The sequence below is a fragment of the Nocardiopsis sinuspersici genome, from assembly GCF_001998325.1.
Taxonomy (GTDB): domain Bacteria; phylum Actinomycetota; class Actinomycetes; order Streptosporangiales; family Streptosporangiaceae; genus Nocardiopsis; species Nocardiopsis sinuspersici.
This window is the reverse complement of sequence record NZ_MCOK01000001.1, coordinates 5,204,741-5,259,682: the sequence shown is the minus strand read 5'-3', so window position 1 is coordinate 5,259,682 and position 54,942 is coordinate 5,204,741. Positions and strand designations below refer to the sequence as shown.

Below are 54,942 nucleotides of genomic sequence, written 5' to 3'. Positions count from 1 at the left end.
GCCGGCCCCTCCACCGGGCGCCCCGTGCCGGTAGTGTTGCGCCGAGTCGGATCCGGCCAGGAAGTGAACATGCCCCCCACCGACAACGACACCAGGCCGCTCCGGGAACTGGTGGTGTCCGGGCTCAACAACGTGTTCCTGAGCCTGGAGCGCCTCGCCGGCGGACTGGTCACCGCCCTGATGGCGCTGTTCGCCCTCACCCTCCTCGGCGCGGTCCTCCTCGCGAGCCTCCTCGGCGTCGGCCTGCTGTTCCTGCCCGCGGCCCTGCGCCTGCTGCGCGCGGTCGCCAACCGGGAGCGGCACCGCCTGAGCCGGTGGGGGGCGCCGATACCGTCGCCCGTCGCGACCCGCGGCCCCACCACCCTCGCCGATGCGTCGCGAGCCCTCGTCCACGACGTCCAGGTCCGGCGCGACCTGGTCTGGCTGGTCTGCCACTCCACCCTGGGACTCCTGTCGGGGCTGCTGGGAGTCCTGCTGCCGGTGATCGCGGTCCGGGACACCACCTTCCCCTTGTGGTGGTGGCTGCTGCCCCCGGACGCGGCCGGGGCCTCCATCGGCGTCCCCGTCCACGACTGGTACACGGCCCTGGCCGTCGGCCTGCTGGGGGTGGCCTGGGGAGCGATCATGTTCGGGTTGGAGCCGATCCTGGCCTGGCTCCAGTCGTGGCCGGGCCACCGACTGCTGGGGCCGCACTCGCGGATCGTCCTCAACGAGCGCATCACCGAACTCACGGTCACCAGAGCCGCCGCCCTGCAGTCGCACACCGCCGAGCTCCGCCGGATCGAGCGGTCCCTGCACGACGGGGCCCAGAGTCGGCTGGTCGCCGTCATCATCCAGCTGGGGTCCGCCCGGCGGACGTTGGGGACTAACCCGGAACGGGCGGACGCGGCGCTGGAGCGCGCCCAGGCCACCGCCGAGGGCGCGCTGGCCGAACTGCGCGGGCTGGTGCGCGACATCCTCCCCCCGGCCCTGGAGAACCACGATCTGGAGGGGGCTCTCAGCGCGCTCGCCACGGGCTGTTCGGTCCCCTGCACGGTCGAGGCCGAAGGGCTGGGTTCCCTCGCCTCGTCCATCGAGGCGACGGCCTACTTCGCCGTCGCCGAGTCGGTCACCAACGTCACCCGGCACAGCGGGGCCGGGTACGCCCGGGTCCGGGTCGGCAGAGAAGGGGACACCTTGCACATCCACATCCACGACGACGGCCGGGGCGGTGCGGCCGAGAACGCCGGCACCGGCCTGGTGGGCATACGGCGCCGGATCGAGGCACACGACGGCACACTCACCGTGGACAGCCCCGAGGGCGGACCGACCGACATCCGGGTGGAGCTGCCGTGCGGATCGTGATCGCCGAGGACGACGCCCTGCTCCGGGAGGGGATGGCCGCCTTGCTGCGGGACGAGGGCTTCGAGATCGTCGCGGCCGTCGGCGAGGTCGACGCGCTGCTCGACGCGGTGGCCGAGCACGTGCCCGACATCGCCATCATCGACGTGCGGATGCCGCCGACCTACACCGACGAGGGGATCCGTGCCGCGGTGCGCGCCCGCGCCATCCGCCAAGGACTTCCGGTCCTGGTGCTGTCGGCCTACGTCGAGCAGTCGTTCGCCACGGAGCTGATGGAGAGCGGGGCGTCGGGCATCGGCTACCTGCTCAAGGAGCGGGTCGGCCGGGTCGAGCAGTTCCTGGACATCCTACGCAGGGTCACGGAGGGGCAGACCGCCATCGATCCGGAGGTGGTCGCCCAACTGTTCGCCCGCAGGCACGCCAACGACGTGCTGTCCCAGCTCAGTCCCCGCGAGCGCGACGTGCTCGTCCTCATGGCCGAGGGGCTGGGCAACGGGGCGATCGCCGAGCGGATGACCGTCACCGCCGGCGCGGTGCACAAGCACATCCGCAGCATCTTCGGCAAGCTGGGGCTGTCCCCGGACGACCGTTCGGACCGGCGCGTCGCCGCGGTCCTGCGCTACCTGAACGCCACGGGCCGCTGACACCGGACGCGGGTTCGCGTCGTTCCGCTTCAGCGCCGCTGCCAGGGATCAGGAGCGGCTTCTCCACGGCCGTCCCCATGTGGTCCTGTTCGCCGCTGCGGGGGCGTCTCCGTCGGCCTTGGCCATGGGCCTGTTCTCCCACCGGACCGGGCGGACGACGGCTTTCCGCGTATGTGCCGAGCCGGCACCCGGGAACGGGTCCCGGGTGCCGCGCCGAGGCCGGACGGCCGTCCTCGGTCAGCCCTCGTCGGGCCCCTCGGCGGGCGCGGAGGCGGTCTTCCTCCGGCGGGCCAGGTAGGTGGCCGCGCCACCACCGGCGGCGATCGCCGCACCGGCCGCGATCAGTCCGACGACCGGGCTGCCGGTCCGAGCCAGCGCGTCCTCGGACCCGTCTTCGGCGCCCTCCTCGGCGGTGTCCCGGCCGTCCTCGTCAGCGGGCTCCCCGCCCTTGCCGGGGTCGCCCTCGCCGTCGGTGTCGCCGTCCTGGCCGCCTTCGCCGGTGTCGCCGTCCTCGTCACCGGTGCCTGACCCGTCGTCACCGCCGCCGGTCTCGCCGCCGGACCCGTCGTCACCGCCGCCGTCCTCGTCTCCGGTGCCCTCGTCACCGTCGTCGCCACCACCGTCTCCGGTGCCCTCGTCGCCGTCCCCGGCGCCCGCGGGGTCGGTGTCCGAGGCGACGATGGCCTCACCGACCTCGTAGGAGACGCTGAACCCCTCGTCGGGGAAGGTCACGACCATGTCCAGGGTCTGGGTTCCACCCCACAGTTCCTGCTCGGTGTCCAGTCCCTGGTACACCAGCGACTGGTTCACGAGCGTCTCGTGCCAAGGAGCCGTCTCGGTGGAGAAGGAGATCTCGGCGCCGAGCTCGTTCACCGCGACGGACTCGGTGCCCGGGTCGTGGGAGAACTCCCTCTCCCCCGCCCAGTTCTGGGTGACCCCGATCTCGGTGTCGGCGAAGGACGCCTGGAGGACCGGCTCGTCGGATCCCCCCGCGGAGTTCTCCAGACCGGGCTGGGAGACACCGCCCTCGACCACCGCGCGCATGGCCTCGACATCGGCTTCCGTGAGCTCGACGCGCAGCTCCACGAACTTCACGCGGGCGACGAGGTCGTCCTCGACCACGTCCACCACAACGGAGGTGCGGGAGTCGGCGAAGACCTCGCCGCCGAAGGCGTCCAGATAACGGTAGGTGCCGTGGACGTCACCGCCTCGCGGGTGGAAATTGGTGATGTCGGCCTCACCCGCGACGTTCGCGTGCGCGTAACCGACCTCTCCGTTCTCGGCGTGGGCGGGAACGGCGGTCGCGATGCTGAGCGCGCCGAAGGCGGCGAACGCGACTCCGCCCTGGAGAATACGGCGCGCGGGGATTCGGTAACGCGAAACCAAGGAAAACCTCGTTCGGATCGGCCCGGACCGCGTTCTCTGGGGCGGCCGGGCGGGGGATGCGGATGCTTCGGTCCTCGACCGGTGACACGGGGGGCCGGGCAGGGAAAGCCTGGTGGGCACGTGGGGTAGGAACTGAGTACCACCACCCACCGAGACCCTAGCCGCGGACGGGACGCCGAATGGACAACCGTCAATGACGATGGCATAACGTCGACGCCCCGCACCGCACCACGATGAGTTCCTTCCGAGAATTCATCGGAATCACATGTAAACCATGAATCATCTCCGGCGTCATATCGGTAATCCACACCAAGGAAACGTGGTCCCGGCACAGTTGCCCGGAGAACGCGCGAAGCGCCGGAACGGGAGGCGTGAGTGACGTGCCCGGTATGCCGGGGCAGGTGTGGAGGAAGAACCGAAACTCCCGAACGCTGTGCCAGTGGACGGTCTCGCCCCGACGACGGCCCGTGGGACCACGCCCACATGGACGCCGGGCTTCCGCGCCCCCGGCCCGGGCCGGGGGCGCGCTCGGAACGGCGCGGGGGGCATCACCGGACCGCTCCCGCGTCCATGCCCGTCGAGCTCCCCTGCCGGCCGGGCGGGTCGGTGACGGGACGGACGGCGATGGCCTCGGCAACCGTGTCTTGGCCTGCACGAGCTCATCGGAGGTCGGCGTGGGAGAGGGCGCCGCGGCGGTTTCTCGTACTTCGGGCCGATACACGGCACGGCCCGGACCCATAACATGGACCCGTGCACGGCCTCCTCCGTTCCGTGTGGGACGAACCCCGCCCCTCTCCCCCTCCGCCACGGACCTGGTGGGACTGGGCGCTCGTCGGGGTGCTCGTGGTGCTCGCGGTGACCGAGGGGTTCCTGAGACCGGACCTCCCGTTGCGCGTCCTGTCGGTGGCGGTCGTCGCCGGGCTGGTGCCCACGCTGCTGTGGCGCCGCACCCGACCGCTGCCGATGCTCGTGGCCGCCTTCGGCGTCTCGGGGCTGGTTCCGCTGGTGGCGGACGAGGCGTCCGCGCAGATGTACACGACGGCGTACCTGCTGCTCCTGCCGTACTCGCTGTTCCGGTGGGGCTCCGGACGCGAGATCGTGGCGGGCTCGGCTGTCGTGCTCGCCAAGTTCCTCCTCCAGGCCGCCTTCGACGACCTCGGCACGACCGACGCGATCGGCGGGTTCGCCGTCCTGTTCTCGGTCGGCGCCCTGGGCACGGCACTGCGGTACCGGGCCGGGGCCAGGGCCCGCGCGTTCGACCAGGTCCGGCTGCTCGAACGCGAGCGGCTGGCCCGCGACCTGCACGACACCGTCGCCCACCACGTCTCGGCGATGGCGATCCGCGCCCAGGCGGGGCTGGCCACGGCGTCTCGGCCGGACAGCGCTGTCGACGCCCTCCGGGTGATCGAGGCGGAGGCGTCGCGCACCCTCACCGAGATGCGCACCATGGTCCGTGCCCTGCGCGGCGGCGAACCGGCCGACCTGGCGCCCAGCCCGGGCTTTGGCGACCTCGAACGGCTCGCGGTCCGGGACGGTCCGGGCCCGGCCGTCGACGTGCGCATCGACGGCCCGCTCGACGGCCTTCCCCCGTCCGTGGGCACGGCGGTCTACCGCCTGGCCCAGGAGTCGGTCACCAACGCCCGGCGCCACGCCCGCAACGCCACCCGCGTCGAGGTCCGTGTCACCGCCGACGACACGTCGGTGCGCCTGCGGGTGAGCGACGACGGCGACACCGGCCCGCTGCGCCCGGGGGCGGCGCCCGGCTACGGGATCGTCGGCATGGTCGAACGCGCCCACCTGCTGGGCGGCACCTGCGAGGCCGCGCCCGGCCCCGGACGGGGATGGACCGTGACCGCCGCGCTGCCCCTGAGCGGGGCGGCATGAGCATCCGGGTGGTCGTCGCCGACGACCAGGAGATCGTCCGCACGGGCCTGACGATGATCCTCGACGCCCAGCCGGGCATCGAGGTCGTCGGTGGGGCCGCCGACGGTCGGGAGGCGGTCGAGCTCGCCCGGCGGCTGCGGCCCGAGGTGTGCCTGTTCGACGTCCGGATGCCCCGGGTCGACGGCATCGAGGCCACCCGCGCCCTCGCCGGTCCGGGCGTCACCGATCCGATCGCCGTCGTCGTCATCACCGTCTTCGACTTGGACGACTACGTCTACTCCGCGCTCAAGGCGGGCGCCCGGGGCTTCCTACTCAAGGACGCGGGCCCCGAACTGCTCGCCCAGGCCGTCCGTGCGGCCGCGGCCGGGGACGCGCTCATCGCGCCGAGCGTCACCGCGCGGCTGCTCCGGACGTTCGCCGGCACCGGGCCCGCCGGGCCGCCGGTGCAGCCCACCGATCCGCTCACGGACCGGGAGGAGCAGATCCTGGTCGCCGTGGCGCGCGGACGGACCAACGGCGAGATCTGCGCCGAGTTCCACATCACGCTCAGCACCGTCAAGACCCACATCGCCAGCCTGATGGCCAAGATCGGCGCCCGTAACCGCGTCGAGGCCGCCATGTGGGCCTACGAGACCGACCGCGTCAGGAACGGGTCCGGACGCGGAGGCGCTCCCCGGCGGTGACCGGGCCCGCGCGGCGGCCGCACCCGGGGAGCCGCGCGGGTCCCGCGGCCGGGGTACGACTCCGTCCTCGTACTATCGGCCGACCCGGTTCAGGCCCATCTTCCGATGAGTCGCCACCCCCTCGGCCGCCACGATCGGTTCATGGCGACGGAAGACACGGTGTCGGGGTCGCCACGACCACGAAGGGACTCGTCGTGACCTCCTCCAGCCGACGCGAGTGGCTCATACCCACCCTGCTCATCCTGCTCAGCGCGGTTCCCCTGGCCGCCGGCGCCGTCCGCGTGGGCGAGCTGGCCGGCGGCGCCCAGATCACGCCGGACAACGCCCGGTTCCTCGCCTCGCCCGCACCCGTGGTGCTGCACATCATCAGCTCCGGCCTGTACTGCGTCCTGGGAGCCTTCCAGTTCGTCCCCGGCATCCGCCGCCGAAGGATCGGGTGGCACCGCACGGCCGGGCGGCTCCTGGTTCCGCTCGGGCTCGCCGCGGCGCTCTCGGGGCTGTGGATGACCGTGTTCTACGCCATCCCCGAGGGTGACACCGGCCTGCTCACCGTCATACGGCTCGTCTTCGGCACGGCCATGGCCCTGTCGCTCGTCCTCGGCCTCGCCGCGGTGCGGCGGCGGGACATCGCCCGGCACGGCGCCTGGATGATCCGCGGCTACGCGATCGGGCTGGGCGCGGGCACCCAGGTGCTGACCCACCTGCCCTGGACACTGTTCATCGGCACTCCCGGCGAGTTCAGCAGGGCGATGCTCATGGGCGCCGGCTGGGTGGTCAACGTCGCCGTGGCCGAGTGGGTCATCCGCGGGCGCCCGGCCGGGTCCGCACGTCCCCGCCCCGCTTCGCGCGTGGAGGGGACCCGGTGAGGGAGGCGGCCGGGACCGTTCCACGCCACCCGGCCTCCGGCGTCGTGCCCCCTGCCCGAACCGCGCGCGGGGCCCTCCGGCTATCCTCCGGGGTGCCGCCCGCCGTGGCGGCGCCTGGGCGACCGGGAACGCACGCCGCTCACCCCCACCAACGGAGGGCCCATGTCCACGCCGCACACGCAGGTCGTCAACTGGGCCGGCAACGTCACCTTCGGAAGCCCGCGGGTCCACCGGCCCCGGACCCTCGACGAGCTGCGCCGGACCGTCCGGGACAGCACGAGGATCCGTGCCCTCGGCAGCGGCCACTCCTTCAACCTCGTCGCCGACTCCGACCACGACCTGGTGCGGCTGGACGGCCTGCCCACGGAGATCGGTATCGACGCGGAGGCCTCGACCGTCACCGTCTCCGCCGGTACGCGCTACGCCGAACTGGTCACCGCGCTGGACGGTCGGGGCTTCGCGCTGGCCAACCTGGCGTCACTGCCGCACATCTCGGTCGCGGGGTCCTGCGCGACCGGCACCCACGGGTCCGGGGATGATCAGCGATGCCTGTCCGCCGCCGTCCGCGCGGTGGAGCTCGTCGGCCCCGACGGCGACCTGGCCTGGTTGAGCCGCGACGCGGATCCCGAGGTCTTTCCCGGCGCGGTGGTCGCGCTCGGCGCGCTCGGCGTCGTCACCCGGCTCTCGCTGGAGATCGAGCCGGCGTTCGAGATGTCCCAGCGGGTCCGTGTCGGAGTGCCCCTGGACGAGGTGGCCGACCACGTCGACGACGTGTTCAGCGCGGCCTACAGCGTCAGCCTGTTCACCGACTGGCGCGGCGAGGGCTCCGTGTGGCTCAAGCACCGCACCGACCGGCCGGCGGGCGCGTGGAACGGCGGCCGGCCGGCGCGGCGGCCGATGCACCCCGTCCCCGGGATGCCCCTGGGCGCCAGCACCGAGCAGATGGGCGCCGTCGGCCCCTGGCACGAGCGCCTTCCCCACTTCCGGCCCGAACTGGAGCCGAGCGCGGGCGAGGAGCTCCAGTCCGAGTTCTACGTGCCCCGGGAGCTCGCCGGGGCCGCCTTCGCCGCCCTCCGCGGGATCGGACACCTGGTGGCCCCGGCGCTGCACATCGCGGAGGTGCGCACGGTCCGCGCGGACGACCTGTGGCTGAGTCCCGCCCACGGCCGGGACTGCGTCACCTTCCACTTCACCTGGCTCAAGGACCCGGAGGCCGTGGCCCCGGTCCTGGCCGCCGTGGAGGAGCGCCTCCTGCCGCTGGGCGCCCGCCCGCACTGGGGCAAGCTCACCACGATGGCCGCACCGGACATCGCCGCCGGGTACGAGCGCGCCGCGGACTTCGAGCGCCTGATGCACGGCCTCGACCCGTCGGGGAAGTTCCGCAACGCCTTCGTCGACGGCCTCTTCCCCCGCGCGTGACGGGGGCTCCGGTGTCCGCCCCCGTGCGCCGGAGCGGTCAGTCGCAGCCGAAGAGGCCGCAGACGTCGGCGGCCGAGGTGGACGCCTCCAGGTCGTCGTACCAGGCGTAGCTGTCGTTGGCCGGCGCGAACCCCTCGGTGGATCCGCCGAAGAAGGTCGAGAAGTAGGCCTTGTCCACCAGGTCGCCGTTGGACACCAGGCGCAGGCCGGTGACCAGGGCGGCGGACTCACCGTCGTAGAAGACCTCGATCTCGCCGTCGGGGTTGGCCCGGCCGTCGGTGACGGTGTTGACCCTGAGCCGCTGGACGATGTTCACCCACTCGTCCCGGGGATAGTGGACGTCGGCGCCGTCGACGCGCAGGACCGCCTCGTCGCCGTACTTCCCCTCCTTGTCCATGTGGTAGTAGTACACGGACGCGCGGCCGTCCCGGCGCCAGATCATGCGCGAGGTGAAGCCGTTCTCGCCGTCGCAGAGCCGTCCTCCCGAGCACGCCGCGCCCCCGGCCAGGCCCAGTCCGAGCTTTCCGCCGAACGAGGTGCTACCCCAACTGAAGTCCTCGCCGAGGCGCACCCAGTAGGACAGGTGGTACTCGCGTGCCGGGGTGAGCTGGAACGGCGCCAGCACGCCGGAGTCGCGCGGACCGATCTCCCCCTCGGGGTAGAACACGCGCAGCGACTTCTCGCCTCCGCGGGCGGGGACCGAGTCGTCGATGAGGGTGCGCTCGTCCATCCCCAAGCCGTAGGGGGCGTACCACCCGTCCTTCTCCCACTCCGCCAGGGTGTAGGCGCTGCCCGCGGCCGGCCGTTCGAAGGTGTTGTACCGGTAGGTGGGCGAGTGGACGATGTCGGCGGCCGCGGGAGCGGCGGCCAGCACGGTCGACAGCACCGTGGAAGAGAGTGCGGAGGCGATCAGGGCCTTGGCTGTCACGGACGTCTCCATTGCGCATCGGCGATGGGGCCCATCCTCTGTTCCCGGCCACGTGCGACCGGTGCGCGACACGGTCGGACCCTTCCGTTCACCTTCCGTTCACGCAGGTGGGACCGCCTGCCGTTCACCGGAGGGGCCCTGGGCGCCGCCGGGGCCCGGCGCCCCCTAGGGATGCCGGGGACATCGGACGCGGCCGCGTCCGGGGTGGCCGAACCTTCCGGGATGAACCCGATACCGCGCACCGCGCGCGACGGCCAGTCTGGGAGTGTCCCCGTCCGGTTCCTCCGAAGGAAGACCGATGGCCTCCTCAGCCCCCGCCTCCTCCCGTCCCCCCGCACGGCCGGGACCCGTCCGCCCCCGCCGCCGCGTCACGGCCGTGCTCGTCGCGGTCACGGTGCTGTGCGCGCTGCTCGCCGTGTTCGCCGCCTCCGCCTACGTGGGGCTGGACCCCGGCACGTCCCAGGTGGACCTGCGGCCGGACCGGCCGCTCCACTACCCGTTCCTGCTGGTCCACGTGGCCGCGTCGGTCCTCGCGCTCGTCACCGCGCCCCTCCAGTTGTTCCCCGCTCTGCGGCGCGGCCGGGCGCACCGCGTGATCGGCCGGATCCACCTGTTCGCCGGGGTGTTCCCCGGAGCGCTCTCCGGGCTGGCCGTGGGCGTGATGAGCACCTACGGCTTCGCCGCGCAGGCGGGCTTCTCTCTGCTGGCGGTGCTGTGGTTCTCCGTCGGCGCGGCCGGGTACCGCGCGGTCCGGCAGGGACGTCACGCCGACCACCGGGAGTGGATGCTGCGCCTGTTCGCCCTGACGATGGCCGGGGTGACGCTGCGTGTGCTGGTGGTGGTGCTGGTACCCGCCCTCACACCGCTGGTCGGTCCGGCGCACGGCGGCGACGAGGAGGCGGTCTTCCGGGAGGTCTACCAGGGCATCGCGTGGCTGTGCTGGGTGCCCAACCTCCTCGTCGCCGAGTGGTACCTGCGGCGGTCCCGCCGGGGCGCCCCCGGGGCCGTGTGACGTCCGTCGGACGGGGACCGGCGTCCCGGTGGGGGCGGCGGCGGGGGACACCGCGACCACCGCGGTCCTGCCCGTTGGCCCTTCCCGGCGGCTCCGTGCGGATACGTCGGCGCCCGGGGTGTGTGTGGCGTTTGAGCAGGTGGCGGTAGGTCAGGAGAGAGGAACACAGGAGGACCGAGGCACGCCGAGTGCTCTGGAGGGACGATGATCACGTACCAGGAACTCATGGACCACGTCACCCAGCAAGGAAACGTGCCCGACGACGAGGCCCGGCGAGCGCTCGAAGCCGTGACCGGCGAACTGGCGCGGCACGCCGACCCCGAGACGCGCGACCGGCTCGTGGAGCAGCTTCCCACGGGACTGAGCAAGCGTATTCCGGCCCCGCGCCGGGAGGCGGAGCCGAGCACCTCCGGGCAACTGGCCCAGGAGGTCGGCGAGCGGATCGGCTGCCCGCCGGAGAGGGCGACGCACCTGACCAGGGTGGTGCTGTCGGGCATCCACTTCAGTGAGCCCGAGCTCGCCGAGGCGCTCGCCTCCCGGCTGCCCGCGGAGTTCGCCCAGTGGGCCGAGGACCCGAACGGAGCCATGGGCCGTTCCGACGCCGGGCTGTCGGGCACGCCGGCCCGCCTGGACCAGTCCACCCTCGAACACGCTCTGGGCCGCCTCCGCGGCTGGGAGGGCGACACCACGGGACTGACCAGGTCGGTGGACCTGCCGAGGGTCCGTGTCACGCCGCTGCTGAACCGGATCGACCGGGCCTCGCACGAGATCGACCACTCCTACGAGCACGAGTTCACCGACTCGGGGGTCGCGTTCACCGTCCGGACCGCGTCGATCGGCGCCGTGACCACCAAGGACATCGAGATGGCCGAGCGCATCGACGAGGCGGTGACCGCGATCGGCTCGGGCGGCTGAGCACCGGACCGACCGTGCTCGCGGGGCCGTCCCGCCCGGTCGCGGCCGCGCGAACCGGTTCGTGGAGGCCTCCCCCGTGCGCGGGAGCCGCGGGGGTGCGGGGGTTCGGGTAGAGGGCTCAGTAACCGGCGGAGCGGAGCCGGTGCCAGGCCGTCATCCAGCGCTGGCGCTCGCCCGCGTCCTCGCCCGCGCAGGCGGTCACGAAGGCCATCAGGAACACGTACCCGGGCAGTGCGGTGCCCTCCAGGACCTGCTGGAAGGTGGACCGCTTCACCGCTCCCCCGCACAGGTACTCCAGCTCCACGTAGGACCAGTCGCCCGCCCAGACGAGGTAGCGGCGCATGGTCAGCAGGAACTCAGCGGGGGTCTCGGCGTCCAGGGGGTTGGGACGCCGTTCGTAGCCGTCCAGGGCACGGACGGGCAGGTGGCGCTCGACGACGGCGCTGGGGGTCGCGAGGACCCGGTCCAGCCAGCTGGTACGGCCGAGAGCTCTGTTGGGGCCGGTGGGTTCGAGAACGCCCGTGGTGGTCAACCTTCTCCTTTCACCAATCGTTTCGTGGGTGCCTTCGACGGGGGTACGCCTGCACGGCGCGCATGAGCACAAGGGGGAGAGAACACCGAAGACCGGAGACCGGCTGTTGTGGAGGCAACCCCGACTGTCCGGTTACGGGGAAATCTACCGGATGAACACGACACACGAAAGCGCCCGCCACCCCCGCTTCCGAGAGACGTCGGTCTCCTTGTCCTGCGACTTCACCGCCCTTGCCGGGGCTCCTGCGAACTTCTGTGGCAAAACGCATCAAAGGTCATCTGGAGTGCCGGATAGAACGTCCCCATGGCGGGAAGGGCATGGAACGGCACCACCTGCGCGGAAAGAAAGCCGCATACGCGCATCAGCAAATTAGCTGGGCCAAATAGCAGTTTTGTGCCTGACCGTAATTAGTCCCCGGGTGTCCACGCCAACACCGTGGCGTCGTCGCTTCCCTTGGCCCGCGGATGTTTCCGCCGCTCCGGATCAGCGGCCTCCAGGTCGCGCACCCGGCGCAGAAGGGCACGGGGTCCCCTGTCCGAAACCAGGGCGAACGCCTCGTCCCAATCCAGGTCCCCGAACACGTCGACCACCCGGCTCGCCCCGTCGGTCATGGCGGTGAAGCGGCCCACGGGCAGGGTTCCGGTCAGCGCCTCCCCCGCCGCCCGGGGATCGGCGCCCGCCGTCCAGAAGCCGTCCGCCACGTTGCGGTAGGAGCGGACGGCCTCCCCCTGCCGCCCCTGGCGGGCCAGCTCGCCCCTGAGGACGTCGAGCCGCGTGTCGGTGAGCACCCGTACCCCGTCCGCGCCCTCCACCAGCAGCACCGAGTCGGACAGCACCAGGTACTCCAGCCCGTCCGTGTCCACGCGCACCGCCACGACCGTGGCCGACGGGCTCTCCTGGTTGCGCAGGTCACAGGTGTCGGCGTGCAGGGCGGAAGCGGTCGTGATCGCCTCCTCCAGGGCCTCGCGCAGGGGAAGCCCCGCGTCTGCCCCGGCCAGCAGCAGCGCTCCGAGTCCGCGGGTGTACCGGGCCACTCCGTGGACGCAGCCGGTGTCCACTCCCGGCGGCGCGCTCACCCCGTCCAGGAGTACCGCGCTGGTGGCGGTCGCGGCGGCGAAGTCCTCGTTGGGGCGGCCTGGCGCGCCCGGCTCCGTGGCGACGCGGAAGGACATCTCCGTTGCTCCCTTTCCGGACGGTGCATTTGTCGAGGTCACCACGGCTCTGACGAGGCGATCGCACAGTACCTACCCCGTTGGCCTTGCCCCCATGGAACACTCTGCTTTCGCATAGGTGAACGATTAAGTACTTCTCTGGATACTGTGGATATGTCCCGATCGGGCTCACGAGGAGAGACCGGGCCCGCCCCAGAGGCGGATCCGCGGCTCTTTACGGAAAGAAGGCAACGACGAAACGGAACCAGATGCGAAATCTCCCCTACTACTTTCGGAGAGCCAGGAGAATCCTCAGGAGAATGGTCCCGGTTCCTGTCAGGAAGGCCCTCTTCCTGCCCGTTCTCTGGAGGCACAGGAAAAGGAATCCGGGGCTCACGATGTCGACCTACCAGCGCGAGCCCGTCCTCGCACTGCGCTGGTCCGGCCCCTTCGACATCGAGGAACTCACCGCCCGGCAGACGAACCGCTTCACCGATCTCCTGCGTGAACGGGGCATCGACTACTTCATCGTCCGCTCCAACGGCGCGTACCACCACTCGGTCGCCGTGTCCGAGGACGACAGGGCCGAGGTCGTCTCCGTCCTCGCGTCCTGTTACAGCCTCCGCGGCTCGTACGTGAGGACTCCCAACGGGTACCGGCCCCTGTCCCCGCTCCGGCTCCGCGGGCTCCGCGGGGCTCCTGTGATCCGGCTCGGAGTGCACGTGGCCGGCGACAGGGGCACCACGGTCGCCGGCCCCGCCCACGGCTTCACCGTGGAGTTCTGGCAGGAGGGCGAGCGGTTCCTGGAGTCACCCGGCTACGAGGAGAGGCTCGGCCGGCTCCGGGTCGTGGCGCCCGAGCACATCCTGCGGGAGTCACTCGTCGCGCCCCAGCCCAACCCGGTGAGCGAGGTGATCCCCGGCAGGGCCCGGGAGGCCGCCGAGACCAGGGTCGGCGACCGGACGCATCCCACGCTCGCCGCCTTCACCTGGGAACTCGCCACCGACCTCACCTTTCCCGTCGACGCCGTCTACACCTGGGTCGACGGGGCCGACGAGGCCTGGCGCGCCAAGCGCGACGCCTACCTCGGTGAGAACGCTCCGGCCAACCCGCACTCCGCCTCCGACTCCCGCTACACCAGCCGGGACGAGCTCCTCTACTCCCTGCGCTCGCTGGAGATGTTCGCCCCCTTCGTGCGCAACGTCTACGTCGTCACCGACGGACAGGCGCCCCCGTGGCTGGACACCGGCCATCCGAGGGTGCGGGTGGTGGACCACAAGGAGATCTTCAGCGACCCCTCGGTCCTCCCGGTGTTCAACTCACACGCCATCGAGTCACAGCTACACCACATCAAGGGCCTGGCCGAGCACTACCTGTACCTCAACGACGACGTGTTCTTCGGCCGCCCCGTGTCCCCCGCCCTCTTCTTCCACCCCAACGGAATCGTGAGGCTGAACCCCTCGACCTACCGTTTCGGCCTGGGCGAGGTCAGCGAGGAGGACCAGCCCGTGGACGCCGCCGCGAAACGCAACAGCGCGCTGTTGGAGAAGCGTTTCGGAAGGGTTCCCACCACCAAGTTCAAGCACACGCCGATCCCACAGCGCCGGTCGGTACTCCAGGAGCTGGAGGAGGAGTTCCCCGACGTGTTCGCACGGACGGCGGCGTCGCGGTTCCGGCACCCGGACGACCATTCCGTACCGTCGTCGCTGCACAACTACTACGCGTTCCTCACCGGCCGGGCCGTGATCGGGGAACTGCGCTATTCCTATCTCAACCTGGCCGACCCGGACGCGGTGCGCTTTCGGACCGAGGCCCTGTTGGCCCGGCGGAACTTCGACACCTTCTGCGTGAACGACACCACCGAGCCGGACGAGTCGGCCGAACGGCATGTCAACGAGTTCCTCGGCGACTACTTTCCCTTCAAGAGCAGTTTCGAGCGGTGACGCGAGCGGTGGTTCGATCGGTGAGGCGAGTGGTGGGGTGGCCCGGTCCGGACCGGGCCACCCTTCCGGGTCAGCGCACCAGGACGGTGGTGTGCACGTCGATGTTGCCGCTCTCCCAGAGCCAGTCCATCGCGGCCATGCTCACACGGGCGCACCCGTGGGAGGCGGGCTGGGGCGGGACGACCGGGTATCCGTGCACGGCGATGCCGCCGTTGAAGTACTTGGGCCTGTACAGGGCTCCGTAGGGGCCGGGGTCCCAGGCGTCGACCCCGCGAAAGACCGTGTAGGTCCCTGTGGGGGTGGTGGCGATCCGCTCGGTGCCGTCCGAGGCCTCGTAGGGCCGGCCGGAACCGGTGGAGGTGCTGATGACGCGTTCGACCTCGCCGTCGGAGACCACCAGCAGCAACTGCCGCTCCAGGTCGATCTCCAGCAGGTCTCCGGAGGAGGTCCGGGCCTTCGGGCGCACGCCCTCGGCGAGCGCGGAGCGGGTGTCGGGGCCCACGACGCCGTCGCGGGCGATCCCGGCGGCCTTCTGCAACGCCACGACGGCCTGCTCGGTGAGGGGGCCGAACCGTCCGTCCACGCCGTCGATCCAGTAGCCCAGCTCGGTGAGGCGCTCCTGCACGGAGGCCACGCCGGGCCCGGTGCTGCCCTGGCGCAGTTCCGGGCCCGCGGCCACCGTGGCCGGTGCGGCGTGCGCCGCCGGAGCGGCCACGGCCGCGACCGCGACGAGGGCGAACGCCGTGGTCAGGGCCAGGAGGGCGGTTCGTATCGTGTTCCACGCGGGGAGTGATCGGGGGGTTGCCATACGTTTCCTTTACCCACCGCGCCCGGTTTTCTCCCGCTTCCGCGCCGCCTGTGGACGATCCTCATCCCCGGAGCGAACGCGCGTGCAGGGAGGAGGCGACGTGTGCCAGTGCCCGGCACCGGGCGAACTCCACCGCGGTGAAGGGCACGCCCCGCCGGCGGACCGCCAGGACTCCGCCGTCGGGCGCGGGCAGGGTCATGGTCGTGCCGGACAGGTCCTCCCTGGCCATGTCGCCGGGCGGCCGCTCGGTGTGCGCCACGTCCTGGGCCGCGGTCAGGGACAGCAGGGAGCGCTCCAGGGTGGTCGCCCCGTTGACCAGCGCGCTGACCAGGGCGAGTGTGCGGCTGGTGGTGTCGCTGAGTTCGTGGACGTCGGCGCGGCGGACGGTGGCGTCGCGTCCGCCCGCCTCCCGTACGGCGGTGTACAGAGCGCCCTCGCCCATGTGCGCGGGAGCGCTGACGAAGAACTCGTCCACGGCGTCGCTCCCCGCCGGGTGCACCTGCATGAGCCTGATGTCGACCCCGAGGGCGGCGAAGCGCGTGGTGAGCGCGGCCAGGCCCCCGGGCACGTCGGAGACCGTGACGCGCACGCTCCACAGCAGGTCGTCGGGGAGGCGGGAGGGGGACGGAGCGGTGGTCGGCGGACCGCCCGTGGCGGTGGTCGCGGCCGGTGCGCCGCCCCCGTCGGGCCTCCCGTGGCGGGAGGCGGACGCGGCCCGGTACCGGTGCCACCGGTGGGCCGCGGAGACCGTGAGCAGGAGCAGGCCCACGGCGATCAGGGCGCGGACCCCCGTCTCGCTGTGCCCGAGGGAGAGCACCACCAGGTGCGCCGCGCCGGCGGCGAGGAGCAGTGTGCCCAGTTCCAGTGCCTCGCGGCCGAGGAAGCCGCGGTGGTGGTCGTTGGTTCCGTGGTCGCCTTCGGAAACGTCCATGGGTCCGAGGGTGCCGAACCGACGTTGCGTCCGGTCGCCGCTTCGTGACGGAGCGGTAAAACGCGGAGTGACGGTGCTCACGCCGCGGAACCGCCGCCCGGCCGGCCGGCCACGGTGAGCGGTTCGCTCCCGCCCGGCCGGCGTCGAGGGCCACGTTCCCGGCGGAGGCGTCCGTCCGGCCCGCCCGCGTCCGCACCCGCACCGGCACGTGTCCCGGCCCACGTGCCCTCCGCCGGGTTCCGGGCGGTCCCGGCGTGCTCTTTCCGGCCGGGAATTTTCGCCGAACACTCCGTCCTTTCACTGGACGAGCCATTCTCTACAAGGACATATGCGAGCCCGGGAAAGATATGGAACGCGATGTGGCCGGTGGAAGGCGGATCTGCACGGGGGCCGGAACCCGCCAGCAGGACTCGTACGCCCGGGACGGCGGCGCCAGACCGGTGTACGTGCTGCGTGCACGGCTGCCCGTGTGCTGGCTGTTCATCAAGGCCGGCATCGCCGTGGTGGCTACCCTGGCGGTGTCCGAGGTCGTCACCGCCCTGGTGGGAACCCCCCTGCACGCCAGGGCTCCCTTCCGGCTCCGTTCCCACGGGTTCGGGGACCCCTGGACGGATCCCGAGGTCATGATCGCCTCCGCGCTGCTCATGGCCCTGGGGCTGACCCTGGCCTCGGTTCCCCTCCTTCCCTCGCGCGGCGACTGGGTGGCGCTGACCGCCGACGGCCTCCGACCCGTCGACGGCGTGCCCCGGCCCCACTGGAGCGTCGGGAACACCGGCCCCGACCTCTCTGGCGCCGGACGCCCGAGAGGGGCCGGATCCGCTCTCACCGGCCCCGGGCCGGACCGTCCGGACCGACGACCCCGGCATCCGGCCGGGTGACGGGCAGACCCGGCCGCCGCTCCACCGGGGAGCGCCTGGCCCGCCGCGCCACGGCGCGGCGGGCCGGGCGGGGAGGCCCTGGAGACCGGCGGTCCCGGGAAGCCCGCGCCAGGCGGTGACCAGCGCTTCCCGGGGGTGTCCCGCGCGTCCAGGGCTCGCGCGGCACACGGGTCGGTCCGGTGGACGGTGTCCTGGACGACCGCGGACGAAGGCCTCGAACGCCCTCTCGCCCCGTCCCGGGACTGCTCCACGAACACGCTCATCGGCGGTGCGGTCCTCCTGTGCGCAGGCGGTGTGACACGAGGCCGGACACGCCCGGACGGCCGCCTCGGATCGGCGGTGCGATCCTCCTGCGCACAGGCGGTGCGACCCCCTCCCCGTACACGCGCACAGTGCGACCGTCCCGAGCGGCCTGGACGGCACTCCGTGCACCGTCCGCCTACGGCGCCACGGGCGCTCCGGACCACGAGGCCCACAGGCGGACGGCTTCGAGCAGCACGACGGAAGGGCACTCGGCGTGCTATGTTCGCCACTCGCGGCGACCCGGACCTGAGCCTCACGCGCGTCAGGGACGTGCCGGACCCCGTGTCTCCCCGGCGGCCCCGCCCCGGTGCCGAGACCGGCAGTTCACCTCCTGCACGTCTCGACCCACCAGGGAGCCACGCCCGTGCGTGTCCACTGCGCGGTGTACGCCCGAGGGCTGCGCCGCTACTCCACCTACCGTGCGGCCACACTCGCCGGAATCCTCACCAACTCGGTCTTCGGCGCGATCAGCGCGACCGTCATGCTCGCCCTGTTCGCGGCCCGGCCGCAGATCAACGGCTACGACGCCGGGGACGCCGTCACCCAGGTGTTCGTCGGCCAGACCCTCATCGCCGTGGTCGCCGTCATGGGCCCGCCCCTGGAGCTGGGCGAGCGGGTGCGCTCCGGGGACGTGGGCACCGACCTGCTGCGCCCGGTCTCCCTCCAGGGCTGGTGGCTGTCGGAGGACCTGGGCCGGGCCACGTTCCAACTGGTCTTTCGCGGGGTTCCCACCTTCGCCGTCGGCGCGCTGCTGTTCGACCTGGTCCTGCCCGCCGACCCGGTCCGCTGGGCCGCCGTGCTGGTGTCGGCCGTGCTGGCCGTGCTGGTCTCGTTCTCGCTGCGCTACCTGTACGAGCTGGCCGGGTTCTGGATCATGGACTCTCGGGGCATCTGGGCGGTGGCCGGGCTGCTCGGCCCCGTGGCCGCCGGGATGCTGCTGCCGCTCACCCTGTTCCCCCCGGCCCTGGCCGACGTGCTGCGGCTGCTGCCGTGGGCGTCGATGGTGCAGATTCCCGCCGAGATCCTCCTCGGCAAGGACACCCTGCCCGGCGGGACCGCGCTCGGCGGCCTGGCCCTCCAGGCGGGCTGGGCCGCCGCCCTGCTCGCCCTCGGCGCCTGGACCACCGACCGCGCCACGCGGAGGGTGGTGGTCCAGGGTGGCTGACGTCCTCGCCCGCGCCCGCGAGTCCGTGGCCTGGCCGGTGCGGGCCTACCTGCTGCTGGCGTGGACCTGGTGCCGCGCCCTGGCCCAGTACCCGGCGTCGCTGGTCATGATGACCCTGGCGACCTCGCTGGGCGTGTTCGCCGAGATCGGTGCCGTCATCGTGGTGTTCGGCCACGCAGGCCGGCTGGAGGGGTTCGGCCTGGCCGAGGGGCTGCTCATAGCCGGACTGTCCGCGACCGCCTTCGCCTGCGCCGACATGATCCTGGGCATGGTCGAGCACCTGGGCCGGCACATCCGCGCGGGCACGCTCGACGTGATGCTCGTGCGCCCGGTGCCGCCGCTGGTGCAGATGGCGACCGACCGGTTCGCGCCGCGCCGTCTCGGCCGGGTCGTCCCGGGCGCGGTCATCGTCACCGTCGCCCTGGCGGAGTGCGACATCGACTGGACCCTCGGCAGGGCGCTGATGCTGCCGGTGCTGCTGGTATCGGGAACCGCGATCTGCTGCTCGGTCTGGGTCATCGGGTCCTGCCTCCAGTTCTTCGTCGCCGACGCCCGGGAGGCCGCCAACTCGGTCACCTACGGCGGGCAGGCCCTCACCGAGTACCCGCTGGCCGTCTACGGCCGCGACGTCGTCCGCGCGGTGACCTTCGTGCTGCCGCTCGCCTTCGTCACCTGGCAGCCCGTGCTGTACCTGCTCGACCGTCCCGATCCGACCGGGCTGCCCGACGCCCTGCGCTTCGCCACCCCCGTCGTCGCCGTCGCCATGTGCCTGGTCGCCGCCTTCTGCTGGCGGACCGGGCTGCGCCACTACCGATCCACCGGGAGCTGACATGACGTCCGTCCGAGAGTCCACCGGGCCCGCCGGGCCCGACGCCGAACCCGTCGTCGAGGCCGTCGGCCTGGGCCGCGACTTCGTCCTGACCGAGGGGCCGTTCCTGCGGCGCAGGCGGCGCACCGTCAGCGCGGTGGACGGCGTGACCCTCACCGTGCGGCCCGGCGAGATCGTCGGCTACCTGGGGCCCAACGGCGCCGGGAAGAGCAGCACGATGAAGATGCTCACCGGCATCCTCGCCCCCACGAGGGGGCACCTGCGGGTGACCGGGCTGGAGCCGTCGCGCCAGCGTACGAGGCTGGCCGGAAGGATCGGCGTGGTGTTCGGGCAGCGCACCACCCTGTGGTGGGACCTGCCGCTGCGGGACAGTCTGGCGCTGACCCGGCACATGTACCGGATTCCGGCCGCCGACCACGCCCGCCGCCTGGCCGAGCTGACCGAACTGCTGGAGCTGGGACCGTTCCTGGCCACCCCGGTGCGCCAGCTCAGCCTGGGCCAGCGCATGCGCGGCGACCTGACCGCGGCCCTGCTGCACGCACCGCGGCTGCTGGTGCTGGACGAGCCGACCATCGGCCTGGACGTGGTCAGCAAGTCGACCATCCGCGAGTTCCTGCTGCGGCTCAACACGGAGGAGGGGACGACCATCCTGCTGACCACGCACGACCTGGGCGACGTGGAGCGCCTGTGCGAACGGGTGGTGGTCATCGACCGCGGGAGCCTGGCCTACGACGGCGGCCTGGACGGGCTGCGCGCGAGCGTGCCCACCCCGCGCGTCCTGGTCGTGGACCTGGCCGCTCCCGCCCCGCCCATCGGGGTGGAGGGCGGCCGGTGCGTGCGGGTGGACGGTCCGCGCCAGTGGTTGGAGCTGTCGGAGAACCCCGCTGCGGTGATCTCCCGGGTCGCGCAGCGGCACGAGGTGGTCGACCTGACCCTGCGCGAACCCGACATCGAGGGGGTGGTCGCCGCGCTGTACCGGGGAACGGTGGCCAGCGGCGGGGTGTAGGACCCGCCCGGGCCGTGCGGCGGGGCGGGCCCGGCGGGTCCGCCCCCGGGCGGTGCGGCGGCCGGAGCGGTCGCCCTCAGAGCCTCAGGCCTTCGGCTGGGTGAAGCGGAGGTGGTTTCCGAAGGGGTCGCGAAGACCGCAGTCGATCCCGTACGGACGCTCGGTGGGCTCCTCGGTGAACTCCACGCCCCGGCCCAGCAGCGTCTCGTACGTCTTGCGGCAGTCGTCCGTGGAGAGGATGAGCGTGCCGCCCGTCGCGCCCTTGGTCACCAGCTCCCGGACCTGCCGCGCCGTCTCCTCGGACATCGACGGAGGGCCCGGCTTCTCCAGCAGGACCTGTCGCTCCGGGTGGCCGGGGACCTGGACGGTCAGCCACCGCATGAAACCCATGTCGATGTCGGAGTTGACCTCCAGTCCGAGCTTGCCGACGTAGAAGTCGAGGGCCTCGTCCTGGTCGAGGACGTAGATCTGCGAGTGCGTGATGGCGTTGAACATGTGCACCACGCTAGTGAGCGGGCCGGGGAAAAACTTATCCGAAACCGCTCGGTTCGCACCCGGTCCGCCGCCCGGACGACGGGCGGTACGGAACGCGCGCGCCCTCAGGCGTGCGGCCGCGTCCACGCCATCGTGAAGCACGTCGGCACGTTCGCGGCCTCCGCCTCCTTGCGGTACTCCCTCGGCGACCGGCCGACGATGTCGCGGAACGTGCGGCTGAAGGTCCCCGTGCTGCCGAAACCGACCTCGAAGCAGATGTCGGTCACGCTGCGGCCGGTCTCCCGCAGCAGGAACATCGCGCGCTCGACACGGCGGCGTTGCAGGTAGCGATGGGGCGTCTCGCCGAACGTGGCCCGGAAGGTGCGCGTGAAGTGCGACTCCGACACGTGGGCGATCCGGGCCAGGGCCGGGACGTCCAGCGGCTGCGCGTAGGCGCGGTCCATCGCGTCCCGCGCCCGGAGCATACGGCGGTTGGTCTCTTCCACGGCACGGCTCACCCCTCCATCACATCACGGCCTCCCTCCCCTCCCGCCCACCCGGCACGGGTGGGCGCCGCGCCGGCTCCGGGGCGGCGGGCGAGGCGGCTCCCGAGCACCGCGGCGCCGCCTTCGGAAGGGGCCTGGAACCCGGTGGCGGGTGGCGCGCGCACCCCTTCCGTGAGGAGGTGCGCGCACTCTGGAGGCGGGCCCGGAACCGGAGAACCCTGGAGGGTATGGAGAGAACGGTTCCCGGCCCGGTGCGATGGGCGACGGTGTTGTGGGCGGCGGCGGTGGCGTGCGGCGTCACCGAGACGGCGTTGGCGCTGGCGGGCATGCTCGCCTCGGGAGGTGCAGTTCCCTGGACGGGCCTCCTGGTGCGCGTGGCGGTCTACACGTCGGCGGCGCTGGTGGTGGTGTGGTTCGCGCGCGGGCACCGGTGGGCCCGGGTCGCCCTGGTGGCCGGGCTCGGCGTGGTGGGCGGACTGGGCACACTGGTCGCACCCGTGGTGCTGGCCGCTCTGGAGGGCGGCGGGGTCCTGGCGGCGATGGGACACGAGTCGCACGGCCCCGTCTACCTGGTGGTGCGGACCACCCACATCACGGCGGTCGCGGCGGCCGCGGCGGCGACGTTCGCCCCCGGCGCGAACCGGTACTTCGCCGGGGGCGCCGTCCCGGCGCGGGCCTCCGGCTGACGTGTGGTTCCCGTGCCTCCCGGCGAACCGTTGCGCGCAGGGCGGGATCATCCCTGCCATGGACTCGGACGTGGCGTTGGGGATCGTGCTCGTGGTGCTCTCGTGTGCCGCCTACACGGTCGCGGCGGTGGCCCAGCGCAGGCTCGCGGTGCGGGTGGCGAAGCCGCTCACCGAGGGCAGGCAGTTGGCCGCCCTGCTGCGGCATCCGCTGTGGTGGGTGTCCCTGCTGTTCAACGGGGTACGGGCCGGTTTCCAGGTGGCGGCGGTGAGCCACGCGCCGCTGACCGTGATCCAGCCGTTCGGCGTGCTGGTGCTGGTGTTCGGCATCCCGTGGTCGGCCCGCCTCGGCGGGCGCCGGGTCACCCGAGCGGAGTGGCGCGGCGCGGCGTTCACCACGGTGGCTCTGGGCGCGCTGCTGGCGGTGACGGTGACCGACGGCCGGGGCGGCGTGCTCGGTGACACGGACGCGGCGGTGGTCGGCGCGGGCACGACGGGACTGCTGCTGGCGACCGCGTGGCTGGCGGGAAGGGTCGGCTCCACCGCCTGGCGCAGCTACCTGCTGGCGGGAGCGGCGGGGGTGGCCTTCGGGGTCTCCTCGGCCACGGTCAAGACCGCGGTGGCGGTCATCGGTGAGACCGGCGCGATCGGGCTGCTGCACGCGTCCTCGCTGGCCACACCCGTGATCGCGGTCCTGGGCCTGTTCCTGGCGCAGGCGGCCTACCAGGGCATGGAACTGGGCGCCCCGCTGGGGATCAGCACCTTCGCCAACCCCGTCTCCGCCGCCGTGGTGGGTGTGGCGTTCATGGACGAGGCCTACGTCGGCGGATGGGTCGGCGGGTCGGTCGCGGTGGTGTGCGCCCTGCTGGCGGCGTACGGGATCCGGCTGCTCACCGTTTCCCGGGACGGGGCGGCGGAGCGGGCGCCGGGGAGGGCGGAACCCGAGCGCACGCCGTGACCGGCCGCGTTCCCGGCCGGGGCGGTGGTGGTCTTTTCCGTTTGCGGGTGGCGGCCGTCCCCGGCGATGGCGCGGCCCTCTCAGAGTGACGAAACCCGCTCGGCGGCGGATCCGGGTTTCGTTGCGTCGTTTCGTCACCCGAGAACGCGTTCGGACGCGGACGGCCGAGGGTCCCTCCGGAGCGCTCCACGGGGTGGCGGGGCGGCGATCGCGCGGTGTGGGCTCCGGTCCCCGCGTGCCCGCCGGGCGCCGTGGGCGAAGGACATCCCGGAGCGTTCCACGCGCGGACGGGCACCGCGATGGCCCGGTCCGTGTCGGCCGGGTCCACCGGAGACGCCCTACGCGCGGACGGGCACCGCGGCGTGGGCAGCGCCCGGCCCGTCGACCCGAGAACGCGTTCGGACGCGGACAGGCACCGCCCCCGTACGGACGGGGACCGCGGCGTGGGCAGCGCCCGGCCCGTCGGCCCGATCAGGCGACCCGCGCGCGGACGGGCACCGTACCCCGCGCGGACCGGCCGCATCCGAACGTGCGCATAACGTAATGGGAACGCTCCCAGAACGGATATGGGCAGTCGCGCGGAAATGCGCCACACTGTCCGTTATGGCTGAAACGGTCCCGCTCCGTTTGCCGCGTGCCACGGTGTTCGCCACCGTGTGCACGGGCGTGTCCTCAGCCGGTCACGTCCTGGCCGCGGGGCACGCGGTGCCACCGCTCGGCCTCGCCGCGGGCTTCGTGCTCGTCCTCGCCGTCGCCCACGGGCTCTTCCGCTCCGAACAGCGCCTCGGCCCCCTCGTCTGCACGACACTGTGGTGCCAGGTCGCGCTGCACCTGCTCTTCGCCGTCGCGTCGCCGGGCGGAGCCGTCCCCCACGCGGCCGGATCCGGTGTCGGGCCCGGCATGCTCCTCGCCCACGCCCTGGCCGGGGTGGTGTGCGCGTGGTGGCTGCGCCAGGGAGAACGGGCGGCCCTCGCCCTCGCCGGCCTCGTGCGCTCCCTGCTGCACCGCCTGCTGCTCCTCGGCGCCGAGCCCGCCCCCGTCCCGCGCCCCGTCCCCGCGGGAGACCTCCCGAGGACTCCCCTCCGTCAGTCCGCCCGGCTGCTGTTCCTGCGGCACGTACGGGTCCTGCGCGGTCCGCCCGCGACCTTCCCCGCCTGAGGCCGTCCCGCCGCCCCCGTGTCCGTCCCGTACCGACACGTCGACGCTTCGCATGCCCGAAACCCCCCGCGGGCTGCTCCGACACCAGACCAGGAAGGTCGCCCCCATGACATCGCACGTCCCCGACCGGCTCGACTCCCCCGAACCGGCTCCCCCTCCCGCTCCGCGGCGCTCCTCCTCCACGTGGGCGGCGCTGCGCCAGCTCCTGCTCCGCCTGCACTTCTACGCCGGACTCCTCGTGGCGCCGTTCGTCGTCGTCGCCGCCGTGACCGGACTGCTGTACGTCTACACGCCCCAGATCGAACAGGCCCTCTACTCCGACCAGCTCCACGTCACTCCCGGCGACAGCGCGCTGCCCCTCCAGGAACAGGTGGACACCGCGGTCGGAGCCCATCCCGAGGGAACGCTGAACGCCGTGCGCCCGGCCACGGAGCCCGACGAGAGCACCCGCGTCCTGCTGGACGTGGAGGGACTCGCCGAGAGCCACCGGCTGGCCGTCTTCGTCGACCCCTACACCGGCGAGCTCCTCGGCGACATGACCAGCTACGGCAGCAGCGGCGCCCTGCCCGCGCGGTCGTGGCTGTCCGAGCTCCACCGCCACCTGCACCTGGGCGACCTCGGCCGCGTCTACAGCGAACTCGCCGCGAGCTGGCTGTGGGTGGTCGGCCTCGGCGGAGCCGTGCTGTGGATCGGCCGCAGGCGCAGGAACCGCCGCCTGCGCCGCACCCTGCTCCCCGAGAACTCCGCGACCGGCCGGAACCGGACCCTGTCCTGGCACGGGTCGATCGGGGTCTGGGCCCTGCTGGGCCTGCTGACGCTCTCCGCCACGGGGCTGACCTGGTCCCAGTTCGCCGGTGAGAACGTCGGCCAGGTTCGCGCGGCCCTGGGCTGGACGACACCCGCGCTGTCGGTCTCCGCCTCGTCGGGGCACGAGGGCCACGGCGGAGACGGCGCGCACGGCGAGCACGGCGCGGCCGGACAGGGCGCGGACCTGGACGTGGTCCTGGAGTCGGCGCGCTCGGCGGGACTGGAGGGCCCGGTGGAGGTCACCGTGCCCGCGGAGGAGGGCGCGCCGTTCACGGTGGAGGGAACCTCGCGCACCTGGCCCGTCAACCAGGACGCGGTGGCCGTCGACGCGTCGAGCGGCGAGGTGGTCGAGGTGCTGAGGTTCGCCGACCACCCGTTCATGGCCAAGATGACCTCGTGGGGGATCGCCTTCCACATGGGGCTGCTGTTCGGCGTGGTGAACCAGGTCCTGCTGACCCTGGTCGGCCTGTCCGTGCTCGCCCTCGTCTTCTGGGGCTACCGGATGTGGTGGCTGCGCCGCCCGACGAAGGACGCGGCGCTCTCCATGGGACGCCCGCTCGTCCCGCGCGGGACCTGGCGCGGCCTGCCGTGGTGGTGCCTGGCCCTCGTCGCCGCCGTGGCGGTGGGTGTGGGCCTGTTCCTGCCGCTGTTCGGTGTCTCCCTGCTGGTGTTCCTCCTGGTGGACGCCGCCGTGGGCGCCCGGCGCGGGCGCACGCGCGCCGGGGCCGCGTAGGGCGGCGGCCGCAGAGGCGGCGGCCAGAGGTCGGCCGAGGCGGCTCCCTCCGGTGCCGGTCCTGTACCCGTAGCGTGTCCGGGCACCGAACCTCGCCACAGGTGCGAGGCCAGCGGGCGCGGAGCCTCCCGCCGCACACCCGCGGCGGTTCCGGTCGGCCTAGTGGCGGGCCCTCCTCGGGCGGGTGGCCGGTGCCGTGGTGAGGACGTCCTCGCCACGGCACCGGTCCGCCGGCCCGGCGGGGCCCCGCGGGATCGGCCGGGCGTCCCGCCACGGCGGCGGGCCGCGGACGGGCGCGGATGAGGAAATCCTCATGCCCGTTTCATCTCGGGTTTCCCGCGGCCGGGGATGCTCGGTCGACATGAGATCACCACTGCTGTTGCTGCTGGCCGGCGCCGCGGCGGCCGTCCTGGTCGCCGGCGCGGTCCTGGCGTGGGCGGTGACCGGCCGGACCCCCGACACCGGCCCCCCGGGCGAGGTGGTGGTGGGGGAGTCCCCCGCCGCCGGCCCCGTCCCGCCCTCCGACGAGGGGGTCGTCGCTCCCCCGCCGCCGGTCACCGACCACGACGGTGACGGGACACCGGACGAGGACGACCCCGACCACACCGAGGCCCCCGCGAGCCCCTCGGCGTCCCCCTCTCCCGCTCCCGGCCGGACCCCCGCCGTCGCCTGCGGGAACGCCGGCGACGACGATGATGACGACTGCGGCGACGACGACGGGGACGGCGATGACGACTGAGGGCCGCTTCGACGGGGACTCTCCGACGGTGGACCTCGGCGACGTGCCCGGAAGGGGCGCCCGAGGCGGGGCCGAGCACACGGACGTCCAGCCCACGGTGGTCCTGGAGGGACCCCAGCCCGAGGTGCCGCAGCGGCGTCGCGTCCCCGCCCGGCTCCTCATCATGGCCTGGGTCGTCCTGCTCATGGCCGCCGTCCTCGCCCTGACCAACGTCGTCACCTGGAGCGCGCTCACCGCCAAGAACGACGAGCGCGTCGACCGTGCGCTGTCCCAGGAGACCAGCGAGTTCCAGGAGTTCGCCGCCGAGGGCGTGGACCCCGACACGGGCGAGCCCTTCACCGACGTCTCCACCCTCGTCCAGGTGCACCTGAGGCACCAGTACCCCGATCGGGCCGAGATCCTGTTCGGCTGGGTGGAGGGAACGGCCGCCCCCGGCGGGGGCGCGGGCAGCGCCCCCGAGGCCGCCGAGGCCGTGCGCATCCGCCAGGGCCAGGAGCCGCCCTTCGACGTGTCCGCCGATCCCGGCATGGTCGCCTCCGTCCTGGAGTCGCCCGGCGCGCGGGGGACCCTGGACACCCCCGCCGGCCCCATGCGGTGGGAGAAGATCCGCGCGCTGCCGCCGGAGGGCGGCGCCTCGGGCTGGTTCGTCATCGGCTACTTCACCGAGGCCGACGAGGACACGGTGGTGTCCACCATGCAGACGATCGCGCTGGTCAGCCTGGTCGGCCTGCTCGTCGCGGGCACGGCCGCCTGGTGGGTGGCGGGCCGCATCCTCGCACCCGTGCGCCTGGTCCGGCAGACCGCCGCATACATCACCGAGGAGGACCTCACCCGGCGCATCGACGTGTCCGGGCGCGACGACATCGCCGCCCTCGCCGAGCAGTTCAACAGCATGCTGGACCGGCTGGAGGGCGCCTTCACGGCCCAGCGCCGGTTCGTCGACGACGCCGGACACGAATTGCGCACGCCCATCACCATCGTGCGAGGCCACCTGGAGCTGATGGGCGACGACCCCGGGGAGCGGCGCGAGGTCGTGCGCCTGGTCACCGACGAACTGGACCGGATGGGCCGGATCGTGGAGGACCTGCTGCTGCTGGCCAAGGCCCAGCAGCCCGACTTCCTCCGCGAGGAGGAGGTGTCCCTGGCCGAGCTGACCAGCGACATCGACGCCAAGGTGCGCAGGCTCGGCGACCGGGACTGGCGGCTGGAGTCGCTGGCCGAGGGGGTCGTCCGGCTGGACCCGCAGCGCGTCACCCAGGCCGTGGCGCAGTTGGCCGCCAACGCGGTGCGGCACACCGGACCGGGTGCCCGGCTGCGCGTGGGCTCCGCCCTCAGCGGCGGCGACGTGCTGTTCTGGGTCACCGACCAGGGGCCGGGCATCCCGTACGAGGAGCACGGCCGGATCTTCGAGCGCTTCTCCCGGGGAGGGGGCGCGTCCCGGGGGGACCGGGGCGCCGGCCTGGGCCTGGCCATCGTCCGCGCCATCGCCGAGGCCCACCACGGGCGTGTGGACCTGCGTTCCGCGCCGGGCGCCGGTTCCACGTTCACCCTCGTCATCCCCGCCGGAAGGGAGCACGTGTGAGTCGCATCCTCATCGTCGAGGACGAGGAGCGGATCGCCTCGTTCGTCCGCAAGGGCCTGGACGCCAGCGGGTTCACCACCACCGTGGTGGGCACGAGGGCGGAGGCCGTGGACTACGCGGTGACCGGCGGCTTCGACCTGGTGCTGCTGGACCTGGGCCTGCCGGACACCGACGGGTTCGACGTGCTGCGGCGCGTGCGCTCGCTGGGCGTGGAGGTCCCCGTGGTCATCCTGACCGCGCGCGACGGCGTGCGGGACACGGTGACCGGGCTGGAGATCGGGGCCGACGACTACGTGACCAAGCCCTTCCGGTTCGAGGAGCTGCTGGCCCGGGTGCGGCTGCGGATGCGCGCGGAGCGGCCCGCCGACCTGACGGTGCTGCGCGCGGGCGGCCTCGCCCTGGACCTGCGCACGCGGCGGGTGGCGGTGGAGGGGGACTCCGTGGACCTGACCGCGCGGGAGTTCGCCCTGATGGAGCTGCTGATGCGGCACCCCGGGCAGGTGCTCACCCGGCAGCAGATGCTGTCACACGTGTGGGGCTACGACCACGACCCCGGATCGAACGTGGTGGACGTGTTCGTGCGGGCGCTGCGCCGCAAGGTGGGCGCGGAGCGGATCGTGACCGTGCGGGGGATGGGGTACCGGCTGACCGGGTGACGACGGATCCCGGCTCCCGGGCGACGGCGGGTCCGTGCGGGGCGGGAGCCGGCCGGGGATGCTCCGGTGACGGAGGGGCGGGGGCGTGGACGGCGCCCCCGCCCCCTCGCGTCGGAGGCCGGCGGCCTTCGCGTGGCGGGGATGAGGGTTCCCTCATCCGGCTCTCACGGACTCCTCACCGCGTGTCCGGAGGATGGTCGCCATGTTCTGGTTCGCCCTGGCGGTCAACACGATCGCGATCACGTTCCTGTCGTACGTCCTCTACTTCCGGCGCCACGGCCGGCGCGACCTGCTGCTGGCCTACGTGGCGCTCAACACCGGCATCTTCGCCGTGGTGTCCATGCTGACCAGCCGGGAGGTCGGCCTGGCGGTCGGCTTCGGCCTGTTCGGCGTGCTGTCGATCCTGCGGCTGCGGTCGGACCTGATCAGCCAGGGGGAGATCGGCTACTACTTCACCGCGATCGCCCTGGGCCTGGTCAACGCCGTGGCGGCGCCGGCTCCGTGGACGCTGCTGGGCCTCGACGCGCTGCTGCTCACCTGCATGTACGTGGCCGACCACCCGCACCTGCTCGCGCGGTACGGGCGCCGCGTCCTCACCCTGGACGTGGTGCACGAGGACCCCGTGTCCCTGCGCCAGGACCTGGAGGCGCGGCTGCGCGCACGGGTGGGCAGGATCGAGGTCACCGAGGTCGACTACGTACGCGACCTGATGGTCGTGGACGTGCGGTTCCGGGTGCCCCGGCCCGTGTCCGCACCGGCCCCCGCCGGACGCGGGCGCCCACGGGACTCCGTCCTCACCCCGCTGACGGACTGGCTGGGCGGGCGTTGAGCCCCGCCGCCCCCGCGCCCCCGCGCGCTCCCGCACCCGTGCGAACCCTCGTGCCCCCGGAGGTACCCGAACCCGTGGAGACGCCCGCACCCGTGGACACCGCCCTTCCCCCGCACGCGGACGCCCCGCTCCTGGCGGCGCTGCGCCCGGTGTCGCTCGCCGAGACCAACGAGCGCGCCGCCCTGGTCACCCGGACCTGCCGCAAGTACCTGGTGCCCGCGAAGCTGCTGGAGCCCCTGTTCGCGGGGGCCCGTGACCGGTTCGGGGTGCTGACGATCGACGGACGGCGGAGCTTCCGGTACTCGTCCACCTACCTGGACACCCCCGGCCTGCGCACCTTCCACGACCACCGGCAGGGGCGACGGGTGCGCTTCAAGGTCCGCACGCGCACGTACGTGGACACGGGGACGCGCGTGTTCGAGGTCAAGCTCAAGGGTGCGCGCGGGGTCACCGACAAGGTGCGGACGGAGTACGCGGGGCCGCCGGACCGGCTGGTCCCCGCCACCCGGCGGTTCCTGGACGACACCCTGCTCGCCTACGGCGTGGAGCCGCCGGACACGCTGGAGGCCTGCGCGGTGACCGACTACCGGCGCACCACCGTCGTGGCCCTCGACGGTGAGGAGCGGGTGACGGTGGACACCGGCCTGGTCGGCCACCGGGGCGGGTGGTCGGTGCGGATGCGCCCGGACGTGGTGCTGTTGGAGGTCAAGACCCGGGGCGGGCTCACGTCGACCGAGCGAGGACTGCACGGGCTCGGGTTCCGGGAGGCGGGGTTCACCAAGTACGGGGCGACGGTGGCCGCGCTGGAGCCCCGGCTGCGGGGCAACCGTTGGCACCGGGCGATGGGGGCCTGTCTGGACCGTCCCGTGCCGTGCTCCCCGGAGCGCGGCGCGGGCGGGCCGCCGGCCGCCGAGGGGAACGGGCGGTGGGGCCCCGGTTCCTGACGGGGTCGCGCGCGGTGCGCGGGATCGCACCTCCAAGGAGTGCGCTCCCGCGCACCGGGGACTCGGTGCCGCCCTTCGGCCCGCCCCTCGCGCGACCTGGCCGATGTGGCGCAGTACCGCGTGCGCCCGCCCGGGTTTACCCGCCCGCCCCGAGGGGATCGGTATCGGAGTCGATCCCCACCGGAAGGCCCCCGTGCCCGGCTCCACCCCTCCCCCGCCCGCGCCCGACGGCCCCCGGAGAGGCCGCGAGCGCTCCTGGTCCGGTACCGCGATCGCGGTCGCGTCCCTGCTGTTGGTGACGGTGCTGGTGATGGGGGGCGCCTGGAAGATGCTTGAGCCCGAGCCCGCCACCGGCCTGTCCGGACGCGCCGAGGCGGTGGTCACCGAGGTGCGGAAGCGTTCCGGAGGCGGACCGATGGGCGGAGGCACCACCGTGTTCGTGACCTACACCGTCCAGGGCACCACCTACGAGGACGTCGTCCTGCGCGAACGGCGGTCGGTCCCCGAGACCGGCCAGACCCTCGCCATCGCCTACGCCCCCGGAGAGCCGGACCGCCCCCACAGCGTGGAGGCGGTCGAGTCCCCCGGCCCGGGGCCGGGGGGCCGGATCATCCTCATGGTGGTGCTGCTGCCCGGACTGCTGCTCCTGATCGGGCTCATCGTGTCCCCGGTGTGGGAGAGGTTCGCCGGGTGAGTGCCGCCGGCCCCGGCGCCCTCCCAGGTCAGGAAGGTTTCACGTGAAACCTCACCGGGGTCGCGGCGCGGTCGAGGACGGCGCGCACGGTCAGGGGCTCTCCGGCGGCGCCGGTCCAGTCCCAGTAGGCGCAGAGGGCGTCGAGCAGGCGCAGCCCGTTGCCGGTGGGGCTCAGGGGGTTGGTGGCCGCCTCCACCCGGGGGAAGGGGATGGCCGGTCCCGGCCTGGGGCCGTTGTCGGTGACCGAGAGGGTGTAGGTGGCCGGGCGCCGGTACAGGACGACCTGTGTGGTGCCGCCGGGACCACCGGAGCGCGTGTGCTGCAAGGCGTTGGTGACCAGGACGCTCACGGCCAGGACGAGGTCGTCGGCCTGGCGACGGGTGGCGCGGGAGTTGCGACGGGCCCAGTCACGGGCAAGGCGGACGTGTCCGGGATCGGGCCCGAGGACGATGCCGCACCGGTCGGGGTCGGAGAACCGCAGCCGCCACGGGGGCGCGATGGCCGCGCACCGGTGGCCGTGCGCACCCGTGGGGACGGACCGGTCCGGAGTAGTCTCGTTCATGTTCGTACCTGTTGTCTGAGAAGGCGGGTGTGGACCGTGTCCCGGGGCTGGAATCACAGCCGCCGGGACATTTCGCCGCCCCGGCCGGAAAGGACTTATCGGACTGGTGCGGCGGGTTTCCCTTCCCGACCCTTCCACCTGCGACGACACCGGAAAAGCGGTTGTACGGGATGGCCGCGAACTGGCCGGTTCCGTATACGCACGTATGCATTCAGTGACAAGCTGTACGCATGGACGAGCCCCGGAAATCGGAGTGGGTCAGGTTCGGACTGCACCTGAAGCGACTGCGCACCCAGCAGGGGCTCTCGCTCAACAGACTCGCGGACAGAGCCGAGTGGTCGGCGACCTATCTGGGAAAGCTGGAGAACGCGAAGCGGGCTCCGAACGCGGACGTGGTGCGGGACCTGGACCGGGAACTGCGTACGAACGGTGCCCTGCTCCGGGCCTGGAACGACGTGGTGCGGGCGCAGGCGGCCCTCGACTGGTACGAGCAGTCGCGCGGGTACGAGAAGCGTGCCCACGAGATCCGCTTCTTCCACCCGCTGGTGGTGCCGGGGTTCTTCCAGACGCCCGAGTACGCGCGGGTCATCGTCACCCACACCGTGCCCACCGCCTCGGAGAAGCGCATCCAGAACGTCATCCGGACACGGGAGTCCTGGCGCAAGGACCTGGACACGGACGGGGGTCTCGTGCTCAACGTGATCCTGACCGAACTGGCCCTCACCAGGCCGATCGCGTCCGAGGTCATGCGGGAACAGTTGGACCGCCTGATCCAGGAGGCCGAGCGGCCCACGGTCACCCTCCAGGTTCTCCCCTCGGGGATAAGCGACCTGGCCTGGCTCAGCGGAGCGTTCAGGTTGGTATACATCGAGGGTGAGCAGCCCCTCCTGTGCGCGGAGCACGCCATCGGGGAGTACCTCACCGACGACGAGCAGGAGACCCGGAAGATGGAGACTGTGTTCAGCAAGCTCCAGGCATGGGCGCTTCCCCCGGACGTCACGGCGAGGAAGCTCGGAGAGATGAGGCAGGCACTGTGAACGGCTGGCACAAATCGAGTTACAGCTCCACCGGGGAAAGCTGCGTGGAGGTCAACGAGACCCCTGACGCGGTCCTCATGCGGGACACGCAGAACCGGGAACTGGGACACCTGTCGTTCGCCGCCGACGAGTGGACGGCCCTCCTGCGCTCCACCACGGACCACGGCTGAACCGAAGCCGGAGGGAGTGACGCTCCCTCGGGGAGTGCCACCCCCGGCTTCGTCCCGGCCACTCCCCCACCGACGGCGATGGAACCCCGGCACAGGACGGCCGAGCCTGGAGGGAGGCCCGGAACACCCCACGAATAAATGCCACCAATTCCGACATGAAGGATTGTTTGGACAGGGCCAGCAAATAAAGCTGGCCTTTTTTCATGCACACTGAGCTGGGAAAACGCCACGCCGGGCCAGCTTTTTCCGGCAGCTTCGCGGAAAACGTCCCCGCACGAACATCCGTGCTCTAATCTGGCTGCGAAAACACAACTCAATCCACGAGATGACCCCGCGACGGTTACTTGCCGCCCGGGGTCGTGGCCAGCAACTTCCACCTCTTTAACACCAAGGATTGCCAGCGTGCTCTATTTTAGCGCTGCGCTTCTCAGCCGTGCCCTCGGCCCGCTGATCGCGCTCTTCTCCTCCCCCTGCGGACGCCACTCCGCCGTGGCCGGTCGCCGCCGCCGCTCCACCCGCGTCCGCCGCTACGTCTACGCTCCCCCGGCTCCCCTGACTCCCTCGGCTCTCCCGGTCCGCGAGGCCGCGAGGCCCCTCCCCTCCGTGCCGCGTCCGGCGCCGCCGAGCCGGACCGCCCCCGCCGAGGACACCGCCCTGGTCCGTCCCTACCTCGCCGCGCACGCGCACCTCCGCACGGCCGAAGTCCGGGTTCCCGGGCCACGCGCCCCCGAGCCCGCCCCCGCGTCCGACGACGTGCGGCGCGAGTTCGCCCGCGTCCAGGAACGCGCCGCCGCCCTCCTGCGCCAGTGGTCGGCCTCCCCGGAGGGCGACCTGCTCTCCGGACCCGCGCCCCGGTTCGGGGTCGTCCGGCCGTCCGGGCCCTCGGAGTGGGACGAACTCGCCTCCCTCACGCGCGCCTGGCTCGACCAGCGGCGACAGCTCGACCAGCGGCGGCAGGAGGTCCCGGCGTGAACCCGCCGGCCGTGGCCCCGGCCGAGGAGCCCCGGCCCCTCGTGTTCTGGGAGCACCGCCTCTACCCGGGCGACCTGGCGCGGCTGTCGCGGGTCCGCGGGGACCTGGCCCGGGACCTGGCCGGGTTCGACGACGACCTGGTGGAGACCGTGCGGCTGTGCGCCAGCGAACTGTTCGCCAACTGCGTCAGGTACACCGGCTCCGGCCGCGGGGGCGGCGAGGTGCTGCGCGCGCTGTCGATGCCGGACCGGCGCACCCTGCGCCTCTCGGTGAGCGACTGCGGGGGCGGCGGGAGCGTTCCCCGCGTCCCGGTCGAGCGCGGCGCGGACGAGTGGAGCCGGGCCGAGGGCCAACGCGGACTGCTGCTCGTTGCGAACCTGTCCCGTGCGTGGGGCCACTTCCGGCTGGCCCCCTGGGCGGACCTGGGCACCCACGTGTGGGCGGTCTTCGACGTGGACCCCGAGCGGGCTCCCCGGGGCCTGCGCCCGTACGTCTTCACCCGTTGAACGAGACGGCCACCATCCCGTATCCGATCGGGACGGTGGCCTGTCGCGACGCCCCTCCCGCTACGGCGGAACCCCGCGATCTACTGGGTGTTCCCCGGGTCCGGCGCCACCACTCACGCCGGAGGAGACGTCCTCGGCGCCGCACGGGCCCGGCGCCCGCGCGGATCAGTCGTGGAAGGGCTCGCCGGTCACGACGTGGTCGGCGTGGTTGAGCGCCTCCAGCACCAGGCGGCGCAGGTGCCCGTCGCGTAGCCGGTAGATGGCGTGCCGGGACTGCTTGCGCGACTCCACCAGCCCGGCCAGGCGCAGCTTGGCCAGGTGCTGGGAGACCGCGGTGCGCGAGGCGCCGCACGCCTCGGTCAACTGCCCCACGTCGGCCTCGCCCTCGGCCAGGGTCCACAGCAGGTGCAGCCGGGTGGGGTCGGACAGCAGGGCGAACACCCCGGCGGCCACGGCGAGCCGCTCGGGTTCGGGCGGAGCCGGGTGCACGCGGCTGGGTTCGGCCTGCTCGTCGCTCGTGCGCATGTGCGCAGTCTAGGACGCGCCCGGCCCCGGCCCGGGACTCCGGCGACCACATGTCTATACGTGCGTACTTGCGCACTTGTATGGTGTGTGGTGTTCGATTCCTCCTTACTCTCAGGTGGTGGTCCCGGTGTGGCGGGTGCTGGTGGGCTCGCGGTCCTACCGCAGGTTGTTCTTCGCCCAGGTCGTGGCGTTGGCGGGCACGGGGCTGGCCACGGTCGCCCTGGCGCTGCTGGCCTACGACCTGGCCCCGCACCAGGCGGGGCGGGTGGTGGCCACCGCCCTGACCATCAAGATGCTCGCCTACGTGGGCGCCGGACCGCTGCTGACCGCGGCCCTGTCCCGCGCCCCGCGCAAGGCGGTGCTCGTGGGTTCGGACGCCGTGCGCGCCCTGGCGGTGGCGTGCCTGCCGTTCGTGGACCAGGTGTGGCAGGTGTACGTGCTCATCGCCGTGCTCCAGTGCGCGTCGGCGGCCTTCACCCCCACCTTCCAGGCGGTCATCCCCGAGCTGGTCGACGACCGCGGCTACACCTCGGCGCTGGCCCTGTCCCGCCTCGCCTACGACCTGGAGTCGCTGGCCTCGCCGCTGCTGGCCGCGCTCGTGCTGCTCGTGGTGCCCTTCGACGGCCTGTTCGCGCTGACCGCGCTCGGCTTCGCCGTCTCCGGGACCCTGGTGGCCACCACCGCCCTGCCCGCGCGGACCCCTGGTTCGCGGAGTCCGCGCCGGGCCGCGGCGAGCTGGCGGGTCTTCGCCACCGACGCGCGCCTGCGCGCGCTGATGGCCCTGAACACGGCCGTGGCCGTGGTCACCGCGCTGGTCCTGGTCGACACCGTCGTCCTCGTCCGCTCCCACCTGGACGGCACCGACACCGGCGTGGCCCTGGTGCTGGCCTGCTTCGGCGCCGGTTCCATGGCGGTGGCGCTGGCGCTGGGAGCGCTGGTGGACCGTTTCGGCACACGCGCACTGATGCTGGCCGGCCCCGGCGTCATCACCGCGGGAGCGGCGGCCCTGACCCTGGGCTGGGCCCTCGCCCCGGGACCGCTCGTGCTCGGTGCGGGCTGGGTGGTGCTGGGCGCGGGGTGCGCGCTGGTGGCCGCGCCCACCGGGCGGCTGCTGCGCGACGCCGCCCCGGAGGGAGGGCTCGCGGGGGTCTTCGCCGCCCAGTTCTCGCTCTCCCACGCCTGCTTCCTCATCACCTACCCGCTGGCGGGGTGGGCCGGATCCCTGGACCCGGTCCTGGTGCTGGGCGGGACCACGCTGCTGACCGGGGTGTGCGCCGTGGCGGCGGTGGGATTGTGGCGCCCCGGGTCCCCGGCGCGGATCCCCGGCGCTGGTTCCCGCCGGTCGGCGCCGGGGTAGGCCGACTCCGACAGCGGCGCGGAGGAGGCCATGGCCGGGAGAGAGACAGACGAACGCGGGTTCCTGAGCGGGCCGCGCACCACCGAACGCCCCCGCTCCACGAGCACGGCGGTCTACACGGCGCTCTTCGACGCACCGTCCGACCGGGTGTTCTCGTTCTGCACGAGCAGGTCGGGCTTCGAGGAGTCCATGCCCAGTGGTGTGGAGGTCCTGCGCTGGCCCGGACGCGGATTCGCCCAGGGGGAGGTGATGGTGCTGCGCTGGCGCCTGGGCGGCGTGCTCCCCGTGCGCTGGGTCGGCGTCATCGAGTCCTTCGAGGACGGTGTCCGCTTCACCGACCTGCAACTACGGGGCCTGTTCCGGTACTTCCGGCACACACATTCGGTCGAGCCGAAAGGGGCCGTCACCGCCTACACCGACCGGGTGGAGTTCGCCAGCCGCCTCGGGCCCGTCGTGGACAGGACGGTCCTGAGACCCGTGATGGACCGGATGTTCCTCGCACGCCTGGCCCGGATGCGGGAGCTCCTGGAGGGCGGTGCCTGACTCCGCCCCCCGCGAAGGCCGGACGAAGGGCGGGCGAGGCCCCGGACACGGAAAACGCCCGCCGGACCGGGTCCGGCGGGCGCGGTGCCTCGTGGGTGGTCCCGGGAGCCCGGGTCCCGGACCCCTCGGCCCCGGGAGCTCACTCCCTCGCGGGGAGCGGGCCCTCCTGCCTGCCGTACCAGGGCCACCACTCGGCGGTGCGTCCGTGCGGGAACATCCGGTCCAGCCGGATCGTCATCCGCAGCGCGAAACCGCCCGCGAACATCCCCGCCACCAGGTCCGTGAACCAGTGGAAGTGCAGGTAGACCGAAACGGTGGACTGCAACACGGCGATGCCGACGATGCAGTACGCCAGACGCCGGATGATGTGCGGCCGGGCCGCGCCGAACCGGATGATCAGGAACAGCACAAGCCCGTAGATGAGGATCGCGTTCGCCCCGTGCCCGGAGGGGAAGGCCACGTTGCCCGGTCCCAGGAAGAAGTCCGGGTCGTAGTTCTTGGCGTGCCCCCGGCTGGTGCCCAGCTTCATCACCGAGACCATGGACATCATTCCCACGACCCCGACCCCGCTCAGCACGATCGGGCGCCAACTGCGGTGCCAGTAGGCCAGTTGGAGCGCGGTGACGCCCAGGACCGGCAGCGCGACGGCACGGGAGGCGACCGTGTCCAGCCAGTGGATGAGCGGTTCCCGGAGCAGGTCCCAGTAGGGCCTGGGCAGCTCGTTCAGGAAGTTGTCCACCGGGTGCAGGGGCCCCGCGGCGAGCATCGTCATGACGATCAGCGCGACGGCGAGCATGATGGCGACGCGGTCCGAGGCCAGGCCCCACGCGATCTCGCTCACACTCGGCCACCGGACCGCGCGCACGACGGGTGGCCCGGGGTCGTACTCGTTGGTACGTACCACGGGGATGGGTCCGCTGTACGGTCCCGCGGCCGGGAGCGGCCGCGTTTGCCTGTCGTATGGCTTGGTCAACTGCCTGGCCCGTGGATGTCGTCGGGTCCTCGGAGAGTGCGTCATGTGCTCAGTGCTGTCTCACGTGTCGTGGGCTGGCCTGTGGCACTCGTGAAGCGTGGGGGGATGGGCTAGCCGTGGTTGCTGGAACTGATCTGACGTCCTCAGGGTCGGCTCGGAGCGGACTGTGGAGGATGGACACCTCCACCCCCCTCCGTTCGACGGTCGGTCCTTGGAACTGGTTCACTGCTTCGTGACCGGCCGTCGGCGGGATCGACGTCCGAGGCACAGGGGGCCGACGACGGCGTCCGTACCGCACTGCGCACCTCTCTCACATGGCGGGCGCAGGTCAGGGCGCTCCCATCGGTCTCCTCGCCGTTACGTGCGTCACGCTCCGTACGGCTTTGTGTGAATATTGCCGACAGATGAGCCTACCCGGCCCCTCCTCAGTATCGAGGGTGTGTTCACACACGTATCTTCTCCCCCGCCTCGGACTTTGCCCGAAACCCCGATACTGGACGGCGGCGGTTCACCGCCGTGCGACACGTTCGTGAGGCTTCCGTTAGCGGTTCGAGGCCTGCTGTCCGGTTGACCCGCGTGTGTGTGGCACTCTTCAAGGAGTCTGTACGACGCTGAGCGAACCGGTCCGCGCGCCGTGCGCTGGCCGTGGAACGGAAGGGCCCTGGATGGTCGACCTGCCACAGCTGCCGGATGATCCCTCGAAACTGGCCCGCGAGCCGTTGAGGGAACAGATCCGGCAGGTACTGGTCGAGGGCCTGCTGTCCGGACGCTGGCAGCCCGGGGAGCGGATCGTGGAACGCCGCGTCGCCACGGAGCTGAAGGTGAGCCAGGCGCCGGTCCGCGAGGCCCTGCGCGAGCTGGAGACCCTGCGCCTGATCGAGACGGTCCCCAACAAGGGCGCCCGGGTCAGGGCCTTCGGGGTCCAGGACATGGCCGAGATCTACCCCGTCCGCGCCGGGCTGGAGCTGGTCGCCGCGCAGTTGGCGGCGCCCCGGTTGGCGGCCGACCCCTCCCCGCTGGAGCGGGAGGTGGAGGCCCTTCGCCGGGCGACCGCGCAGGGTGACGTGTCCGAGCAGATCCGCCACAGCGTGGAGTTCCACCGCGAGGTCGTGCGCGCCGCCGACAACAGCGTGCTGCTGCACACCTGGGAGTCGCTGGGCGTGGAGGTGTGGACCGCCCTGTCGGTGCGCTGGCTGAACATGGAGCTGCACGCCAAGGCCGCCGACCACGCCCAGATCACCCGGGCCTTCCGCGAGGGCGACCCCTCGGTGGGACAGATGCTCAGCGACCACGTGCTCAACTACGTGGAGGCGGCGCTCCAGTCCCACCAGGGCGTGCACTGACCCGTCCGGACGCACATCTGCCCACCCGGACGTGCGGCGGCGAAGTTGTCGCCCGGCACGTGACCTGCCCCGACGCACCCTTTCCCGGCCGTCTCACATACAGTTGTATTGATCGATCATCGATCAGACCGTAGAGTGTGCGCGACGCACGTCACACACGTGGAACCCCTCCCGGTCACCCGGAGTCGTTCATCCGGCCGGTGGACGAACCCGGGCGACCGGCACCGCCGCGCCGGATCCCGGATGCATAGGCCGATGCAGACCGGGAAGCAATGCGGGCAGGGGTCCGGCGGACAACTGCACACGAGACTCCATCAGCGCTTCGCGTCCGGGGAGGACGAGCCACGCTCCCCGGAACGCGCCCCGCAACAGCCACAGAGCGCCGACGCCCATGAGCCGGGCGGAGGCGAACACCGCGATCACGCCCGACAGCGGGAACGCGGCGGGCCTGGCACCCCGGTCCACAGACCGGTGCGACGGGCCTTCTCGCACGTAGAAAGGCACACCATGGCTGACACGGCCAAGCCGAAGGGCCGCACCGCCGCCAGGTCCTCAGGGACCCGCCGCCGCGGCCGCAAGGACACCTCCCCCGGCATCACCGACGAGAAACCCGACACCCTCCTCGACTACTACCGCCAGATGATGTTCGTCCGGCGGTTCGAGGAGCGCACCGCCCAGGCCTACACCCAGGCGAAGATCGGCGGATACTGCCACCTCAACCTCGGCGAGGAGGCCACGGTCGTCGGCCTGATGACCGCCCTGCGCGAGAGCGACTACCTGTTCACGAACTACCGTGACCACGGGTACGCGATCGCCAAGGGCATGGACCCCAAGCGGGTCATGGCCGAGCTCTACGGGCGCGTCGACGGCGTGTCCAAGGGCTGGGGCGGCTCCATGCACATGTTCGACACCGAGACCCGCATGCTCGGCGGCTACGGCATCGTCGGCGGGCAGCTTCCGCTGGCCGCCGGTGCCGCGCTGGCCATCTCCTACCGGGGCGGCGACGAGGTCGTCATGTGCCAGATGGGCGACGGCACCACCAACATCGGCGCCTGGCACGAGACCCTCAACATCGCCAAGCTGTGGAACCTGCCGATCGTCTTCGTGGTGGTCAACAACTTCACCGGCATGGGCACCACGGTCGAGAAGTCCTCCGCCGAGCCCGACCTGTACAAGCGCGGCGGCGCCTTCCGCATCGAGGGCGAGCGCGTGGACGGCCGCGACGTCCTCGCGGTCCGCGACACGGCCGCGCGGCTGGTCGAGCGCGCCCGCGAGGAGCAGACCCCGTTCCTGCTGGAGGCGTGGAGCTACCGGATGAAGGGCCACTCGGTGGTCGACCCGGCCAAGTACCGCACCGACGAGCAGAAGGAAGAGGCGCGGTCGCAGGAGAACGACCCGATCGCCCTGTTCGGCGAGAGGCTCAGCCAGGAGGGCATCCTCACCGACGAGCTGCGCGACGAGATCGCCGCCGCGGTCAAGGCCGAGGTCGCCGAGGCCGCGGAGTTCGCCGACAACAGCCCGCACCCGGACGTGTCCACGCTCTTCGACTACACCTACGCCACCCCGGTGCCCAACGAGTCCACCCGCATGCCCGCCGACCCGGTGTTCGCGGAGTAGGGAAGGAACCCACATGTCTGTGATCACTTACCGCCAGGCTCTGCGGGACACCCTTCGCGCCGAGATGGTCCGCGACGAGAACGTCCTCGTCATGGGCGAGGAGATCGGCGTCTTCGAGGGCTCCTACAAGATCACCGAGGGCCTGCTCAAGGAGTTCGGCCCCCGGCGGGTCAAGGACACCCCGATCGCCGAGGAGGGCTTCGTCGGCGCGGCCGTCGGCGCGGCCATGCTGGGCCTGCGCCCGGTCGTCGAGCTGATGACGATCAACTTCTCGCTGATCGCCATCGACCAGATCATCAACCACGCCGCCAAGATCTACGGCATGTTCGGCGGCCAGACGAGCGTGCCCATGGTCATCCGCACGCCGGGCGGCGGCGGCCAGCAGCTCGGTGCCACGCACTCGCAGAACATCGAGCTGTTCTACTCCTTCATCCCCGGCCTGAAGGTGCTCGCTCCCAGCACCCCGGCCGAGGCCTCGGAGATGCTGCGCGCGGCCATCCGCGACGACGACCCGGTCCTGTTCCTGGAGAACCTGGGCCTGTACAACTCCAAGGGCGAGGTCGCCGACGGCTACGCCGAGCCGCAGAACGACTCCGTCGCCACGATCGGCCGCGCCAAGGTCACGCGCGAGGGCAGCGACATCACCCTCATCGGCTACTCCCGGATGGCGATGGTGGCGGGCCAGGTCGCCGAGAAGCTGGCCGAGGAGGACATCGACGTCGAGGTCGTCGACCTGCGCAGCCTGCGCCCGCTCGACCGCCAGACCTTCGTGGACTCGGTGAAGAAGACCGGTGCCGCGGTGATCTGCGAGGACGACTGGCTGACCTACGGGATCGGCGCGGAGATCGCCGCCTCGATCCAGGAGGGCGCCTTCGACTACCTCGACGCACCGGTCCGCCGGGTGGCGATGGCGGAGGTCCCCATGCCCTACGCCAAGCCGCTGGAGACGGCGGCCCTGCCGTCGGTCGAATCGATCAGCACCGCCATCAAGGAGACCCTGAGCGCCGTCGGCAAACGGGTCGGGTAGAGGGAGATTCCAAGCATGAGCGAGATCCAGATGCCGCGCCTCTCCGACACCATGGAGGAAGGCGTCATCAGCACGTGGGTCAAGAACGTGGGCGACAAGGTCGCCTCCGGTGACGTCCTGGTCGAGATCGAGACCGACAAGGCCGTCATGGAGTACGAGGCCTACGAGGACGGCTTCCTGGTCAAGCAGTCCGTCTCCGAGGGCGAGACGGTGCCGATCGGCGCGGTCATCGGTGTGATCGCCGACTCCCCGGACGCGGTGCCCGAGGACTCCGGCGACGGCGGCGCGGAGCAGCGCCCCGAGCCGCCCGAGGAGGAGCAGGCGGAGAAGGCCGAGGAGCTGAAGGAGGCGGCCGAGGGCTCCGAGGCGAAGGCCGAGGAGTCCGCGGAGCCCGCCGGGGCGCCCGAGCCCTCCGAGGAGGCCCCGCGTCCCCGCACCTCCCCGCTGGCCCGCAGGCTGGCCAGGGAGTACGGCCTGGACATCACGAAGATCAAGGGGTCGGGCCCCAAGGGCCGGATCGTGCGCGCCGACATCGAGGCCGCCCGGGAGGGCGGTGTCGCCGAGGAGGCCGCTCCCGCCGCCGCTGCCAAGGAGGAGGCGAAGCCCGCCGCTTCGATGGCGGCGACCGCCCCGTCCTTCGACGACGGCCGCGACTCCGAGGAGCTCAAGGTCAGCAACGTGCGCAAGGTGATCGCGCGCCGCCTGACCGAGAGCAAGCAGACGGTGCCGCACTTCTACCTGCGCCGCACGATCGACGCCGAGGCCCTCAAGGCCTTCCGCGCGCAGGTCAACGAGCAGTTGTCCAGCACGGGCGCGAAGATCAGCTTCAACGACCTGATCGTCAAGGCCTGCGCGACGGCGCTGAAGCTGCACCCGGAGGTGAACACCTCGTGGGTGGACGACAAGCTGCTCCAGCACCGCCGGGTCAACGTCGGCGTGGCCGTGGCCGTGGACGCCGGGCTGGTCGTGCCGGTGCTGCACGACACGGACAAGGCGACCCTGTCGGAGATCTCCACGCGCACGCGCGAGCTGGCGGGCAAGGCCCGTGACGGCAAGCTGAAGCCGCAGGAGATGAGCGGCGGCACGTTCAGCGTGTCCAACCTCGGCATGTTCGGCGTGGACAGCTTCGCCGCGGTGATCAACCCGCCGGAGGCGGCCATCCTCGCGGTCGGCGCCATGCGCCAGGAGCCGGTGGCCGTGGACGGCGAGGTGGCCGTGCGCAACCGGATCTCCCTGGAGCTGTCGGTGGACCACCGCGCGGTGGACGGTGCCGTGGGCGCCGCCTTCCTCAAGGACCTCGCCGAGATCCTTGAGGAGCCGATGCGGATCATCCTGTAGCCACGGGAGCCGAGACAGCGGCATCCTCGCTGGTGGACGCCCCGGCCGGAGACGGCCGGGGCGTCCGTCGTTCCCGGTGCCCGGCGCCGACGGATTCCGTCCACAGCCTGTGGACAAGCGGACAGGTGGCCGTGCCGACCAGTCGACATGGCGACAGAGCGCCACGGGACCGGCTTCCCGCCACCCGTCCACAGCCTGTGGAGAGACGGGGGCCGACGTCCGCGCCTTCGGTCGGATACGTGCCGGTGTCGTTCCGTCACCGGCGGCTGCCATGATCGGTGCGGTCCGAACGGCACGTGGGAGGAAACATGGTCCAGGAAACCCGGGCGGTCAGTGACGTCGTGGAACTCGCCCGCCGGCTTCGGCGCCTCTCCCCCGGGAAGTGGACCGAGGCGGACCTGCGCGCGATGGCCGCCGACCAGGGCTGGGAGTGGGTCGACGGCGAGCGGGGGCCATGTCTGCGCGCCGAGGAGGACTTCGGAGAGGCCCGGCTGCGACCCGTGGACGAGTTCATGGAGATCCACGTGACCACGGAGGAGTACGTGGGTCTGCACTTCCTCGTGAAGGAGGTCCGGGGCGGGGTCGGAGAGCACGTCGAGGCGTTCGGGGAGATCGCCGAGAGCCTCCGTGAGGAGTTCGTCGAACCCCATGTCCTCGGGGCCGACGACACCTCCGCCTCCTTCCACGACGACATCCCCCGCTGGGGTGCTCCCTTCATGCGGTGGAGGGGACGGGGGAACAGTCTGGAACTGCGGGCGGGCACAGAGGGTCCCGTGCTGTCACTCCTGCCCGGCGATCCGGCCGAGGGCTGGTTCTGGTACAACCGCGAACACGGGGCCGAAACCGTGGGCGGGTTCATCGGTACCCGCCCGGTCAGGGACAACGCCGGCATGTCCTTCGCCGGCATCACCCGGCACACCGACTGGAAGGAGTACGGCAGGCTGCTGGCCGACTCCCTGCGCACCCTGCCCGCCGAGTTGACCGCCCTGGGCCTTTCGCGCTCCTTCGGTTTCCACGGCAGGGTTCCTGGCACCAGCGGCCCCTGGGTCTTCCAGTTCGAGCTCGGTGAGCACGTGGAACTCGGTCTGGACGACGCGGTGGCCGACCTCTTCGGCCCGGAGTCCCCCACGCCGGAGGAGCTGGGTTGGACCAGAGCCACCGAGGAGCGCCACCTCCGCCAGGACATCGCCTACCACTCGCCGAGGTATCCCTACGACGAGGTCAACGGGGTGCGGCTGGCGATGATGGTGATCGAGACCGCCGAGGCACTCGGCATCCCCTCCCCCTCGGACCTGTCGCTGACCGACTGGGCCGACCACGTCGGGTTCCCCTCGGAAGAGGGATCGAACGACAACTACCACGTCATCGACTACGGGCTCGCCGTGACGGCCAACCCCTGACCCGTGCACCGACGCCCCGCCAGCGCGTCAGTGTCGCTTGAACGCCGATCTGAGGAAGTACCTTGTCTGGATGGACGGCGACGGCGGCCAGGGCCAAGGGCTCGACGGGATAATGAAGGACTTCAGGGGTTCCCACCTCATCGAATCGGACCAGAGCTACATGTTCTTCACGTCCGCCGACATGAGTGACTGCGTCTTCGACCGTAGTGACTTCGCCAAGTCCGACCTCTCTGGTACAGACATCAGCAATTCCAGCTTCGTGGGAGCCACGTTCCGGAAGACCGACTTCGGTGGGTGCGTGGCCTCGGACACCGACTTCGCAGACGCCCGGTTCGTTGGCGCCAGGTTCCACAGATCAGAACTCCGGGGGAGCAGGTTCTTCCGCGCCTTCCTGAACGGCTCCTGGATGTACGAGAGCGATCTGAGAGAAGCCGACCTGAGCGAAGTCTGGTTCGGACCGGAAGGCGTCGGCGGCCCCACTCGGTTTGTTTCTGCCAGGCTCCGGGGATGCGCGGTCGCCGGGGCCGGCGGGTGGGTGTCGGGCACCATTGACGTTGGGACTCCTGAGTCCCCTCATATTCTGAGCAGCGCTGAACTGGCCGTCTGGTTCGCTGACAACGGAGCCCCCAACGTCCGAGTCGCCGATTCCTGACCCGTGCACCGGAGAGCGGTGACGGTCCTGCCGCGTCCACGTCCTCACCGGAACGCCCCGCCTCACCCGTGTGCAGGGCACACGGCGGGCCCGGGCGCGACGGCAACCGCTCGGCCCGCACGGCCCCGGGCGCACGTGCGACCATGTTCCGTGCTCATCCTGCTCCTGTGCCTACTGGCGCTGTCCGTGATCGCCGTGTTCACCGGGTCCGTCGTCGTCCTCCTGAGGCAGGCCGACAGCCTCGTGAGGCGGGGACGGCGCCGGCCGGAGGCAGTGGCGCCCCGGTCACTGGTCGCCCTCGCCCTGGTGACCCTCATCAGCGCGTTCGTCCTCTACGGCTCCGCGTGGCTGAAGTACTCCCCCGGCCTGTTTCCGGACAACACCTGCATGTTCCACGCGGGCCCCAAGGAATACCCGGTGTCCCACAGCGGGCTCCCGCTCAGTACCGTGTGCCCCTCTCCGCACGGCGGGACCGTGGACATCGTTCCCGGGTGGATCAATCCGGTGGCCTTCGCCCTGGTCGCGGTGTCCGTGGTGGCCCTGGCCGGGGCGTACATCGTGTACGCCACCGGTTCACGTGTGGACCGTCGCCTCTGACATCGGAGGACTCGTCCACGGGCTGTGGACGACGACCCCTTCCTGACTGGGATACGGTCGGCCGCATGTCCCGTGTGTTGCACATGACCGAGCTCGAACGCTGGGCCTCCGGCGGTGACGTCGAGGCCGACTCCCTGCGCTCCCAGGGGTTCGTGCACGCCTCGCCGGACGAGCCCACGCTGCTGGCCGTGGCGAACGCGCTGTACGCCGAGGCCCCGGGCCGACTGGTCGCCCTCGTCGTCGACACCGACGCGGTCGGCTGCGAGGTGCGCTGGGAGGCGGCCGACCCCGCCCCGCCGCCGGGCGTGGGGGACGACGTCCTCTTCCCGCACGTCTACGGGCCGATCCCCCGCAAGGCCGTGACGGGTGTGCTCTACCTGCGCCGCGACCCGTCGGGCCGGTACACCGGGGCCGAGGAGCGGTCCGCGACCGCCGAGGCGCTGGACCTGCTGCCCCACCCCGAGGGCGGCTGGTACCGGCGGACCTGGAGCAGCGGGGTGGGGGTCCGCCCCGACGGCTACCCCGGGCCGCGGCCCACCGCCACCGGCATCCACTTCCTGCTGGGCCCCGGTGAGGAGTCGCGCTGGCACCGGGTGCGCTCGGACGAGGTGTGGGTGTTCAACCGGGGCGGGCCCCTGGTGCTGGAGTACGGCGGAACGGGAGGATCGCCCGAGCCCGACGGACAGGTGACCCTGGGCTCGGGGATCGAGCGGGGCGAACGCCTCCAGGCGGTGGTCCCGGCCGGTACCTGGCAGACCGCACGGCCGTCGGCCGGCGAGGAGGTCCTGGTCAGCTGCTTCGTGTCCCCGGGCTTCGACTTCGCCGACTTCGAGACATCCTGAGCAGCCCTTGCGGGGGCGCCCGCCGGGACTCCCGCCCGCGTTGCCAAGAGGTTCGCGAAGACCGCGCCCCCACCTGCACGCGCTCCTCCGGGCCTGGCCGACCGCCTGGTCGCCGACCGCTTCGGTGCCTGACCTCAGCCGGCCCTCCTCCGGACCCGTTCCGCGAGGCCGCCGTCACGCGCGACGCGGGCGAGTCCGGCGGCCAGGGGCGCGATGTCGTCTCCGCCCACGAGTTCGGCGAGCTTGTCCCCGTCCTCGGGCAGGCCGACCTTCCCGGCACCGGACAGCACGTACTCGTCGGTGTAGGGCCGCAGCCAGGGCCACACCGCCTGCACCTCGCGGCAGAACATCGCGGCGCCCGTCGGCCCGATGCCGGGAAACTCCCTCAGGCCGGACTCCAGGCGTGCGACCCGCCGCCCGGAGCGCTCCCCGAGCCCGCGCAGGTCTCCCCCGTACTCCTCGCGCACCAGGTCGGCGCACTCGCCGAGCCTGGTGGCGGTGCTCTCGTCGTAGCGGACGTAGTGCCCCCGCCCCAGCGCGTCCACGCGGTCCTGCCAGCTCAGCCCGGCCATCCCGTCGGGGGTCGTACCGCCCGCCCCGTTGAGCTCACGGGCGGCGGCGACGGCGATCCCCGCCGAGATGCGCGCGGACATCAGGTTCACCAGCACCAGCAACTGCCACAGCGCGGCGGGCTTGTCCGCCATCCTGATCCCGGCCTCGGCGGCGAGGGTCGTCCCCGCCTCGTCCACCACAGCGCGGGCGACGTCGGCGTGCTCGGCCATCTCCCGTCCCCTCCAGACGTGGTCGGTCCGTCCGTCACGGGTCTGATACCCGTCCGACCGGTACTGACGCGGCCGTCCACAGGGGCCCGCGCCCGGCCCGACGCGGGAGGAGCCCCGGAACCGGGTCCCCTCCCGGCCCCGGGGCTCCCCCGACGCATCGCCCGGCGCTCCCGGCTCAGGCGTGGCGCAACCCGTTCCTCTGGGGCAGCACGTCGCTGTGCTGTCCGACGCTGACCGGAACCGTGTGACGCGCCCTCCCCTTGTCGATGCCGAGGAAGCGGTTGAGGTGGCCCTTCTTCCCCACCACGAACCAGGCGATCGCCCCCAGCACCGGCAACCAGAGAACGAGGGCGATCCACAGCAGCTTGCCTCCCCCGGACGTGTCACGGTCGGCCAGCGCCGAGATGACCGCCGCGAGCACCAGTACCACCAGGGCCACGACGGTGAGCAGCAGGACCAGCCCCGTGATCCCGCCCACCCAGGCGACCGCCGTCTCCGCACGGTCCGCAAGACTCGTGATCATACTTCCCCCAAGCAAGGCGTACCCATGTTGTTACGCAGGGTAATAATCAGAGGTATCCTGCCCCGCCTATTTCATGGTTTTCGGGCGTTTCCGACCGCCTCCGGCCGGGGTTCCGATTCGGTGGCGTGCGCCGAACGGAAGCACCTACTTCCGGGTAAGGCCCCCTACCAGGGCTTTTGGCTGCTTTACTGGGAAGCATGGGCGAGCTTCGGCGATCTGGCAGGTTCACTCCCCTCCTCCCCCCCGGATTCCCCGCCGGCGACGGTGGCGGCACCGGTACCCGCGACCATCGATCCGCACGCACCACCGCCCCGCCCCCGAGGCACAGAGGCCGACGGCGGACGGGGGGCACCGCCGACAGGGCCCTGTGACCATGGCCAGGCAACCCCGCTACCTCTGGCTGGCGGACCAGCTGCGCGGCCCGATCCTGAACGGGGAGATGCCGCCCGGCACACGGCTCCCCTCACGGACGCGGCTGGCGCGCTCCTACCGTGTCAGCGAGCAGATCTCCCGCACCGCGCTCCGGCTCCTGGTCACCGAGGGCCTGGTGGAGTCCCGGCCCGGATCCGGCTACTTCGTGCGCGCCGTCCCCGAGGTCTTCCGGATCTGTAGGACCGACTCCTCCTCCGGTTCCGGCCTGGGACGGCTCAGCCGCGAGGAGATCGGCACCGAGCAGGAGCAGTGCTCCCCGCCGCTGAGCTCCCGGCTCCGGCTGCGCGAGGGTGACCCGGTGTACCGCACCACCTCGCGGGGACTGTCCTCTCGGACCCCCATCACCCTGCACCTGTCCTGGGAACCCGCGGTCCTCACGGCGGGAACCCTGCGCGCCCCGTTCGACGGCGCGCACGACGCCGGGCTGCTCGAACGGCTCAGCGCCGTGGGACACCCCGTCGACCGCGTGGTGGAGGAGGTGCGGGTGCGTGCCCTGCGCGACTCCGAGGCATCCCTGCTCGGTTCGGCCCCCGGCATACCCGTGCTGGTGGTGGAGCGCACCCACTACAGCGGAAGCCGGCCGGTGGAGACCTCCGACCTCATCGGGTCGGTCGAGCAGTGTCGACTCCTCTACAAACTGACACTGGCCCGGCCCCGCCGTCCCGGCGACCCCCGGCGGTACTGATCCCCGGACGGTACTGACCCCGGCGGTCGGCCCCGGACACACGCGCGGGGGCGGCGACCGGTATCACCGGTCACCGCCCCCGTCGTTCGCCTCGCGGGCCCGCGGGCCCGCGGGTCAGGTCAGGCCTGGGTGAACTCCCGGGCCACGACCTCGGCGATCTGCGCGGTGTTCAGCGCGGCGCCCTTGCGCAGGTTGTCCCCGCACAGGAACAGGTCCAGCGACTTCGGGTCGTCCAGCGACTGACGGATGCGGCCGACCCAGGTCGGGTCGGTGCCCACGACGTCGGCCGGGGTCGGGAACTCCCCGTTGGCCGGGTCGTCCTGGACCACGACGCCCTCGGCGGAGCCGAGAAGCTGACGGGCGGCGTCGCCGGTCACCTCGTCGGCGAAGGTCGCGTGCACGACCAGCGAGTGGGTGGTGATCACCGGGACGCGGACGCAGGTGGCGGAGACGCGCAGGTCCGGCAGGCCCAGGATCTTGCGGGACTCGTTGCGGACCTTCAGCTCCTCCGAGGACCAGCCGTCGTCCTTGGGCGATCCCGCCCACGGCACGACGTTGTAGGCCAGCGGCGCGGGGAACGGGCCCAGCTCGCCGACGGCGGCGCGGACGTCGCCCGACTTCTCGCCGAGGCTGCGGTCGGCACCGGCCTTGGCCATCTGGTCGCGCAGGGTGTCGATGCCCTCCTGGCCGGCGCCGGAGGCGGCCTGGTAGGAGGAGACCACCAGGTCGGTGAGGCCGTGGGCGCGGTGCAGGGCGCCGATCGCCACGATCATCGACAGGGTGGTGCAGTTGGGGTTGCTGATGATGCCGCGCGGGCGGTTGCGGACCTGGTCCGCGTTGACCTCGGGCACCACGAGCGGAACCTCGGGGTCCATGCGGAACGCGCCGGAGTTGTCGACGGCGACCGCGCCGCGGGCGGCGGCGATCGGCGCCCACTCCTTGGACACCTCGTCGGGGACGTCGAACATGGCGACGTCCACGCCGTCGAAGACCTCGGGCGCCAGGGCCTGGACCACGACGTCCTCGCCGCGCACGCGCAGGACCTTGCCCGCACTGCGCGGGGAGGCGACGAGGCGGATCTCGCCCCAGACGTTCTCGCGCTGGGTCAGGATGTCCAGCATCACGGTGCCGACGGCGCCGGTGGCGCCGACGATGGCCAGGGTGGGAAGACGGTTGCTCATCGGCCGGTACCTCCGTACACGACAGCCTCGACCTGGTCGGCGTCGAGCTTGAACTCACTGTGGGCGGCCCGGACGGCCGCGTCGATCTGGTCCTCCTCGACGATCACCGAGATGCGGATCTCCGAGGTGGAGATCATCTCGACGTTGGTGCCGGAGGAGGCGATGGCGTCGAAGAAGCGGGCGGTCACACCCGGGTAGGAGCGCATGCCCGCGCCGATCAGCGACACCTTGCCGATCTTGTCGTCATAGCGCAGGGACTCGAAACCGACCTTGTCCTGCACCTTCTTCAGCGCGGCGACCGTCTCCTTGCCGAAGTCCTTGGGCACCGTGAAGGAGATGTCGGTGCGCGAGGTGGAGACCGCCGACACGTTCTGCACGATCATGTCGATGTTGACCTCGGCGTCGGCCAGGGCCTGGAAGAGCGTGGCGGCCTCACCGACCCGGTCCGGCACGCCGACGACGGTGATCTTGGCTTCGCTCCGGTCGTGTGAGACACCGGAGATGATCGGCTGTTCCATGCCTTCGCTTTCCTCGACTTCTGGGACGACCCAGGTCCCGGGCTTCTGGCTGAAAGATGAGCGGACGTGCAGGGGGATGTTGTACTGACGTGCGTACTCGACACAGCGCAGGTGCAGGATCTTGGTCCCGCACGCGGCCATCTCCAGCATCTCCTCGTAGGAGATCTGGGGAATGCGCCGCGCGCTCGGCACGATGCGCGGGTCCGCGGTGAACACACCGTCGACGTCGCTGTAGATCTCGCAGGCGTCGGCGTCCAGGGCTGCGGCCAGCGCCACCGCGGTGGTGTCCGAGCCGCCACGACCCAGGGTGGTGATGTCCTTGCTGTCCTGGGAGACGCCCTGGAAGCCGGCGACGATGCAGATCGCGCCCTCGTCCACGGCCTCCCGGATGCGGCCCGGGGTCACGTCGATGATCTTGGCGTTGCCGTGCAGCGACGTGGTGATGACACCGGCCTGGGAGCCGGTGAAGGACCGGGCCTCAAAGCCCAGGTTCTCGATGGCCATGGCGACCACCGCCATGGACATGCGCTCACCGGCGGTGAGCAGCATGTCGAGTTCGCGCGCGGGCGGCAGCGGGGACACCTGCTCGGCGAGTTCGATCAGTTCGTCGGTGGTGTCGCCCATGGCCGAGACCACGACGACGACGTCATATCCCGCCTTTTTCTGAGCGACGATCCGCTGGGCTACTCGCTTGATGGCTTCCGCGTCGGATACGGAAGACCCACCGTACTTCTGCACGATTAGGGCCACGATCGATGCTCCTGAGGAGTTGGGATCAAGACAATGAAATGGAGTGTAGCCAGCGACGTCCTCGTCGACCCCGTCCGACCTGCGGCGGGAGGGCGTGGCGTCTTGACACACCAGCGCTCGGGCTTACCCGGTCAGACGCAAGTTACTCGTGATCTGGCTACATCAAGGCTGAATGTGAGCTAGAACTCCAGGCTGCGGCGGCCCTCGAAGGCGCGTCCGAGGGTGACCTCGTCGGCGTACTCCAGGTCGCCGCCCACGGGCAGGCCACTGGCCAGACGGGTCACCTTCAACCCCATGGGTTTGACCAGCCGCGCCAGATAGGTCGCGGTGGCCTCCCCTTCCAGGTTGGGGTCCGTGGCCAGGATCAGCTCCGTCACGTTGCCGTCGGCCAGACGGGTCATGAGCTCCTTGACCCGCAGGTCGTCGGGGCCCACGCCCTCGATGGGGCTGATGGCGCCGCCCAGGACGTGGTAGCGGCCCCGGAACTCGCGGGTGCGCTCGATGGCGACGACGTCCTTGGACTCCTCGACCACGCAGATGATCGCGGGGTCGCGACGGGCGTCGCGGCAGATGCGGCACCGGTCCTCTTCGGCGACGTTGCCGCAGACCTCGCAGAAGCGCACCTTCTCCTTGACCTCGACAAGCGCGTTGACGAGGCGTTTGACGTCCGCGTGCTCCGCGGACAGCAGGTGGAAGGCGATGCGCTGCGCGCTTTTCGGACCGACGCCGGGCAGCCGCCCGAGCTCGTCGATCAGATTCTGTACAGCGCCTTCGTACATCGCCTACCCACCAGGTCGGACCGGATGCTTCGGGGCGGTCCGTCTCCCCGTCTTCCCACCGTATCCGTAGCGACGACCTGCCGGGTACACGAGGGCTCTCACCTGCGCACAGGCGTGCGCGGGTGCCCGGGCAAGCACGTGGACCGGCCCCGGGAGGGGCCTTCCCCGACCGTCGGCCCGGGCCCCGTGGGCACTCCCTAGAGGCCGGGGATGCCGGGCATTCCACCGGGCATACCGGGCATCCCGCCACCGCCCAGGCCCTCGGCGAGCGGACCCATCTTCTCCTGCTGGAGCTGCTCCACCTGCGCCTCGGCGTCGCGGATGGCCGCCAGGACCAGGTCCGCGACGGTCTGGGCGCTCTCCTCGGCGTCGGCGGTGTCGATCGCCTGGGCGTCGACGGTGATGTCCTCGACCTGCCCGCGCCCGCTCAGCTTGACCTTGACCAGGCCTCCGCCGGAGGTGCCCTCGACCTCGGCCTCCTCCAGCGCCTCCTGGGCCTCCACGAGCTGCTGCTGCATCTGCTGGGCCTGCTGGAGCAGGGCCTGCATGTCCATTCCGCCAGGGTTCACGGCCGTCTCCTCGCCGCACTCGTCAGTGCTGGGTCTCGCTGTCATGTGGCTGTTGCTGTGAGCGTACCGGGCGACCCGGGAGGCGGGACGGCCGGAAGGACCGCCGTCGGGATCCGGCGGACGCCGATCCGGGAAAGAGGGCACCTCCAGTCGAGGGACTTTCACTGTTCGTCCAGATCTGGGGGATATGTGGACTACCCCTGTCACGAGGTGGGAACGACTCACTCGGACGGAACTCCCACCAGCGAAGAGAGCGAAGGGTGCCGTCGGCATCACTCTCGGTTGAAAGGGTGCCCCGCGGGGCACAAAGTCCCGGTAGTGCTCTCGGGCGCTACCGGTACCACTGAAAGCCACGGGGGACTGAGGACGTGTTGACCGCCAGAGAGCGCCACTCGGCGCTGGTCGAGGCGATGGTCGCGGACGGCACGCTGACCGACGCCTCCCTCATCGACGCGTTCCGGTCGGTGCCCCGCCACCGGTTCATCCCCGGGACGGGAGCGCTGACCGCGCACGGGGCCGCCCTCAACGCCAACAGCAATCCCGAGCGCTGGCTCGCGGCCGTCTACGCCGACAACGCCATCGTCACCCAGATCGACGACCCCTTCGTCCCCGAGCGCAGGGAGGCGCCCGCGCCCCGGGAACCCGACCCCCGGCGCAGGGGGGAGGACGCCTCGACCTCGTCCAGTTCGGCGCCCACGGTCCTCGCGCGCCTGCTGGAGCTGGCCGACCTGGCCAACGGGCAGAGGGTGCTGGAGGTGGGCACGGGGACCGCCTGGAACACGGCGCTGCTGGCGCACCGGCTGGGCGACAGCGCCGTCACCTCCCTGGAGATCGACCCCCGTCTGGCCATAACGGCCCGGGAGGCCCTTCGCACGGAGGGCTACTCCCCCGCCGTCCACCTGGCCGACGGGTACGAGGGGTATCCGCCCGGCGCGCCCTACGACCGCGTCGTCTCGACCTGCGGCGTGCGGCGGCTGCCGCCCGCGTGGACGGAGCAACTGCGCCCGGGCGGCATGGTGGTCTGCCCGTGGGGGCTGCTGGAGGGGGCGGGGGTCCTCGCGCGGATCGAGTGCCCCGGGGACGGCTCGGCCCGGGGAAGCTTCCACAGCGGGGTGGGGTTCGTGCCGCTGCGCACCCCGGGGTCCGCGCCGCGGCCGGTACGGGACGCGGGACAGCAGCCCGACGAGTACCGGCTCACCCAGACCGATCCGGTGGCGCCGCTGATGGCGTTCCCGTCGGCGTTCGCCCTGTCGGTGATGGTGCCGGGCTGGCGGATGCGGCGCAGGTGGATCGGTACCGGATCGGGCGTGTGGGTGTGCGACCAGGAGGGCGCCTCGTGGGTGCGGGTGTACCCCTACGGCACCTCGTGGATGGTCGAGCAGGGCGGCCCGAGAAGCATCTGGGACGAGTTCGAGGAGGCCCTGGGGCTGTGGGAGAAGCTGGGGGAGCCGGAACCGGACCGGTTCGGGCTGTCGGTGGACGCCGACGGCGTGCACCGGGTGTGGCTGGACTCACCGGAGGGCCGGAGCTGGAGGCTGTGAACGCCGACGGCCCCCTCCGGCGGGGGACCGTCGCCGCGCGGTCACGCCGTTCCTTCGGCGTCTCCTGACTTCTCGGATCCCTCGGAGCCGCGGGAGGCGTTCTTCTCCTGGAGCTTGCGCAGGAGTTCCCGTCTGCGCTCCACGGCGTCGGTGCTGGGCCCGCCCTTTCCGCCGCCCTTGCCCCCGCGGAGCGTGGAGCGGGCGACGGTGGCGCGTTGTCCGCCCATACCGAGAAGGTTGTCGCTGTTCCTGGCCATGCGGACCTCCTTTCCCTTCAGGCCGGACACGCGAGGTCCCGCCGGAATCGATGCTGACCTCCGTAGGATATCCCCAC

At 72.0% G+C, this 54,942-nt stretch carries 57 protein-coding genes; 39 read left to right on the top strand and 18 right to left on the bottom strand.

Going from position 1 to position 54,942, the window contains the following annotated elements; genetic code table 11:
- The first annotated feature begins 69 nt into the window (after positions 1–69).
- Complete coding sequence (locus NOSIN_RS22765) at positions 70–1,344, top strand: sensor histidine kinase (protein ID WP_077692689.1); 1,275 nt, start codon at positions 70–72, stop codon at positions 1,342–1,344.
- Positions 1,332–1,985: a response regulator transcription factor gene (locus NOSIN_RS22760; protein WP_077692688.1), complete on the top strand. Its 654-nt coding sequence runs from the start codon at positions 1,332–1,334 to the stop codon at positions 1,983–1,985. Before NOSIN_RS22765 ends, NOSIN_RS22760 begins: the two co-directional genes overlap by 13 nt.
- A 237-nt stretch (positions 1,986–2,222) precedes the next feature.
- Here NOSIN_RS22760 and NOSIN_RS22755 read toward each other — a convergent pair whose 3' ends face one another.
- Entirely contained in the window at positions 2,223–3,371 is a 1,149-nt protein-coding gene (locus tag NOSIN_RS22755) for a hypothetical protein (RefSeq protein WP_077692687.1), read from the bottom strand.
- 750 nt (positions 3,372–4,121) lie between these two features.
- Between NOSIN_RS22755 and NOSIN_RS22750 the strand changes: the two genes are divergently transcribed.
- From NOSIN_RS22750 to NOSIN_RS22735, 4 genes are all read left to right on the top strand, one after another.
- Complete coding sequence (locus NOSIN_RS22750; RefSeq protein ID WP_077692686.1) at positions 4,122–5,255, top strand: sensor histidine kinase; 1,134 nt, start codon at positions 4,122–4,124, stop codon at positions 5,253–5,255.
- Entirely contained in the window at positions 5,252–5,938 is a 687-nt protein-coding gene (locus NOSIN_RS22745) for a response regulator (RefSeq protein ID WP_077693729.1), read from the top strand. Before NOSIN_RS22750 ends, NOSIN_RS22745 begins: the two co-directional genes overlap by 4 nt.
- A gap of 194 nt (positions 5,939–6,132) precedes the next feature.
- Positions 6,133–6,804, top strand: coding sequence for a DUF2306 domain-containing protein (locus NOSIN_RS22740; protein ID WP_077692685.1), 672 nt, complete (start codon positions 6,133–6,135; stop codon positions 6,802–6,804).
- Between the two features lie 162 nt (positions 6,805–6,966).
- Positions 6,967–8,223, top strand: a complete 1,257-nt coding sequence (locus tag NOSIN_RS22735) for an FAD-binding protein (protein WP_077692684.1) — start codon at positions 6,967–6,969, stop codon at positions 8,221–8,223.
- A 37-nt stretch (positions 8,224–8,260) separates the two neighbouring features.
- Here the strand turns inward: NOSIN_RS22735 and NOSIN_RS22730 are convergent, their stop codons facing one another.
- The gene (locus NOSIN_RS22730; protein WP_143832978.1) at positions 8,261–9,151 is read right to left on the bottom strand and encodes a polysaccharide lyase; all 891 of its coding nucleotides are present in this window, start codon (positions 9,149–9,151) and stop codon (positions 8,261–8,263) included.
- A gap of 298 nt (positions 9,152–9,449) precedes the next feature.
- Here NOSIN_RS22730 and NOSIN_RS22725 point away from each other — a divergent pair, with 298 nt between their 5' ends.
- The gene (locus NOSIN_RS22725) at positions 9,450–10,163 is read left to right on the top strand and encodes a DUF2306 domain-containing protein (protein ID WP_077692682.1); all 714 of its coding nucleotides are present in this window, start codon (positions 9,450–9,452) and stop codon (positions 10,161–10,163) included.
- Between the two features lie 204 nt (positions 10,164–10,367).
- Positions 10,368–11,078: a DUF2267 domain-containing protein gene (locus tag NOSIN_RS22720; protein ID WP_077692681.1), complete on the top strand. Its 711-nt coding sequence runs from the start codon at positions 10,368–10,370 to the stop codon at positions 11,076–11,078.
- A gap of 118 nt (positions 11,079–11,196) precedes the next feature.
- Here NOSIN_RS22720 and NOSIN_RS22715 read toward each other — a convergent pair whose 3' ends face one another.
- Both NOSIN_RS22715 and NOSIN_RS22710 read right to left on the bottom strand, forming a co-directional pair.
- Positions 11,197–11,610, bottom strand: coding sequence for a hypothetical protein (locus NOSIN_RS22715; protein ID WP_077692680.1), 414 nt, complete (start codon positions 11,608–11,610; stop codon positions 11,197–11,199).
- 407 nt (positions 11,611–12,017) lie between these two features.
- Positions 12,018–12,782, bottom strand: a complete 765-nt coding sequence (locus NOSIN_RS22710; protein ID WP_077692679.1) for a protein phosphatase 2C domain-containing protein — start codon at positions 12,780–12,782, stop codon at positions 12,018–12,020.
- Positions 12,783–13,159: 377 nt separating this feature from the next.
- Between NOSIN_RS22710 and NOSIN_RS22705 the strand changes: the two genes are divergently transcribed.
- Positions 13,160–14,704 carry a stealth family protein gene (locus NOSIN_RS22705; RefSeq protein WP_227015340.1) on the top strand — a complete coding sequence of 515 codons (1,545 nt, stop codon included), beginning with the start codon at positions 13,160–13,162 and terminating at the stop codon, positions 14,702–14,704.
- Positions 14,705–14,774: 70 nt separating this feature from the next.
- Here the strand turns inward: NOSIN_RS22705 and NOSIN_RS22700 are convergent, their stop codons facing one another.
- Together NOSIN_RS22700 and NOSIN_RS22695 are read right to left on the bottom strand one after the other, a co-directional pair.
- Positions 14,775–15,512, bottom strand: a complete 738-nt coding sequence (locus NOSIN_RS22700) for a L,D-transpeptidase family protein (protein ID WP_077692677.1) — start codon at positions 15,510–15,512, stop codon at positions 14,775–14,777.
- 61 nt (positions 15,513–15,573) lie between these two features.
- Entirely contained in the window at positions 15,574–16,443 is an 870-nt protein-coding gene (locus tag NOSIN_RS22695) for an ACT domain-containing protein (protein WP_077692676.1), read from the bottom strand.
- 347 nt (positions 16,444–16,790) lie between these two features.
- Here NOSIN_RS22695 and NOSIN_RS22690 point away from each other — a divergent pair, with 347 nt between their 5' ends.
- The 4 genes from NOSIN_RS22690 (at position 16,791) to NOSIN_RS22675 (ending at position 20,624) form a co-directional block, all read left to right on the top strand.
- Positions 16,791–17,321 carry a hypothetical protein gene (locus tag NOSIN_RS22690; protein WP_077692675.1) on the top strand — a complete coding sequence of 177 codons (531 nt, stop codon included), beginning with the start codon at positions 16,791–16,793 and terminating at the stop codon, positions 17,319–17,321.
- 667 nt (positions 17,322–17,988) lie between these two features.
- Positions 17,989–18,789 carry an ABC transporter permease gene (locus tag NOSIN_RS22685; protein WP_077692674.1) on the top strand — a complete coding sequence of 267 codons (801 nt, stop codon included), beginning with the start codon at positions 17,989–17,991 and terminating at the stop codon, positions 18,787–18,789.
- Positions 18,782–19,618 (top strand): ABC transporter permease, encoded by an 837-nt coding sequence (locus tag NOSIN_RS22680; protein ID WP_077692673.1) that lies wholly within the window; start codon positions 18,782–18,784, stop codon positions 19,616–19,618. The genes NOSIN_RS22685 and NOSIN_RS22680 overlap by 8 nt, the downstream gene beginning before the upstream one ends.
- A 1-nt stretch (position 19,619) precedes the next feature.
- The gene (locus tag NOSIN_RS22675) at positions 19,620–20,624 is read left to right on the top strand and encodes an ABC transporter ATP-binding protein (RefSeq protein WP_077692672.1); all 1,005 of its coding nucleotides are present in this window, start codon (positions 19,620–19,622) and stop codon (positions 20,622–20,624) included.
- A gap of 84 nt (positions 20,625–20,708) precedes the next feature.
- Here NOSIN_RS22675 and NOSIN_RS22670 read toward each other — a convergent pair whose 3' ends face one another.
- Both NOSIN_RS22670 and NOSIN_RS22665 read right to left on the bottom strand, forming a co-directional pair.
- Positions 20,709–21,119, bottom strand: coding sequence for a VOC family protein (locus NOSIN_RS22670; protein WP_077693728.1), 411 nt, complete (start codon positions 21,117–21,119; stop codon positions 20,709–20,711).
- Between the two features lie 104 nt (positions 21,120–21,223).
- Complete coding sequence (locus tag NOSIN_RS22665; protein ID WP_206057640.1) at positions 21,224–21,604, bottom strand: helix-turn-helix domain-containing protein; 381 nt, start codon at positions 21,602–21,604, stop codon at positions 21,224–21,226.
- Between the two features lie 227 nt (positions 21,605–21,831).
- Here NOSIN_RS22665 and NOSIN_RS22660 point away from each other — a divergent pair, with 227 nt between their 5' ends.
- The 10 genes from NOSIN_RS22660 to NOSIN_RS22610 all read left to right on the top strand — a co-directional run bounded on the left by NOSIN_RS22660 (position 21,832) and on the right by NOSIN_RS22610 (position 31,387).
- Positions 21,832–22,290 carry a hypothetical protein gene (locus NOSIN_RS22660; RefSeq protein ID WP_143832977.1) on the top strand — a complete coding sequence of 153 codons (459 nt, stop codon included), beginning with the start codon at positions 21,832–21,834 and terminating at the stop codon, positions 22,288–22,290.
- Between the two features lie 58 nt (positions 22,291–22,348).
- Complete coding sequence (locus NOSIN_RS22655; RefSeq protein WP_077692670.1) at positions 22,349–23,245, top strand: DMT family transporter; 897 nt, start codon at positions 22,349–22,351, stop codon at positions 23,243–23,245.
- Positions 23,246–23,848: 603 nt separating this feature from the next.
- Positions 23,849–24,403, top strand: a complete 555-nt coding sequence (locus NOSIN_RS22645; protein ID WP_077692668.1) for a hypothetical protein — start codon at positions 23,849–23,851, stop codon at positions 24,401–24,403.
- Between the two features lie 106 nt (positions 24,404–24,509).
- Positions 24,510–25,943: a PepSY-associated TM helix domain-containing protein gene (locus NOSIN_RS22640; RefSeq protein WP_077692667.1), complete on the top strand. Its 1,434-nt coding sequence runs from the start codon at positions 24,510–24,512 to the stop codon at positions 25,941–25,943.
- A gap of 361 nt (positions 25,944–26,304) precedes the next feature.
- Positions 26,305–26,682: a hypothetical protein gene (locus NOSIN_RS22635; RefSeq protein ID WP_077692666.1), complete on the top strand. Its 378-nt coding sequence runs from the start codon at positions 26,305–26,307 to the stop codon at positions 26,680–26,682.
- Positions 26,672–28,264, top strand: a complete 1,593-nt coding sequence (locus tag NOSIN_RS22630; protein WP_077692665.1) for a sensor histidine kinase — start codon at positions 26,672–26,674, stop codon at positions 28,262–28,264. The genes NOSIN_RS22635 and NOSIN_RS22630 overlap by 11 nt, the downstream gene beginning before the upstream one ends.
- Positions 28,261–28,920, top strand: coding sequence for a response regulator transcription factor (locus NOSIN_RS22625; RefSeq protein WP_077692664.1), 660 nt, complete (start codon positions 28,261–28,263; stop codon positions 28,918–28,920). Before NOSIN_RS22630 ends, NOSIN_RS22625 begins: the two co-directional genes overlap by 4 nt.
- Positions 28,921–29,122: 202 nt before the next feature.
- On the top strand, positions 29,123–29,749 hold the full coding sequence (locus NOSIN_RS22620) for a DUF4956 domain-containing protein (protein ID WP_077693726.1): 627 nt from the start codon (positions 29,123–29,125) through the stop codon (positions 29,747–29,749).
- A gap of 74 nt (positions 29,750–29,823) precedes the next feature.
- On the top strand, positions 29,824–30,693 hold the full coding sequence (locus NOSIN_RS22615) for a polyphosphate polymerase domain-containing protein (RefSeq protein ID WP_375539674.1): 870 nt from the start codon (positions 29,824–29,826) through the stop codon (positions 30,691–30,693).
- Between the two features lie 193 nt (positions 30,694–30,886).
- Complete coding sequence (locus NOSIN_RS22610; protein ID WP_077692663.1) at positions 30,887–31,387, top strand: DUF3592 domain-containing protein; 501 nt, start codon at positions 30,887–30,889, stop codon at positions 31,385–31,387.
- A gap of 28 nt (positions 31,388–31,415) precedes the next feature.
- Here NOSIN_RS22610 and NOSIN_RS22605 read toward each other — a convergent pair whose 3' ends face one another.
- Positions 31,416–31,949 (bottom strand): ATP-binding protein, encoded by a 534-nt coding sequence (locus NOSIN_RS22605; RefSeq protein WP_143832976.1) that lies wholly within the window; start codon positions 31,947–31,949, stop codon positions 31,416–31,418.
- 230 nt (positions 31,950–32,179) lie between these two features.
- On the opposite strand from NOSIN_RS22605, the gene NOSIN_RS22600 reads away from it, so the two are divergent.
- From NOSIN_RS22600 to NOSIN_RS22585, 4 genes are all read left to right on the top strand, one after another.
- Positions 32,180–32,986, top strand: a complete 807-nt coding sequence (locus NOSIN_RS22600) for a helix-turn-helix domain-containing protein (RefSeq protein ID WP_077692662.1) — start codon at positions 32,180–32,182, stop codon at positions 32,984–32,986.
- Positions 32,926–33,156: a DUF397 domain-containing protein gene (locus NOSIN_RS22595; RefSeq protein ID WP_077692661.1), complete on the top strand. Its 231-nt coding sequence runs from the start codon at positions 32,926–32,928 to the stop codon at positions 33,154–33,156. Before NOSIN_RS22600 ends, NOSIN_RS22595 begins: the two co-directional genes overlap by 61 nt.
- A gap of 402 nt (positions 33,157–33,558) precedes the next feature.
- Positions 33,559–34,128, top strand: a complete 570-nt coding sequence (locus NOSIN_RS22590) for a hypothetical protein (protein WP_077692660.1) — start codon at positions 33,559–33,561, stop codon at positions 34,126–34,128.
- Positions 34,125–34,634: an ATP-binding protein gene (locus NOSIN_RS22585; protein ID WP_236743416.1), complete on the top strand. Its 510-nt coding sequence runs from the start codon at positions 34,125–34,127 to the stop codon at positions 34,632–34,634. Before NOSIN_RS22590 ends, NOSIN_RS22585 begins: the two co-directional genes overlap by 4 nt.
- Before the next feature lie 165 nt (positions 34,635–34,799).
- On the opposite strand, the gene NOSIN_RS22580 is transcribed toward NOSIN_RS22585, so the two are convergent.
- Positions 34,800–35,159 (bottom strand): ArsR/SmtB family transcription factor, encoded by a 360-nt coding sequence (locus tag NOSIN_RS22580; RefSeq protein ID WP_077692659.1) that lies wholly within the window; start codon positions 35,157–35,159, stop codon positions 34,800–34,802.
- Positions 35,160–35,277: 118 nt separating this feature from the next.
- Here NOSIN_RS22580 and NOSIN_RS22575 point away from each other — a divergent pair, with 118 nt between their 5' ends.
- Positions 35,278–36,516 (top strand): MFS transporter, encoded by a 1,239-nt coding sequence (locus NOSIN_RS22575; protein ID WP_236743415.1) that lies wholly within the window; start codon positions 35,278–35,280, stop codon positions 36,514–36,516.
- Positions 36,517–36,546: 30 nt separating this feature from the next.
- On the top strand, positions 36,547–37,059 hold the full coding sequence (locus NOSIN_RS22570) for an SRPBCC family protein (RefSeq protein WP_077692657.1): 513 nt from the start codon (positions 36,547–36,549) through the stop codon (positions 37,057–37,059).
- Positions 37,060–37,198: 139 nt separating this feature from the next.
- Here the strand turns inward: NOSIN_RS22570 and NOSIN_RS22565 are convergent, their stop codons facing one another.
- The gene (locus tag NOSIN_RS22565; protein WP_077692656.1) at positions 37,199–37,963 is read right to left on the bottom strand and encodes a phosphatase PAP2 family protein; all 765 of its coding nucleotides are present in this window, start codon (positions 37,961–37,963) and stop codon (positions 37,199–37,201) included.
- 734 nt (positions 37,964–38,697) lie between these two features.
- Between NOSIN_RS22565 and NOSIN_RS22560 the strand changes: the two genes are divergently transcribed.
- From NOSIN_RS22560 to NOSIN_RS22525, 8 genes are all read left to right on the top strand, one after another.
- Positions 38,698–39,375: a GntR family transcriptional regulator gene (locus tag NOSIN_RS22560; protein ID WP_077692655.1), complete on the top strand. Its 678-nt coding sequence runs from the start codon at positions 38,698–38,700 to the stop codon at positions 39,373–39,375.
- Positions 39,376–39,882: 507 nt separating this feature from the next.
- A complete protein-coding gene (pdhA, locus tag NOSIN_RS22555; protein WP_077692654.1) occupies positions 39,883–40,992 on the top strand; it encodes a pyruvate dehydrogenase (acetyl-transferring) E1 component subunit alpha in 1,110 nt (369 codons plus the stop codon).
- 13 nt (positions 40,993–41,005) lie between these two features.
- Positions 41,006–42,019 (top strand): alpha-ketoacid dehydrogenase subunit beta, encoded by a 1,014-nt coding sequence (locus NOSIN_RS22550; protein WP_077692653.1) that lies wholly within the window; start codon positions 41,006–41,008, stop codon positions 42,017–42,019.
- A 15-nt stretch (positions 42,020–42,034) separates the two neighbouring features.
- Complete coding sequence (locus tag NOSIN_RS22545; protein ID WP_077692652.1) at positions 42,035–43,357, top strand: dihydrolipoamide acetyltransferase family protein; 1,323 nt, start codon at positions 42,035–42,037, stop codon at positions 43,355–43,357.
- A 308-nt stretch (positions 43,358–43,665) separates the two neighbouring features.
- Positions 43,666–44,757: a hypothetical protein gene (locus NOSIN_RS22540; RefSeq protein WP_077692651.1), complete on the top strand. Its 1,092-nt coding sequence runs from the start codon at positions 43,666–43,668 to the stop codon at positions 44,755–44,757.
- A gap of 37 nt (positions 44,758–44,794) precedes the next feature.
- Positions 44,795–45,409: a pentapeptide repeat-containing protein gene (locus NOSIN_RS22535; protein WP_227015135.1), complete on the top strand. Its 615-nt coding sequence runs from the start codon at positions 44,795–44,797 to the stop codon at positions 45,407–45,409.
- 150 nt (positions 45,410–45,559) lie between these two features.
- Positions 45,560–46,006 (top strand): hypothetical protein, encoded by a 447-nt coding sequence (locus NOSIN_RS22530; protein WP_077692650.1) that lies wholly within the window; start codon positions 45,560–45,562, stop codon positions 46,004–46,006.
- Positions 46,007–46,071: 65 nt separating this feature from the next.
- Entirely contained in the window at positions 46,072–46,848 is a 777-nt protein-coding gene (locus tag NOSIN_RS22525) for a cupin domain-containing protein (RefSeq protein WP_077692649.1), read from the top strand.
- 134 nt (positions 46,849–46,982) lie between these two features.
- On the opposite strand, the gene NOSIN_RS22520 is transcribed toward NOSIN_RS22525, so the two are convergent.
- Positions 46,983–47,630, bottom strand: a complete 648-nt coding sequence (locus tag NOSIN_RS22520; RefSeq protein ID WP_077692648.1) for an HhH-GDP family DNA glycosylase — start codon at positions 47,628–47,630, stop codon at positions 46,983–46,985.
- A 175-nt stretch (positions 47,631–47,805) separates the two neighbouring features.
- A complete protein-coding gene (locus tag NOSIN_RS22515) occupies positions 47,806–48,153 on the bottom strand; it encodes a PLD nuclease N-terminal domain-containing protein (RefSeq protein WP_077692647.1) in 348 nt (115 codons plus the stop codon).
- A 373-nt stretch (positions 48,154–48,526) separates the two neighbouring features.
- Between NOSIN_RS22515 and NOSIN_RS22510 the strand changes: the two genes are divergently transcribed.
- Positions 48,527–49,270 carry a GntR family transcriptional regulator gene (locus tag NOSIN_RS22510; protein WP_077692646.1) on the top strand — a complete coding sequence of 248 codons (744 nt, stop codon included), beginning with the start codon at positions 48,527–48,529 and terminating at the stop codon, positions 49,268–49,270.
- Positions 49,271–49,389: 119 nt separating this feature from the next.
- Here NOSIN_RS22510 and NOSIN_RS22505 read toward each other — a convergent pair whose 3' ends face one another.
- From NOSIN_RS22505 to NOSIN_RS22490, 4 genes are all read right to left on the bottom strand, one after another.
- A complete protein-coding gene (locus NOSIN_RS22505) occupies positions 49,390–50,451 on the bottom strand; it encodes an aspartate-semialdehyde dehydrogenase (protein WP_077692645.1) in 1,062 nt (353 codons plus the stop codon).
- Positions 50,448–51,719, bottom strand: a complete 1,272-nt coding sequence (locus NOSIN_RS22500) for an aspartate kinase (RefSeq protein ID WP_077692644.1) — start codon at positions 51,717–51,719, stop codon at positions 50,448–50,450. The genes NOSIN_RS22505 and NOSIN_RS22500 overlap by 4 nt, the downstream gene beginning before the upstream one ends.
- 179 nt (positions 51,720–51,898) lie before the next feature.
- On the bottom strand, positions 51,899–52,498 hold the full coding sequence (recR, locus tag NOSIN_RS22495; RefSeq protein WP_077692643.1) for a recombination mediator RecR: 600 nt from the start codon (positions 52,496–52,498) through the stop codon (positions 51,899–51,901).
- Between the two features lie 197 nt (positions 52,499–52,695).
- A complete protein-coding gene (locus NOSIN_RS22490; protein WP_077692642.1) occupies positions 52,696–53,052 on the bottom strand; it encodes a YbaB/EbfC family nucleoid-associated protein in 357 nt (118 codons plus the stop codon).
- Between the two features lie 386 nt (positions 53,053–53,438).
- On the opposite strand from NOSIN_RS22490, the gene NOSIN_RS22485 reads away from it, so the two are divergent.
- Entirely contained in the window at positions 53,439–54,608 is a 1,170-nt protein-coding gene (locus NOSIN_RS22485) for a methyltransferase domain-containing protein (RefSeq protein ID WP_077692641.1), read from the top strand.
- Positions 54,609–54,649: 41 nt separating this feature from the next.
- Here the strand turns inward: NOSIN_RS22485 and NOSIN_RS22480 are convergent, their stop codons facing one another.
- The gene (locus NOSIN_RS22480) at positions 54,650–54,865 is read right to left on the bottom strand and encodes a DUF6243 family protein (RefSeq protein WP_077693722.1); all 216 of its coding nucleotides are present in this window, start codon (positions 54,863–54,865) and stop codon (positions 54,650–54,652) included.
- Positions 54,866–54,942: the final 77 nt, after the last annotated feature.

What these genes read in the sequence shown, in the direction of transcription:
- NOSIN_RS22765 (WP_077692689.1), top strand. Translation starts at nt 70, where the DNA reads ATGCCCCCCACCGACAACGACACCAGGCCGCTCCGGGAACTGGTGGTG.
- NOSIN_RS22745 (WP_077693729.1), top strand. Translation starts at nt 5,252, where the DNA reads ATGAGCATCCGGGTGGTCGTCGCCGACGACCAGGAGATCGTCCGCACG.
- NOSIN_RS22735 (WP_077692684.1), top strand. Translation starts at nt 6,967, where the DNA reads ATGTCCACGCCGCACACGCAGGTCGTCAACTGGGCCGGCAACGTCACC.
- NOSIN_RS22725 (WP_077692682.1), top strand. Translation starts at nt 9,450, where the DNA reads ATGGCCTCCTCAGCCCCCGCCTCCTCCCGTCCCCCCGCACGGCCGGGA.
- NOSIN_RS22720 (WP_077692681.1), top strand. Translation starts at nt 10,368, where the DNA reads ATGATCACGTACCAGGAACTCATGGACCACGTCACCCAGCAAGGAAAC.
- NOSIN_RS22710 (WP_077692679.1), bottom strand. Translation starts at nt 12,782, where the DNA reads ATGTCCTTCCGCGTCGCCACGGAGCCGGGCGCGCCAGGCCGCCCCAAC.
- NOSIN_RS22705 (WP_227015340.1), top strand. Translation starts at nt 13,160, where the DNA reads ATGTCGACCTACCAGCGCGAGCCCGTCCTCGCACTGCGCTGGTCCGGC.
- NOSIN_RS22700 (WP_077692677.1), bottom strand. Translation starts at nt 15,512, where the DNA reads ATGGCAACCCCCCGATCACTCCCCGCGTGGAACACGATACGAACCGCC.
- NOSIN_RS22695 (WP_077692676.1), bottom strand. Translation starts at nt 16,443, where the DNA reads ATGGACGTTTCCGAAGGCGACCACGGAACCAACGACCACCACCGCGGC.
- NOSIN_RS22690 (WP_077692675.1), top strand. Translation starts at nt 16,791, where the DNA reads ATGGAACGCGATGTGGCCGGTGGAAGGCGGATCTGCACGGGGGCCGGA.
- NOSIN_RS22675 (WP_077692672.1), top strand. Translation starts at nt 19,620, where the DNA reads ATGACGTCCGTCCGAGAGTCCACCGGGCCCGCCGGGCCCGACGCCGAA.
- NOSIN_RS22670 (WP_077693728.1), bottom strand. Translation starts at nt 21,119, where the DNA reads ATGTTCAACGCCATCACGCACTCGCAGATCTACGTCCTCGACCAGGAC.
- NOSIN_RS22660 (WP_143832977.1), top strand. Translation starts at nt 21,832, where the DNA reads ATGGAGAGAACGGTTCCCGGCCCGGTGCGATGGGCGACGGTGTTGTGG.
- NOSIN_RS22655 (WP_077692670.1), top strand. Translation starts at nt 22,349, where the DNA reads ATGGACTCGGACGTGGCGTTGGGGATCGTGCTCGTGGTGCTCTCGTGT.
- NOSIN_RS22645 (WP_077692668.1), top strand. Translation starts at nt 23,849, where the DNA reads ATGGCTGAAACGGTCCCGCTCCGTTTGCCGCGTGCCACGGTGTTCGCC.
- NOSIN_RS22640 (WP_077692667.1), top strand. Translation starts at nt 24,510, where the DNA reads ATGACATCGCACGTCCCCGACCGGCTCGACTCCCCCGAACCGGCTCCC.
- NOSIN_RS22635 (WP_077692666.1), top strand. Translation starts at nt 26,305, where the DNA reads ATGAGATCACCACTGCTGTTGCTGCTGGCCGGCGCCGCGGCGGCCGTC.
- NOSIN_RS22630 (WP_077692665.1), top strand. Translation starts at nt 26,672, where the DNA reads ATGACGACTGAGGGCCGCTTCGACGGGGACTCTCCGACGGTGGACCTC.
- NOSIN_RS22620 (WP_077693726.1), top strand. Translation starts at nt 29,123, where the DNA reads ATGTTCTGGTTCGCCCTGGCGGTCAACACGATCGCGATCACGTTCCTG.
- NOSIN_RS22605 (WP_143832976.1), bottom strand. Translation starts at nt 31,949, where the DNA reads ATGAACGAGACTACTCCGGACCGGTCCGTCCCCACGGGTGCGCACGGC.
- NOSIN_RS22600 (WP_077692662.1), top strand. Translation starts at nt 32,180, where the DNA reads ATGGACGAGCCCCGGAAATCGGAGTGGGTCAGGTTCGGACTGCACCTG.
- NOSIN_RS22595 (WP_077692661.1), top strand. Translation starts at nt 32,926, where the DNA reads ATGGGCGCTTCCCCCGGACGTCACGGCGAGGAAGCTCGGAGAGATGAG.
- NOSIN_RS22580 (WP_077692659.1), bottom strand. Translation starts at nt 35,159, where the DNA reads ATGCGCACGAGCGACGAGCAGGCCGAACCCAGCCGCGTGCACCCGGCT.
- NOSIN_RS22570 (WP_077692657.1), top strand. Translation starts at nt 36,547, where the DNA reads ATGGCCGGGAGAGAGACAGACGAACGCGGGTTCCTGAGCGGGCCGCGC.
- NOSIN_RS22560 (WP_077692655.1), top strand. Translation starts at nt 38,698, where the DNA reads ATGGTCGACCTGCCACAGCTGCCGGATGATCCCTCGAAACTGGCCCGC.
- pdhA (WP_077692654.1), top strand. Translation starts at nt 39,883, where the DNA reads ATGGCTGACACGGCCAAGCCGAAGGGCCGCACCGCCGCCAGGTCCTCA.
- NOSIN_RS22550 (WP_077692653.1), top strand. Translation starts at nt 41,006, where the DNA reads ATGTCTGTGATCACTTACCGCCAGGCTCTGCGGGACACCCTTCGCGCC.
- NOSIN_RS22545 (WP_077692652.1), top strand. Translation starts at nt 42,035, where the DNA reads ATGAGCGAGATCCAGATGCCGCGCCTCTCCGACACCATGGAGGAAGGC.
- NOSIN_RS22540 (WP_077692651.1), top strand. Translation starts at nt 43,666, where the DNA reads ATGGTCCAGGAAACCCGGGCGGTCAGTGACGTCGTGGAACTCGCCCGC.
- NOSIN_RS22525 (WP_077692649.1), top strand. Translation starts at nt 46,072, where the DNA reads ATGTCCCGTGTGTTGCACATGACCGAGCTCGAACGCTGGGCCTCCGGC.
- NOSIN_RS22520 (WP_077692648.1), bottom strand. Translation starts at nt 47,630, where the DNA reads ATGGCCGAGCACGCCGACGTCGCCCGCGCTGTGGTGGACGAGGCGGGG.
- NOSIN_RS22515 (WP_077692647.1), bottom strand. Translation starts at nt 48,153, where the DNA reads ATGATCACGAGTCTTGCGGACCGTGCGGAGACGGCGGTCGCCTGGGTG.
- NOSIN_RS22510 (WP_077692646.1), top strand. Translation starts at nt 48,527, where the DNA reads ATGGCCAGGCAACCCCGCTACCTCTGGCTGGCGGACCAGCTGCGCGGC.
- NOSIN_RS22505 (WP_077692645.1), bottom strand. Translation starts at nt 50,451, where the DNA reads ATGAGCAACCGTCTTCCCACCCTGGCCATCGTCGGCGCCACCGGCGCC.
- recR (WP_077692643.1), bottom strand. Translation starts at nt 52,498, where the DNA reads ATGTACGAAGGCGCTGTACAGAATCTGATCGACGAGCTCGGGCGGCTG.
- NOSIN_RS22490 (WP_077692642.1), bottom strand. Translation starts at nt 53,052, where the DNA reads ATGGACATGCAGGCCCTGCTCCAGCAGGCCCAGCAGATGCAGCAGCAG.
- NOSIN_RS22480 (WP_077693722.1), bottom strand. Translation starts at nt 54,865, where the DNA reads ATGGCCAGGAACAGCGACAACCTTCTCGGTATGGGCGGACAACGCGCC.